At 46.5% G+C, this 42,542-nt stretch carries 11 protein-coding genes; all 11 read right to left on the bottom strand.

The annotated features are described in order from the left end of the window. On the bottom strand, positions 1-850 hold an 850-nt coding region (locus LU351_RS17765), incomplete at its 3' end, for a condensation domain-containing protein (RefSeq protein ID WP_232595442.1). Further along, the gene (locus LU351_RS17760) at positions 847-13,731 is read right to left on the bottom strand and encodes a non-ribosomal peptide synthetase (protein WP_232595441.1); all 12,885 of its coding nucleotides are present in this window, start codon (positions 13,729-13,731) and stop codon (positions 847-849) included. The genes LU351_RS17765 and LU351_RS17760, both read right to left, overlap by 4 nt. 141 nt (positions 13,732-13,872) lie before the next feature. Then, complete coding sequence (locus LU351_RS17755) at positions 13,873-14,865, bottom strand: TauD/TfdA family dioxygenase (protein WP_232595440.1); 993 nt, start codon at positions 14,863-14,865, stop codon at positions 13,873-13,875. A 120-nt stretch (positions 14,866-14,985) separates the two neighbouring features. Continuing rightward, a complete protein-coding gene (locus LU351_RS17750; protein WP_232595439.1) occupies positions 14,986-16,635 on the bottom strand; it encodes an NAD(P)-binding domain-containing protein in 1,650 nt (549 codons plus the stop codon). A gap of 169 nt (positions 16,636-16,804) precedes the next feature. Next, a complete protein-coding gene (locus tag LU351_RS17745; protein WP_232595438.1) occupies positions 16,805-31,912 on the bottom strand; it encodes a non-ribosomal peptide synthetase in 15,108 nt (5,035 codons plus the stop codon). Between the two features lie 36 nt (positions 31,913-31,948). Further along, positions 31,949-33,547 carry an MBL fold metallo-hydrolase gene (locus LU351_RS17740; protein ID WP_232595437.1) on the bottom strand — a complete coding sequence of 533 codons (1,599 nt, stop codon included), beginning with the start codon at positions 33,545-33,547 and terminating at the stop codon, positions 31,949-31,951. Positions 33,548-33,803: 256 nt separating this feature from the next. Then, positions 33,804-34,796, bottom strand: a complete 993-nt coding sequence (locus LU351_RS20985) for a sulfotransferase domain-containing protein (protein WP_232595436.1) — start codon at positions 34,794-34,796, stop codon at positions 33,804-33,806. Next, entirely contained in the window at positions 34,786-36,564 is a 1,779-nt protein-coding gene (locus LU351_RS17730; protein WP_232595435.1) for a cyclic peptide export ABC transporter, read from the bottom strand. The genes LU351_RS20985 and LU351_RS17730 overlap by 11 nt, the downstream gene beginning before the upstream one ends. A gap of 27 nt (positions 36,565-36,591) precedes the next feature. Beyond that, entirely contained in the window at positions 36,592-39,051 is a 2,460-nt protein-coding gene (locus LU351_RS17725; RefSeq protein ID WP_232595434.1) for a penicillin acylase family protein, read from the bottom strand. A 97-nt stretch (positions 39,052-39,148) separates the two neighbouring features. Beyond that, the gene (locus tag LU351_RS17720; RefSeq protein WP_232595433.1) at positions 39,149-40,363 is read right to left on the bottom strand and encodes an aminotransferase class V-fold PLP-dependent enzyme; all 1,215 of its coding nucleotides are present in this window, start codon (positions 40,361-40,363) and stop codon (positions 39,149-39,151) included. Then, entirely contained in the window at positions 40,354-41,658 is a 1,305-nt protein-coding gene (locus LU351_RS17715; protein ID WP_232595432.1) for a phenylacetate--CoA ligase family protein, read from the bottom strand. The genes LU351_RS17720 and LU351_RS17715 overlap by 10 nt, the downstream gene beginning before the upstream one ends. Between the last annotated feature and the right edge of the window lie 884 nt (positions 41,659-42,542).

Genomic DNA, 42,542 nt, shown 5'->3' with positions numbered 1-42,542 from the left:
CAGGCACACCGGCCAGCTTGTTCTGCCAGTACGCCAACTGCTTATTCAGTAATCCCTCTTCATCCAACAATTTGCGCTGCCAGACACTGTAGTCCAGGTATTGAATGGGCAGTGGCGCCAATGCCGGCTCACGCCCTGCTTGCAGGCACTGCATGATCTGGCTGAACTCGTTCATCATCACACCACTTGACCAGCCATCACTGATAATGTGGTGCATGGTAAGCATCAGCACATGTTCCTCATCTGAAAGCTGGATAACTTTACCGCGCAGAAGTGGCCCAGACGCTAAATCAAAGGGAGTGGCCGCTTCAGCCTGGCAACGCTGCTTAGCGTCTTCTCGACGGAGAATGTCGTCGCTACAATCACTTAGGTCAACGCATTCAAGAGTAAAATTCAACTGCGCTACCACAACCTGCGTGGCTTGCCCGTTCTGGCTGGGAAAGATCGTGCGTAGGTTTTCGTGGCGGTGAATGATGAGCTGAAAGGCCTGCTCAAGGTGGGCAATATCCAGTTTACCGTGGAGACTCACGGCCATTGGAATGTTGTATCCGGCTTGGCCTTGTTCAAACTGGTCAATAAACCATAACCGCTCCTGGGCATAACTGAGCGGGAAGGTATTGATCTCTCGTCCGTCGGCGTCAATCCGACTCACTGGTTTAATGGCAGTGTGCTTGCCGGTCTTATCAATCTCTTGTAAAAAGCCAATGATTTCCGCTTTATTAGTGACTAACTGCTCACGCAATTCTGGCGTTAATGCACCTTTTGGGGCTTTTAATTTCAGTTGCCCCTTTTCTTGTCGGATCTCAATCCCTTTGGTAGTTAAATGGTTAATCAGAGTGAAAATACTCATAGTGATAACTCCTCAAAGTCTTCATCCGCCAATACTGACTCCGAGGGTTCCTGTGTGTGTTGGGCGATGATAACTTGAGCAATGTCAGCGACGTCAGCCAATGTTTTCACGCTGAAAAAAGCCTTCATGGGAAATTCTATTTCTAACTGACTGCGAATTTTTGAGATAACCTGTGTGGCTAACAAAGAGTGACCGCCGAGCTCAAAGAAGTTATCGTTCATACCGATAGTGTTTGGTTCCCGTTGCAGTACGTTTGCCAATATGTCTACCAGTTGCTGCTCAAATTCACTGCTGGGCCCTATGTATTCACTATCCGACACTATGCTGACGTCCCTAGCCTCTAGCAGCCGACGATTCACCTTGCCATTGGGGGTCAGTGGTATCGCCTCTAGCCATTGGAAGACAGCCGGCACCATATAATCCGGTAAGGTCTGTAGCAGATGCGTTCTTAACGACTCAATCGTCGGTTGCTCTGCATCATCGACGGTAACGTAAAACGCAATCAAACGCTGATCACTTGCCTCACCCTGTGCCACCACCACGGCGTTGCTGAGTGCCGAGTGTTCGTTCAACCGCGCTTCTATCTCACCCGTTTCTATGCGGTATCCACGAATCTTCACCTGTGTGTCCATTCGCCCAAGACATTCCAGGTTGCCATCCTCAAGCCACCGCACGAGGTCCCCGGTTTTGTACAAGCGAGTCCCAGGGTTAAAGGGGTTATCGATAAATCGCTCTTCGGTAAGCTCAGGACGACCCAAATACCCTCTGGCCAGACAATCACCAGCAATATGCAGTTCACCTGGGACGCCAATGGGTTGCGGATTTTGGTACGGGTCCAGCACATAGACCTGGGTATTGTTCACCGGAATACCGATGGGTGTGATCGCCCCTGCCGAACTTGTGGCGGCAGGTTGAGCGCTGCAATCGTAAAAGGTGGCGTCAATCGTGCATTCGGTCGGGCCATACAAGTTGTAAAGGCTGGCAGCCGGTAACGCCTGCTGGCAACGCTCCACCAACCGTTGCTCCAGTAGTTCACCACCGCACAGAATCGCTTCAAGGCTGTCACACTGGTGCAATTCCGTCTGCTCCAATAGGGCGTTTAAGAGCACCGGTACACATTGCAACGTCGTGATCTGATGCGTCACGATGGCATCGTGTAATTGTTGTGGGTCTTTTTCGATACCTGGGGCGGCCATCACCACGGTGCTGCCACCCAGCAACGCCATCAACTCCCACTGCGCCGCGTCGAAGTTAAAAGCGGTTTTTTGTAACACAGACTTACCCACGCCCAGGGCGAGCTGGTGAATGATCCACTGCATGTGGTTCACGATGCTTCGGTGTTCCACCATGACGCCTTTGGGCTTGCCGGTGGAGCCTGAGGTATAAATCACATACGCAAGATGAGGGGCTCTGACCGCTCGTGTGAGTGATAAGTCCGCACAGGCATCAATGTCTGCCTGTTGGGTATCCAGCACCAGTAATGGCCGGTCCGCCTGTGCCAGTGCGCTGAGCTTGCTCTGATAGCGCGCTTGGGTGATAACCAGGCACGCTTGGCTGTCTTCCAGCATGTAGGCAAGTCGATCTTCCGGGTAGCTCGGATCCAGCGGCACATAGGCCCCTCCCGCTTGCAATATCCCGAGGATACCCACCATCATGTCCAGCGACCGTTCCACACACAGCCCCACCAAGGTATCCGGCTTAACCCCGACGGATTGAAGGTATAGGGCTAGGCGCTGGCTGCGCTCATAGAGTTGTTGGAAGCTGAGAGACTCGCCTTGCGCGGCCACGGCAATGGCATCGGGTGTGGCGTTGACCTGCTCCTCGAACCATTCATGAAGGCATTGGTTTCTGGGGTAGTCTAGATGTGTCTGGTTGTATTGCGTTTGATTGTATTGGGTCAGAGTGAGCTGTTTTTCAGCAGCGGTAATCAAGCGGAAATCTTGTATTGGGCACTCTGGCTGAACGGTAAGCTGTTGCAGAAGCCGTTCAAATTGTCCCATCAGGACGCTGATGTGTTTTTCGGTATAAAAGTAGCCATCCCACGTGCAAGTTAGAGCAATACTGCCTTCAGAAATGGCCCGCAGAGAAAGTGGGTAATTGGGGGCTTCATCGCCCATAAAGTCCACAATCAAACGGTTATTATCGGAGATTTTCTCTACGGGATAGTTTTCATAGACAAACAGAGTTTGAAAAAAAGCGTCATTGTTGCTGTTATCCAGCATTGCTTGTATACGGGTCAAAGAAGTGGTTTCGAAATGCAACTTCTGAGACTCTCTGCTTTGCATCTGTTTGAGTTGTTCCAGCAGGTTCCGCTGACCGTCAAACGTCATGCAGGTGGGTGTGGTATTGATGCACAACCCCACCATCTGATCGCCATTTTGCACACCCTGCAGCCCAGAACGCCCAGAACTGACACTACCAAACATGACGGTTTTATTGCCGCTATGCAGGTGTAATAACAGCCCCCAAATACACTGCAGTGCAGTATTCATGGTAATACGATGGGCTTTCAGCATCGTTTCCAGTTTGACTGAAACCTCTGCTGATAGCGTTAACGTTGTTTCATGAAATGCCTCTCTGGCGGCTAGCTCATTGTTGTATTCGGTTAAACTCGCCATCGGCAGCGGTGTTTTCACGTCATACTGGCTTAAATAGTCCTGCCAGAAAGCAGTTTCTTCCTGTTTGCAAGTGTCCGTTAGCACCTTCAAATAGGCACTGTATGGCGCCGTTGCTGGCAGTGAATGGATCTTTTGCTTACTGTTTAACAATGATTGATAAAGCTTAAACAAGTTTGAAAGCACAATGCTCTGAGACCATCCATCCAATACAATATGATGTTGTTCAAACAATAAATAACAGCAATTCTGCCCCTGAAATAACGTCATGCGTAGCAAGGGGCCTTGCTCAAAATTGATTCCGGAACGCTTACTTTCCTGCATCCAAATGTCGCAAGCGGCTTTTAAGGCTTCGTCGTTTTTCTCTTTCCAATCAACAAGCTTGATATTGACCTCAAGCTTTTTAAGTATCACCTGCAAGCCTTCATTGATGCCTGCGCTGTTGTCAGTGATCACCTGCATGCGCAACGCATCATAGTGATTCACCACTTGCTGCCACGCTTGTTGCAAAACATTGATGTCCGCCTGCCCCTGAAAACCAATAGCAGACTGTGTCAGGTACATGCCGTTGTTGCTGTCAGTTTGGGAATACAAAGTTTCGAACAGCATTCCCGACTGCAAGGGAGTAAGTGGGAAGATATCCTGAATATTATCAAGCTCAATATTCCGCGTTTGATGCAGTGCAGGAATAATGCTGTCTAACTGGGGGAGTGAGGCGTTCAATAGCGGGAAATCATCTGGCGTGAAGCCCAGACGAGAGGTTTCGCAGCAGTGCTCCACCAGGGATTTCAACGCGGCAATAAAATGATCAGGCCAGAGATTGACTTTCTCTCTTTGCCAAGCTTGCGGATAGCTGAAGCTGAAGCTCAACTGGTCAAAAACGACAGCACCATTGATGGTAATCGCCCGAAAGGCTTCTCTTTGTTTTGAGCTGCTGGTCCCCGTTGAGTTATCACTCAAACGAAAGTGATGCGTCTTTTCGCCACGGTCACTAGACTGAAAATCTCCAAGAAAATTAAACACCACTTGAGCTTGTGGCACCTTACGGATGATCTCAGACTGATTTACGTATTTGAAAATAGAGAAACCCACACCTTTATTGGGGATAGAGTGCAGAGTCGTCTTGATGTCTTTGATGCTTTGACCCATATCCCGTGGGTTAGATAGCGTAAGGTGAACGGGATAAAGACTGGTAAACCAACCCAGGGTTTTGGTGATATCAATACTTGGATGCAACAGTTCACGACCGTGGCCTTCCATGTGAAGCAACATTTCCTGATGTCCTGTCGACTGGCAGTAACTCAGCATCAAGGCGGCAATCAGCAAATCGTTGATAGTGGTACCGTAGGCCTCATGACAATGCTTCATCAGTTTTTGTGTATCGGCTTTAGACAACACGACTTCGTGCTGCTGCATTTCATGCTGATAAAACGTCTTATCGTCGAAGACGTTTTCGATATTCTGGGCCTTTTCAGCAAAATCATTCCACCAACTTAAATCGGCTTGTCCTTGCTCGGTTTCCTGATAATGGCTGAGGTCTTCTACCCAGTTACGATAAGAACTTCTTTTCGCGACAAGCTGCAACGGTTGCTTCGCTAATTGCTGATCAATCAACTGGTTTAGATCTTCCAGCAGTATGCGCCATGACACGCCATCAATGGCCAAGTGATGAATAATGATCGCTAACTGATTCGGGTGACGGCTCTGCCCATCAAAATAAAGGCAACGCATGATAGGGCCATTTTCAAGGTCCAAACTGGTCTGCCAATGATTACAAACGTCTTCTACATAACCCGGAATTTTCTGTATCTCTAGATGGTCAATGTTGTAGGTATGAATACCCAACGACTCGGCTTCTGCAGGGATATCGGCATCATAATATTGCTGCCACTTACCCTCTATATGTTGATAACGCAGCCTAAGCGCATCGTGCTGCGTCATCAGAGTTTGGATGATGGCAACAAGGTCACTAAAAGACAGCTCTGATTGCAAATTCAGCAATACCGACTGATTAAAATGATGCAGATCGGTTTGGCAGTGGTCAAAGAAATACCGTTGCACCGGGCTTAGCGGTACATGACCTGCCAGAATGCCCTGCTCTTTGATGATTTCTCTGGATTTGCTGACATCACAGTGGCTCAGTAGCGCATAAATACTTTGGTGATTGAACATGTCCCGCACATCAAAATGAATACCCTGGGCAGTGGCCTTGGCCACAACCTGGATGATCTTGATGGAATCACCACCTAGCTCGAAAAAGTTATCGTGAAGACCAATCTGACTGGCCTCTACGCTTAAAATTTCTCCCCAAATATTCGCTAACTGTTTTTCAATCGCACTGCGAGGCGCCACATAATCCTGTTCCAAACTGTGGTTAGCCTGCATAAGCGCTAGGGCTTGACGATTTACCTTGCCATTGGGGGTTAATGGCATCGCAGCGAGGCCCACAAAGGCGGTTGGTATCATATAGTGTGGTAGGGTCTGCCGCAGCCAAGCTTTAAATTCTTCCCGAGGGATCTCCACCAGGCCTTGCTCATGGCTGCCATGGGCCACATAGAACGCAACCAGCTGCTTATTGCCATTCACCTCTTGGACAATCACAGCACCATCTTGAACACGATTGTGCTGAGTGAAACGGGATTCAATTTCACCAACCTCAATGCGATAACTGCGGATTTTCACCTGGTTGTCGATACGGCCTAAATATTCAATTTGCCCGTTGGGCAACCAGCAAGCCAAGTCACCACTTTTATACAGGCGCCTATGAGTATCACTGTATGGATTCGCGACAAATTTTTCCTGAGTCAATTCAGGGCGATTTAGGTAACCTCGCGCAAGACCGCATCCGGCGATGCGCAGTTCGCCCGGCACGCCAACCGGCACAGGATTGTTGTACTGATCAAGGATATAGACTTGGGTATTGCTGATTGGGGCACCGATATTCTGAACGGTAAAGCTGCCTTCAATGGTGGTGGAAGTGGCTACGACCGTTGACTCTGTCGGCCCATAGTTGTTGACGAGAGTGAAGGGATAGCTCTTTGCTTCATATTTTGACAACTTATCACCACCAATTAGCAGATACTGCAAGTGAGTCAGGCCTGATACCTCTCGCTGCATGAGCTGTTGCGCCATTGGCGTTGGCAAGAAACTATGGCTGATTTGGTGATCGGTGAGAAACTGGTGTAGAGAGGCAATATCAGTGTAGGTTTCATCGTCCACCACACACAGAGTCGCGGCACTCAGAAGGTAGGGCCACATTTCCCATACCGACGCGTCAAAGGCCATATTCGCCACCTGAGTAGCTCTACTGTGGATATCTACCCTGAACGCTTTTTGGTGCCAAGCACAGAGAGCGTGCAAATTCCGATGTTCGATCATGACGCCTTTCGGCTTGCCCGTAGAGCCAGACGTATAAATCACATAAGCCAGATTCTTGGCCGTCACTTCCTCCCGAAGGCTCACTTGACTGGAGGTTAATTCACCCACAACCCGGCTGACTTCCGCCCAATCGTCATCGATGGTGATTAACCGAGTGTTCTGCACGATTACGTCACTGATTCTGGATCTATATTTTTCCTGGGTCAGCACGATGGGGGCCTGACTGTCCTCCATCATGTAGTTAAGTCGGTCCACCGGATAGTCAGGGTTCATGGGCACGTAAGCACCGCCCGACTGCATAATCCCAAGCATTGCTATCACCATGTCCGCACTTCTGTCCATACAGACGCCTACCAAAGTGTCGGGACGGATATTAGCATTTTGCAGGTACAAGGCCAGGGTTCGGCTCTTGTCGAACAGCTGCTGATAGCTCAACGGTGTACCCTGATAGATCACAGCGGTTTTATCGGGATACTGCTCTACCTGCTGAGCCAGTAGGTGGTGAATGCACCTGCTCTGGTCGTAATCCAGTGACGTCTGATTGAATTCGGTGAGTATGCGCTGTTTGTCATCTTCGGGCAGAAGACTCAAATCTTTTATCAGAGCATCCGGTTTTTCCAACAATTGCAGTGTGATCCGCTCAAACTGCGCCATTAGGTTAGAAATGGACGCTTCACTGTAGTAGCCAGCATCCCAAGTGAAGGTCATCTCCAACGTCTCTTGGGCAAAGGCCGTCAACGCTAACGGATAGTTCGGTGCTTCATTCCCAATAAAATCTTTGAGCAGGTTACTGGTCTCGGATATCTTCTCGATAGGATAATTTTCGTAAACAAACAGGGTCTGAAAGAAATCCTGATTCGTATTGATGTCGTTTTCACCGATTGCAGACAAGGATTCCTGAATCTCCACCAAAGGCGTGATTTCGTAGCCCAGTTTTTCTGACTCTCGGGCCTGCATACTGGTGAGTTGTGCCAACAGTGTTTGCAGAGCATCAAATTGAATGCAGGTAGGCGTAGTGTTAATGCATAAGCCCACCATCTGATCGTTGTGTTTGACATCCAAAAGACCATTGCGGCCTGAGCTGACACTGCCAAAGGTGATCGATGGGTTACCGCTATGCAGATGCAGCACTACGCCCCAAACAAATTGCAACACCGTATTCATGGTCAATCGATGCTTTTTTACCAATTGCTCAAGCTGTTGGGTCGTGTCTTTTGACAGGCTTAGTCTGGCGCTTTCGAAGGCTTCTTTTGGCCCGGAGTTCAGAGACATGGCCTCTCGGTCATAATCGGCAAGGCGTGCAAAAGGCAGCGGTGTCACCTCTTCATGAGCGCTCAGGTATTGTTGCCAATATTCAGCCTCCGCTTGCTGATCTCGATTCAGTAAAAGTTGCACATAAGCACGGTAAGGTGCAGTGGCTGGCAGGTTGTAGTCTTGCCCTTTCACTAAGGCCTGATAGAGATTAAATAGATTAGACAGCACGATATTTTGGGACCAACCATCTAGCATGATGTGGTGCTGTTCAAAGAGCAAATAGCTTGAGGCCTTACCTTGCAGCAGGCTCATTCGCATCAGCGGGCCTGTTGTATAACGGATGCCTGCCCGCTTATTTTTTGCCATTTGGGCGATACAGGCATCTTTTAATTCGGCATCTGACTTGTCACTCCAGTCTAAAAAATCGATCTTGGCATCACACTGCTTTTGAATCACCTGCATACCGGCGGCATTGATCATCCTCTCATCGGCTATCACCTGCATCCGCAGCGCATCATAATGATTCACTACCCGCTGCCATGCCTGTTGCAGCGCACTCCGCTCAGCCTGACCGTGAAAACCGATGGCAGACTGAGTGATATACATCCCTTTATTATCGTCCGTGTCGGCAAGGAGCGTTTCAAACAGGATGCCAGACTGCAACGGCGTTAACGGATAGATATCCTGAATGTTATCGAGCGTAATGTGTCGTTGATTTTCCAACACAGGAATGATGTCGTCGAGTTGGGCCGTTGAGATTTTTAATAGCGGGAAATCGTCGGGGGTATAACCCAGCCTTGGTGCATTGCAACAATGGTTAATCAGTGACTCCAGGGCAATGACAAAATGGTCTTGCCAGGAACAGATCGCTTCACCTTGCCAGTGTTGAGGATAACTGAAATCAAAAGACAACTGATTGAAGACCACCATTCCATTAATGGTCACCCGTTTTGCTACTTCACGATTGCCAGCGCTGTTGTTTCCGCAGGTATTTTCAGAAAAGGTGAAATAACGATCACGAGAGTCTGGTGCCTTTGCCTGAAAGTCTCCAAGAAAATTAAACACTACCTGAGCTTCCGGCAGTGCCCGCAGAACGTCATCTTGGTTCATATAACGGAAAATCGGAAAGCCAACCCCTTTGTTGGGAACAGCGTGCAATGCCGCTTTGACGTCTTTGATGCACTGCCCCACATCTTCAGGGTCAGACAATGACAAACTTACCGGATAAAGGCTCGTAAACCAGCCCAGAGTTCGTGTGATATCGATGGTTGGCTGGATTTGCTCACGGCCATGGCCCTCCATATCAATCGTTAAGTGTAGACTTCCCGTGCTCTGGAAATAGCCCAGCATCACGGCGCTCATTAGCAAGTCATTGATATGAGTGCCATAGGCTTGATGACAATGCTTCAGCAGTTTTTCTGTGGCTTCCCGTGACAGGCGCACATTATGTTGAGCCATGTCTTCTTGACGATAACCTTTCGCAAGCAGTGGTTTCGTCACAGCAAGGTCATGACCGGTTTGCAGTTTGTCAGCCTGTAGTCGCCACCATGCCAAGTCCTGCCGACCCTTTTCACTGTCTTGCCAGGTGGCAAGTGAGTCTACCCAATTGCGGTATGAGCTGCGCTTTTGTGTCAGTGCTAGAGGTTGGCTATTGCGCTGCTGATCGATCAGCTGATTCAAATCTTCAAGCAAAATACGCCATGAAACGCCATCGATAACCAGATGATGGACCATAATGGACAGCTGATCGCCAGAGGTTTGATCACGGATATGGTCGTTTTGAGCCCCTTTAAAATAAGCCCAACGTATCAATGGGCCTTTATCCAGATCGAGACTCGCTTGCAGTTCATTACACACACGAGTGACAGCATCGGTATTGGCGCCTTGGAGATCGACATAAGTCATCCCCATCCTACTTGTGATGTGCTTCGCCCCGAGATATTCCTGCTGCCAACCGTGCGCTGTTTGACTGAATCTCAGCCTCAGTGCATCGTGCTGCTTCATCAATACTGTGACGATGTCTGTCACATTTTGCTCTGACAGTTTCACTGTCAGATTCAGTAATACGGATTGGTTGTAGTGGTGACGGCTCGTATGGTGATGTTCAAAAAAGTGTTGCTGGATAGGACTTAGCGCAACCTCCCCTTCCAGCATACCGCTCTCGTGAATAGTCTCTTTCGACTGGTCAGTGTCGCAGTTTTGCAAGAGCGCCTGAATGTTCTGATGGTTGAACATGTCGCGAGTCGTAAAATGAATGCCTTGGTCAATGGCTTTGGCCACGATCTGAATGGTTTTAATGGAATCTCCACCCAGTTCGAAGAAATTATCCTGAATGCCAATGTTCTCTGGCGCTAAACCCAAGACCTCAGACCAGATGGCCACCAACTGTTTTTCAACGTTACTGCGGGGCGCAAAGTACGCCTGTTCAGAGGTCACCTCCACGTCCAAACTGGAAAGCAACAGCCGATTCACTTTGCCATTGGGCATCAGCGGAATCTCTCGCACACTCACAAACGCCACAGGTAGCATGTAATCGGGCAGACCTTGCTGTAAGTGTCTTCTGAGTTCGTCCGCCGCCAAGTCCATCAGATCGTCGCCCGTGCTGTCGACTGCCACATAATAAGCGACTAGTCGCTTATTAGTCGCTTGCCCTTGTGCGACCACAACACTGTCTTTCAGGGCCTGATGTTCATTGAGACGCGCTTCGATTTCACCGATTTCGATACGGAAACCTCGGATTTTCACCTGAGTATCGATACGGCCCAGATATTCCAGGTTGCCATCTTCCCGCCAACGCACTAAGTCACCGGTTTTATACATGCGGGAACCATCGATAAACGGATTCGGCAAGAACTTCTCGGCGCTTAGTTCCGGGCGATACAAGTAACCTCTCGCCACGCCATCTCCGGCCAGATACAGTTCGCCGGGCACCCCCGAGGGAACCGGATTGTTAAAAGAATCGAGTACATACGCCTGGGTATTTGTGATCGGCTTACCAATGGTTTGTACGCCATTGGCGTGTCGCAACGTATAGGTAGAGTAGGTGGTATCTTCTGAAGGGCCGTACAGATCGTAGACTTTCTCCACACTCGTCTGCTCATAGAGCTTAGTGACCAATCGAGTAGACAGCGGCTCACCTGCCAAGTTAATGGTGGTGACAGAGTCGGGTACCGCCTTAAGGTCGATCAACTCTTCGATGGCAGAAGGTACAGTATTAATCAAAGTGATTTCTTGCGGCCTCGCGACCTCTGGCAAGGCCATGATATTGGGCGCCAAAATCACTTTGCCCCCCACTGCCAGGGTGAGGAAAATTTCATACACCGACAGATCAAAACTGATCGAAGTGGCGGCAAGAACCCCGCTCAATTGTTGCGGGTGATAGACGTCTTGTGCCCAATTGATAAGGGCAACAGCATTGCGGTGTTCAATGGCGACGCCTTTGGCTTTGCCGGTAGAGCCGGAGGTATAAATGACGTAGCTCAAATGCTCTGGTGTGACCTCTTCTTTCAATCTAATGTTGCGAGAACGAAGCGTATCGACTTGAGCACAAATGTCTTGCCACTGCACATCGACAACAACCAGCTCAACCTCTTTGGCTAAAAAATCTGCCAGTTTGTCTTCACAGTCAGCTTCAGTCAGCACCACAGAAACACGGCTGTCATTGAGCATATGCTCCAGGCGCTCTTGTGGATAGCCAGGGTCCAAGGGTACATAAGCGCCACCTGCCTGAAGAATTCCAAGCATGGCAACCAGCATTTGCGGCGACCGGTTTATACAGATGCCGACCAGACTATCTGGCCCAATATCCATGGATTGCAGGTACAAAGCCAGACGCTGACTTTGCTCGCAGAGCTCGCGATAACTCAAGCGCTCATCCTGATCAATCACAGCGATATTATCCGGGTTACGGTTTACTTGTTCTGTAAAAAAGTGGTGTATGCACTGAGCCTGGCTATTGGCATAGGCAACACGCTCCCCATTAAAATCATTCAATAATTGCTGTGTTTCCGCTGTGCGAATAAAGTTCAGCTCACCCACTTTGGCATCGGGGTCGTCGACCACTGCCTGACAAATGGCGCGAAAGTGATCTGCCATTCGGGCCATCGTGTCTGGTTTAAACAGTGCCCTGCCGTATTCAAATGAACCCTTCAACCCTTCAGTGGATTCTTTTAAATCCAACGTAATATCAAATTTGCTGTTCGCCACATCAAGCGGGTAGGCGCTCATTCCTGGCGCCAACACTTCCGTCGGCGTGTTTTGCAAAATAAACATGACCTGAAAGAGCGGACTAATAGCTGCATTGCGGTTGGGTTGCACCACGTCCACAATTTTCTCAAAAGGGGTGTCTTGGTTTTCAAACGCTTCTAAGCTGGTGGTTTTCACATCACTCAGCAGCGAGGTGAATGTCGCCTCCCCTTTGACTCGATGACGCAGCACCAAAGTGTTGATAAAAAGGCCAATTAAACGCTCTGTCCCGTCATAGTGGCGGTTAGCCACCGGGCTGCCAATGCAGATGTCTTCCTGATGGCTATAGCGATACAGTAATACGTTAAACACCGCCAGCAACACCATATAAAGTGTACAGTCTTGTTTTTCTGCCAGCTGCTTCAACCGTTTTGTAATCTGCGCATCCAGTTGAAAATAATGCCGCCCCCCCTCAAAGCTCTGAGTACTAGGACGCGTAAAATCGGTGGGCAAATTCAAGTTTTCCGGCGCACCCGCAAGCTTTTGCTGCCAGTAATTCAGTTGTTTTTGCAATAGAGACGTTTCTGTCGAGTGCTTGGTCGACAGATCAGACTTGTCATGTTGATTACGTGATTCACCACCCAGCCACTTTCTTTGCCAGAGGCTGTAATCCAGATACTGAATGTCCAGGGGAGGCAACAAGGGTTCCTGTCCCTGATTGAGGGCTGCCATGATCATCGCGAATTCTTTGACCAACACTCCCATGGACCAACCATCACTGATGATGTGATGCATATTCAGCATTAAAATATGACGTTGATCAGAGAGTTTGAAAATCTTGGCCCTCAAGAGAGGCCCACAAGCAAGATCAAAAGGCTTTTTGGCTTCGATCTCACATCGTCGTTGCGCTTCCTCGTGACGTTCCTGTTCAGAATCTAGAAAGCTCAGATCTTCTTGTTCCAAAATAAAAACAAATTTATCCAGAATACGCTGCCGGGCTTTGCCCTTGTGACTTGGGAAAATCGTTCTTAAATTTTCGTGACGGTCGATAATCAGGTGAAAAGCGTGCTCAAGCTGACTGACGTTTAAGGGCGAATGCACCGTACTTTCAATATTGACGGCAATGGGGATGTTATAACTGACGCTGTTGCTTTCCAGTTGATCAATAAACCAAAGCCTTTCTTGTGAAAAGCTGAGGGGAAAATCCGTCATGATGTTGCCGTTTTCATCAACGCGTGCCACCGACTGAATCGTCATCCATTCTTCTGCTGTCGCGCGCTTGTCTTCCTCTTTCAAAAAAGCGATCACGGCCGATTTATTCGCCCGTAGCTCATCGCGAATTTCAGCGTTCCAAACTCCTTTTGGTGCTTTAAATTTAAGTTGCGAATCTTCTAGCCACAGTTTGATACCCAGTCCTTTTACCTTGTTTAAAAATGTCACTATCGCCATGATTCTGTGTCCTTAAATTTTTACGGCTTTTCTTTTTTCACTGTACGATCTTTCGCTGTACGATCTTTCGCTATGCCACCCAGCTTTCGCTGTGCCACTCGGGGCACCTATTCAAACTGCCAATTTTTTTGATAATAAAACTTATGACATAGCCACTAAGATTTTGCGGGCACCGGAGAAAGGGGCTCGCCCGTGGGCCATCAATACGTTATCGAGGATTAGGGCATCGCCTTTTTGCCAGGGGAAATAAATTGTTAGCTGTTTAAACGCATTTCTGATGCTATCGAGTACTTCATTTGTCATCTCAGTGCCATCACCAAAACAGGCATGTTGAGGTAACTCATCCAGTTTGCCATCACACATATCCACCATGGCGTCGTAATAATCACGAGGATGGTTAGAGACGTGAAACTGATCTGCCTGATTAAACCAGGCCTTTTCTTTAGTGATGGGGTGAGTGGCGACACCCAAGCCCAACTGAGTGGTTTTCAGGCCGCCGTCTTTTTTCCATTCAAAGTCAATATTGGATTTTTTGCAGAACTCACTGACTTTATCTTTATCTTCCGTCTCAAACGTTTCCTGCCATGATGGGCCAAAAAATCCGCTACCATCGTGCATGTTTCGAATGTAGGTGACTTTACGTTGCTCAAACATTTCGATCACTTCAGGGTCCAGAAGCGCCAGTACTTTTCGTCCATCCGCAATTAATGTATTGCCATCTTTAACGGGTGGTGTCACACAACAAAAAAACAGATGCTCAGGCCACTGATCGTTATAGGAAAATTCGTTGTGCAGAGAAATAAAATGTTCTTGTGGATACTCGGTAGAGGTGTAAATCCCTTTTAACAATTTGGTACGAGGAGAATTACCACCCGCATAATCCAGCAATGTGGCGTGTCTGAAATCCCCCAAAAAATCATTAAAATGGGCGAGTGAATCGATACCAAAATTACGCACTAAAATAGCACCATGCTCTAACAGTTTTTGTTGAATAAAATCACTGTGTTCCTGCTTCCATGCACTGAGTTCAGATAACCGACAATCACCAGATGGACAATCACCAGATGGGCCTTCAGCTTCAATGATAAATGGGGAGCCTGTTTGCTCGTTGAATACTCTTGTTGTAATGGTCATTGAATCATTATCCTCTTATGAAGAAGGCAAAAGGCCCATCCAGTGCGTTTTTTGATGTCTGGTGCTGATTGTTTTTAAGTGCGATGATTTTTAAGGTCTATTGATTCTTAGGTGCTGAGTTTATTCGGCAATTTCCATTGGACTGGCGATGTCTTTACCCATGGCCGCGTTCGTGCCGATCACAACCTTCGGCATGACAGTCTTTTGCATCGCAGGCTTAACAAAGTCTGATGTCATCGCCGCTTCCATCAGCGCTTCTTTGAATATATTTTCAGTCACTTCTCGAAAACATTCCCTTTCATAATCGTTTTCCAAATCTTCGAGTATGTGACGCTCGTAAGACATCTTGCCTTTGCTGTAGAAGCGAATAATAGGGTGGAGATATTCAACCTCATGGGCCTTGGCCGGTGACGGGTCGCGCTCAATGTTAAAAGGGTCAGTGACGTGGCTGAAATCTCCGTATTCCAAAGAGATGGTGCAATAAGATTCTTTTGACGACAGCTCGCTGTCTTCCATGTATTCAATCGGCACGTCCTTCATGTAAATAACGTCTTCGGGTGTATCAAACACCATCACGTCTCCCATGAAACCTGGCTGTAAAAACATGGAAGAAGAATAGGTCAGCTGTCTCAATACGTGCTTGGCAATCACCGCCGAGTCTGCAGACAGTTTTTCTGCCGGCCAGGCAATGCCATTGTTTTTCTTGTTCAGAATGTGAGATAAGGCGCGGATGTTGTATCGAAACCCGTGGATGAAACCAGACATAGTGCGTTTGAAATCGCGCTGATGCATCAGCACGCCGGCAAAGTACATGTTGGACACGTTGGTAGATTCCCATGAGCTGGTCATTTTGGGAAATTTACCTTCGTGGCTCAAAGCCGGTCTGCAACTTTCATCGAAAATGGTGTTATCGAATTTAAAACCCGTTGCCATAATGACATGATCAAAGGGTATCGAGCGCAACTCATCCTTCGCATGGGTATAGTGGATGTGCGCCATGATTTTGCCATCATCAGTGCGTTCTAAAGAGGTAATATCGGCGTCCAGCACAATGTTTTGTGACTTCAACTGGTAGGTATCAAGAAAGTTATTATTCACCGCGCGGACGTTGCCGACGTAGTGTGTGTTCCAAGCCAATTTGATGGGATTGGGACTGCACAACGCCACCGTGGCAGAAGTCTCAATAAGGTTTTCTGCGGTTTCTAAAGCAGAATTACCTTTACCCAAAATCAGTACGCGTTTGTTTTTGTACTTCATTGGGTCAATGTCATGCTCACTGTACATCTCTGCCAGCTCTGCACCGGGAAATGTCGGCACTTTCTCTTTAGAGAATCCGGTGGCCACAATCAAGTTTTTCCCTTGAACGACCTCGCCACTTTCGCTTTTCAATACAAACTCACCGCCGCTTTTGCTGACATTGAGCACTTTAAAACCGAATTTAATATTCAAGTTATGCGTGGTGGTAAAGTCTTCCAAATAATCAGTGAGTTTATCCGCTGAAGAGAAATAATCCTGGCTGTATTCAGGAAAGAAGACTTTGTCATTGAGTAATGAATTCCAGTCCCAACGTAAATTCATTTCAGCGTCGTCAAAACCGGTATTAACTTTGTTAATTGAGATGAGCTTTCTATGACGTGGATAATGACGAAAAAATTCCCCCACTCTTTCAGCAGATTCAACGATGGTGTAGCTTTGCTGTTGTTTTTCTAAAAAATACGCAAGCTGCAAACCAGCAGGCCCTGCTCCTACAACAATGTAATCTAACTTCATAATTATCTCCGTATATAAATTGTGCTAGAAAACATTCGATTGGATTTTCCGGCACAGTGGTAATAACAGTGGTAATAATTGGGTTTTATCGAATTCCCCACCAACAGAATCCGTACACCAAAATCCGACCTTCAACTCAGTGAGTGAGGGCCTAAGTGTGAGTGAGAGCCTAAATTTCACCCTCTACAAAATCCTCTTCAGCAATCTCGTTCGCATCACTCATCTCAAGCGAGACTTCAGGTTGTGGGGGTTCGGTATTGGCAATGATGTACTCTGCGGTGCCGCTGATGGTTTTCAGGTTAAAGACCTCCTTCAGCGGCAACTTAACGGACAATTTTCGTTTTACTTTGGATACCAACATGACGGCCAGCAGTGAGTGCCCTCCCAAACTAAAGAAGTCGTCGTGCACACCAATGGTGTTCGCATCGATTTGCAGAATACCGGCCCAGATAGCCACGAGTATTTCTTCCAACTCATTACGTGGAGCCACATAAAGCTGCCCTGATGCTAGGCTGATATTCATCCGTTCCAGTGATTGGCGGTCGACCTTACCGTTTGCCAACAGAGGGATTTCCTCAAGGCTGACAAACGTCACAGGCACCATGTAATCTGGCAAAGTCTGTAAAAGATGCGTTTTCAATTCATCGTTTGTTGGCGTCTGCTCAACGTCATCACGGGTGTAAAAAGCAATCAGCTGCTTATTCACCATGCCATCGGCATTTTCCTGGCTTTGTGCCACTACCACTGAAAACCTAATAGCCGTATGCTCGTTGAGAGCAGATTCAATCTCTGCGGTTTCGATACGGAATCCACGAATCTTCACTTGGGTATCCATTCGGCCCAGATACTCAATGTTGCCGTTGTCAAGCCAGCGGGCTAAGTCGCCGGTTTTGTACATGCGACTACCGGGAATAAAGGGGTTGGCCACAAATTTTGCTTGCGTCATCTCTGGGCGGTTTAAGTAACCTCTCGCAACACCATCACCAGCAATATGCAGCTCACCCGGCACGCCGACTGGGGTCGGGTGGTTGTGCTGATCTAAGATATATACCTGAGTGTTGTGAAGCGGTTGACCCAGCACGATACTGGTAACGTTGTCTGTGTTTTCAGCGGTCAACGGCTCTGAGGCGATTTTTGAAATGGTGGTTTCAGTAGGGCCGTAGTTATTGAACACCTGACAATTAGGATTGAGCCCGTTCACTAAATCCACGGTAGGCTTGGTGAGCGCTTCCCCCGCAAAGATCAACACTTTTTGCACCTGAATAATCTTGGTGTCAGACACTTTGAACATGTCAAAATGTGAAGGTGTGATCTTCATACAATCAACGGGGTGCTTATCTAAATAATCCAGCAGCTCGGTGGGATTGTTGACATAATCGTTACCCAATAATGTCAGTGTTTTGCTGAACAGCAGGGGTACGTATAGTGAGATATTGCCAAGATCAGAAGAGAAAGAGGACACTGCAGCAAAGCGGTCGCAACGATTAAGGCCCATCCTTTCCACCACAGAGTAGCAATAATCCACGACCATCCGATGCTCAATCATGACCCCTTTGGGCTGCCCGGTTGTGCCGGAGGTGTAAATCACATAGGCCAAATTATTCGACTGTACTTGCTGATTCAGGGTGCGCTTTTGGGCGTTAACTTCTTCAAGAAGTTGATTCGGAAGACTGCCCTTTTCATCAAGCACGATGACCTGAGTACCAGGCTGCACTACGGCCTCTATTTTGTCTTTAAACTGAGCTTGCGTGACAATAATGCTTGCCTGGCTATCTTTCGCGATATAAGACAGACGATCCTCCGGATATTCAGGGTCCAGCGGCACATATGCGCCCCCCGCTTCCAGAATACCCATGAGTCCCACCATCATGCCCAGCGACCTTTCTACGCACAGTCCAACCAAATTATCGGGCTGCACACCTTGGGATTGCAGATACAGCGCCAGCCTATGGCTTTGTTGGCCAAGCTGCTTAAAAGTAAGCTGATGCGCGTTATCTTCTGTGGCCTCAACCAATGCCACCTTGTCTGGGTTACAAGCCACCTGTTGAACAAATAATTGATGGATACAGTGCTCTTTGGGGTAATCCAACTGATTGGTGGTGTTAGTCGCCGTCAGTCGCTGCTGCTCTGCGTCCGTGACGTAATTCAACTCCGTGAGTTTCGACTCAGGCGCGGCGACGATGGCACGACACAGTTCAGTGAAGTGTTGCACCATGCGCTGAATGGTTTCCTGCTTAAACAGGGCTGTTTTGTAAACAATCATGCCGTCCATGCCCTGCTGGGTCTCGGTAAAGTGCACAATCAAATCAAAACGGCTGAAATTCAGCTCCAACGGGAAGTCTTGAATATCTTTATCGGAGAGATCCATGGCCACGTTATGCAATACAAACATCACCTGGAATAGCGGGCTGATGCCGACAGTTCGGTCTGGTTGCACCAGGTCAACGATTTTTTCGAAGGGGGTATCCTGGTGCTCATACGCTTCCAGACAGGTGTTTTTCACTTGTGCCAATAACGCGTTGAAAGAATCATCACCGTCCAATAAATCGCGGTACACCAGCGTGTTGGCGAACATGCCAATAAGGCCTTCGGTTTCTTCGTGTTGGCGATTGGCGATAGAGCCACCAAAACAAATATCTTCCTGTCCCGTGTAGCGATACAGCAAGGTTTTGAATGCCGCCTGTAGCGTCATGTACAGCGTTGCACCTTGTGTTTCCGTCAGATGGTTCAGTGCTTCGGTGAGTGCTTCGTCAATGTGAAAAACTTCGGTGAAGCCTTCAAAATTCGGCTCTTTTGGCCTTGGAAAATCCGTCGCTAAATTCAGACGCTCTGGCGCACCTGAAAGTTTTTTGCCCCAGTAATCCAACTGAGTTTGCAGCAGTCCGCTGTCTTCCATGAAGTTTCTCTGCCAGAGGCTGTAATCCAGATACTGCACCGGCAAGGCTGGTAATTCAGGCTCATTACCCTGCTGGAATGCCGCCATAATGTGACGGAATTCTTTGATGATCACACTCATGGACCAACCGTCGCTGATGATGTGATGCATATTCAGCACCAGCACATGCTCTACAGCGCTGAGCTGAATAAGCTGGCCCCTGATCAACGGCCCGATGCTTAAATCAAATGGCGTTGACGCTTCCTGCTGACACCTCTCCTGTGCTGTGGCTAAGCGTTCCTCACGATCACCGATATGACTTAAATCTACACGACCAAGCTCGAAATCGTAGCTTTCTTGAATGACCTGCTGAACCTTACCGTCGACGCCGGGATACAACGAGCGTAAGTTTTCATGGCGAGCAATAATAATGTTGAGAGCCTGCTCCACTTGATGTGCATCCAGAGGATGACCGACATCAGATTTGAGGGTGACTGCGCCCGGAATGTTGTAGCCAGCACTGTCAGGATCCAATTGATCGATAAACCACAGACGTTCCTGCACAAAACTCAGTGGCAAATTGCCATCACCTTGTGCGGCAAGCTCATTGCGATCCACAGGTACAATCTGTGGCAGAGAACGCTTCTCCGTTGCCCGCACGATGCCCGCCAACGCTGCCACGGTTTCCTGTTCAAAGAGCGTTCTCAACGGCAGTTCAATCGCAAATTGGCTGCGGATTTTGGCGATGACCTGAGTGGCCAGCAATGAGTGGCCACCCAGTTCAAAAAAGCGATCATTCACGCCAATGGTGGCGGCATCCAGCCCTAATACTTCTGCCCAGATGTTCACCAGCGTTGCTTCACTCTCGTTGCGAGGCGCGAGATAGCTCTGGGCCGATTCTAATGTCAAATCCATGCATTCCAGCGTGCGCCTGTCCAACTTGCCATTGGGAGTCAGAGGAATGGTTGCCAAACTCACCCAGGCGGCAGGCACCATATAGCCTGGTAAATCCTGCCTCAGCGAGGCTTTCAGCGTTTCAGCGTCTAGCTCGATGACGTTGTCTTCTGTTGATGCTTTTGCCAGATAAAAGGCCACAAGGTATTTGCTGCCCTCCTCGCCTCTCGCCACCACCACACATTCTCGAATTCCAGGGTGGTGATTCAGACGAGTTTCAATCTCACCCGGCTCAACCCGATAACCTCGCAGCTTAACTTGTTGATCTGCGCGGGCAATGTAATGCAGCGTCCCACCGTTACCCTCGACATTGGGTATCCAACGCACTAAGTCACCGGTTTGATACAAACGTGCGCCTGACAGGTCGGAAAACGGATTGGCAACAAAGCGCTGTGCGGTTAATTCAGGCTGGTTCAAGTAGCCTCTGGCCACCCCTTCACCACCGATATAAAGTTCTCCGGCAACACCCGCAGGCACAGGCATTAAATCACCGTCTAAGACATAAAATTGGGTATTGGCAATGGGGCACCCCAAAGACACTTCACCGTTAATTTTGCAGACAGAAGACCAAACACTGGTTTCTGTAGGACCATACATGTTCCACAGTTCCAGTTTGTCACACGCCTGCAGGGAATCCTTCAAATCGTTTCTTAACGCTTCTCCCCCACACAAGGCTTTGAAATGCTTTTGCGGCTGCCAACCGTGATTCATCAACATTTTCCAGGTGGCGGGGGTCGCCTGCATGGTCGTTATGCCATGCTCATTGATCAGTTTCGCGAGATCCTCAGGCGATCCCACATTTTCTGAAGAGGCAATCACCACCTGCGCCCCTGTGATAAGGGGTAAGTAACATTCCAGAACGTGAATATCGAAAGAGAGTGACGTGACGGCCAACAGTTTGTCCGCACCAGTGAGACCTGGCTGTTGCTGCATTGACGTCAGAAAGTTCACCACATTTCGGTGTTCAAGCATCACCCCTTTCGGCTTACCGGTAGAGCCCGAGGTATAAATCAGATATGCCAGGTTATTGGCTGTTAGCCCCAGTTCCTGTTGGCTTAGGTTAGCGGTTTCCTGCTGGCTCAGTTCAACACCAAAGGCCTCTTCATCAATACAGATCACTTTATCGACCGATGCGGTCTGCTTTTGCGCCAGCTCAGCGGAAAATAAACCGCCAGAGAACAGATCTGCGGTAAACTGCTCCGTCAGATGCTTCTGAGTGATGATCCAACGCACCCCGGAATCCGCCACCATGTGTACCAACCGAGCCTGCGGATAAGTCGGGTCCATGGGCAGATACGCCCCCCCCGCTTTCATGACACCTAATACGCCAATCAGCATTTCCAGCGAACGATCCACACATAGACCAACCACCGAATCAGGCTTAACACCCTGTGTTACGAGATATCGGGCCAACTGGTTGGCTTTTTCATTTAACTGACGGTAAGTCAAGCTCTCGCCATCGAACACCAGTGCCGTATCATCTGGCGTCTCGGCTGCCTGGGCTTCAAACAGCTCGTGAATGCAGGTACCGCGAGGAGAATCACAGTCAGTGCGATTCCAATTTTGAAGTGATGGATGCTCGTTAGAGGACAGATGTGCTGTGATGTCCGAAAGCGTTTTGAAGCGGCTTTCCTGCAATGCATTGAGGACTTCGGCAAAGTAATCCAATAAATGTTTAATGGTGGTGTCTGAGTACTGTTCAGCACGATAGGCCAGTTCAAATCTCAACGTTCTGCCTTGCCCTGCACTTTCTGGCAGTACCGTCAGTGTCAGTGGGTAGTTGGTTTGCTCGTCGTTTTGAACATCAACCACTCGCAATTCAGAGCTGGCTATGATTTTTTCGATTTCCTCATCAACCGGATAGTTTTCAAACACCACCAGCGTCTCAAACAAATTGCGGTCACGGGTAAATTGCCCCGCTGAGCACACATTTTGAATTTCCGTGAGAGGCAAGAAACCCTTCTCGGCGCGCTCAATACTCGCTTGGTGTAAGTGCTTCAACCAGCAACCAATGTCTTGGTGGCGATCGACTTCAGCCAGTACGGGGAGACTATTAATAAACAAGCCTACCATCTGCTCAACACCGGTGATCTCCGCCGGACGACCGGAGGTCGTTTCACCAAAAATCACGTGTTTATCGCCGCTGTAGCGATGCAGCAGGTACGCCCAAGCCGCTTGCACCAGGGTATTTAGCGTTACCTCATAGTGCTTTGCAACGGTGCGTAGCTCGACGAATTGATTTGCCGTCAGAGTATGGATTTGCTTTCTTGCTCCGCGCGCGTTGCGGTCAGGTTGGGTTGCAAGATCAATCTTGGTGGCGGACACCACATCTTGAAGCTGTCGTTTCCACCAATCGCGTGCCGAGTCTAGATCCTGCTGAGCAAGCCAAGAGAGATAGTCACCGTAGGGTTTTACGTCTGGCAGCGCCGTCGCCAATTGTAACGAACCGTCTTCACCAGCGGCGGCTATTGCGTAGAGCACCATAACCTCCTTAAAGACCAGCGGCAATGACCAACCATCGGTCAGCGCATGATGATTTGACCAGATCAAACAATGCTGCGTATCTGACAATGAGATCAGTGAAATACGCATTAGCGGCGCCTGCTCAACGTTAAAGCCTGTGGCTTTATCCTGCTCGATCAGAGCTTGCAGACGCGTTTGTTGCTGAGCATCGTCAAGGCCAGATAAGTCTATCTGGGCCAGTGGCAGGTCTGCCTCTGATAGCACCAACTGGTGAGTAAAGTCTTGTGTAAACACGGTTCGGTAGACGTCATGGCGACCGACAATAGTCTTGAGCGCTTGCTGCAAGGCATCGATATTCAGCTTGCCGGTTAAAGAAACCGATAGCTGCGCTACATACGCTGAGGCCTCCAAACTGCTGTGGAACAACATACCGTGCTGCATCCCCGTGGTGGGATACGCTTTGACCACGTTTGGGTACGCCTTCCGCCATTTTGAGATTTGACTTTGCAGCGCCAAACTGGGGTCTTGTTGTTGCAATAAATTTGCATCAGGAATACGGGTTTGTCCGGTTTCCTGTGGTTTGGCCAACGGTGCCAGTTTTTCTATCGTTTGGTTTTCAAAAAGCTGCCGAGTGGTCAGGCCTAAACCGACCTGGGTGGCACGGTTGACCGCCTGAATTGCCAGAATAGAATCCCCACCGAGCGCAAAGAAGTTGTCGGTAACCCCCACCTGTTCAACTTTCAATAGCGCCTGCCAGATGGCGCAGAGTTGATTTTCTGCTTCCGAGCGTGGCGCGACGTATTCTTGCTTGATCAGTTGCTCAGAGACATCAATCGCCAGTAAGGCTTTGCGGTCGACTTTACCGTTAGACGTTAGAGGTAAGTCCTCCAGCATGACAAACGCAGACGGCAGCATATAGTCAGGCAGAGACTGCTTCAGATGCTCCCTGAGTGACTCAATGATCTGCTCAGAGCTTTGTGATGTGGCCACCTCAGTGCGAGTGAAGAAAGCAACGAGTTTCTTCGGCGTGTCACGATCGATCACTGCCACATCGTTGAGTGTGACATGCTGCGATAGAACAGACTCTATTTCGCTAACCTCCACCCGGAAACCACGAATTTTCACTTGCTGGTCAATTCGCCCCAAAAACTCCAAATCGCCGGATGAATCCTGAGATGACGTACCCGGAATCCAGCGAACCAAATCTCCGGTGCGATACAAACGTGGGCTACCGCAGGCGGAGCTTTCGTCATAGAAAGGATTCGCGATGAATTTCTCTGCGGTGAGTTCTGGCTGATTGATATAACCACGACCCAGCCCTATACCACCGATAAAAAGCTCTCCTGCCACGCCAACAGGACACGGAGTAAGATGGCGGTCTAAGACATAGTACTGAACATTCGGGATGGCCTGTCCGATGGACATCACCTGATCATCCACCCGACAGTGCTTGAAGCTGCTGGAGATACTGGCTTCGGTTGGGCCATAGACGTTGAAAAACTGTGTACTAGCCGCCCATTTATCCACCAGCTCTTGGCTGTACTTTTCACCACCCGCCTCGACCGTCTTAATACTGGGCATCTTATGGGGGTCCAGCAAGGCCAGAACAGACGGTGGCACATGCAAGTGAGTCACATTAGACGTGTTCACGACCGCAGTGATGATGTCTAAATCTAATAGGTCGTCATTGCTGATTAAGCGCAGCGTACCGCCGCAAGTGAGCGCGCCAATCCAGTCTTCTGCCCCGGCATCAAAAGCGAAAGAGTAGTATTGTAAAATGCAAGTGTTCTGATCATGACCGAAGCGCCGTTGCATATCTTGCGCGAGATTGACGATGCCTCTGTGCTCAATCAATACACCTTTGGGCTTCCCTGTCGAGCCAGAAGTGTAAATGGCATAGGCCAAATGCTCAGAGGTCAGTGGTGTACCATGGGGATACTGATTTTTATCAATATTCTCTTGGAAATATTCACCCAGCAATGCTTCGCGGATTGCTTCATCGAGCAGAAGAATTTGTTGATCATCCAGAGGTAAATCCGCTAATAACTCATTTTCAGTTAATAGGATTTCAATCCCGGAATCCTCTAAAATGTACTCGATGCGATCTTGCGGATAACTTGGGTCAACCGGGACATACGCACCGCCGGCTTTCAGTACGCCCAACTGAGCAATCATCATTTCGACCGAGCGCTCGACACAGACCCCCACTAAGGAATCTGGCTGCACCCCCTGCTCAACCAGATAATGCGCCACCTGGTTTGCGGCGATGTTCAATTCAGAATACGTGAGCTTCTCTTCAACCCCATTGAGGCCAGTACTTAATTCCACCGCGATCGCATCGGGGTTGCGTGCCACCTGTTGTTCAAATAGCTCATGGATGCAGGTGTTCTGGGATCGCTCAAGCCCCTGTTCATCGAGTTCTTCTGGCGCGGTATGCAGCAACCGTTGCGCCTCGTCGGGAGTGAGAACCGGCAGTTGACCCACACTCAATTCAGGCATTGCAATGATGTGCTGCAATAGCACTTCAAAGTGTTTGCTCAGACGTTCAATGGTCGCAGTATCAAACAGTGCGGTGGCATACTCCCAGAGGAATAACATGCCCTCTTCAGCACTGTCTTCCATCTCGAAGATGTCTAAGCTTAGGTCCAGTTTGGAGACAGATTGTTCTTGGTCTATGGGGCAAATGGATAAGCCCGGCAATGCAAACTGACCCAATTCGTTGTTTTGCAACGCAAGCTTGACCTGAATCAAGGGCGAATAGCTTAAGCTCCTTTCAAGCTGCAACTCATCGACCAACTTTTCAAAGGGCAACTGCTGATGCTCATAAGCGCCCAATAAGTAGGATTTACTGCGTTGCAGCAGTGTCTCGAACGTTGGGTTATCAGACAGATCGGTACGTAACACCAGCGTATTCACAAAGAAACCCACTAAGGGGGCTAACTCCGCATGGTCACGGTTGGCGACAGGCGTGCCCACCACAATGTCGTCTTCATTAGAGTAACGGGCCAATAACACCGCATACGCCGCGTTGAGCACCATAAATAAGGTTACATCGTACTTGTTAGCCAGTGCGTGTAAGCCCTGTTGAATTTCTTTGCTGATCGTTTGGCGATGGGTGAGCCCTTCAAAATTCTGAATGGCTGGCCGAGGGTAATCCAACGGTAAGTTGTGAACCTCAGGAATACCCTCCAGCTGCTCTTTCCAAAACTGATAATTCTTCTCAAGTACCGGCGCTTTTAACCAATTGTTTTGCCACCAAGCGTAATCGGCATACTGAATCGGCAATTCCGGTAAAGGATTGGGCTGATTTTCCACAAAAGACTGATATAACGCGGTAAATTCCTTGATGATGATGCCTTCTGACCAACCATCCACCGCGATATGATGCATAGTCACCAATAAGACATGAGCGTCTTCACCGAACTGCAGAAGTTTTACACGCAGCATCAAGTCTTTACTCAGGTCAAATACCTTGTCTGTTTCTTCCCGCCTATGTTGCAGGGTTACCTGATGTTGCTCAGCCTCCGTTAAACCCAGCAGCGAAACAATAGGCAGAGCCACCTGGAACTCATCAAAAATTGACTGTGTGACATCGCCGGATGCGGTGGTCTGGAAAGTCGTTCGAAGAACATGATGACGCTCAACAATGCGTTGAAAAGCAAAATTCAACGCTCTTACATTCAGTTTCCCAATCAGTTGAAAACCACGACTCAAGTTGTATTGGGTACTGCCTTGCTCAATTTGGTCCAATAACCAAAGTCGCTGTTGGTCGTAGGAGACGGCAACCGCTTCATCGGTCGCTCTGGGGACGATTTTTGGTACCTGACTTTCCGTAGCAAACTCGATGGCCTGAGACAATTTACGAATGGTTTGCTCGGTAAACAGGGTTCTGATGGGGATATCTACCTTCCACTGCTGACGAATCTGCGCAACCAGACGAGCCGCCAATAACGAATGCCCACCCAACTGAAAAAAGTTACTTGTCACGCTGATGTTTTCAAGGTTTAACAGCGCTTGCCACATCTCACAAAGCTGCGCTTCTACGGGTGTTTGTGGTCCAACGATTTCCACCGCATCATTGAATTCAGGTTTGGGCAATGCGTTACGATTGATTTTTCCATTTGGAGTTAATGGAATCTGTTCGAGACAAACAATCGCAGAAGGGATCATATACGCCGGCAACAGGCCTTCAAGATGCGCAATAACCCGGTTAGGTAAATTTTCTTTGGCCGCGGAGGCTGCCATATTTGCATGGTCCGCCACAGTTACATAGGCTGCCAACTGAGTCGTATCACCTTCGCTCCAAACGTGAGCGACCGCTTCCACCACATCAGCCTGTTGTTTTAGAGCGGTTTCAATTTCTTCCAACTCTATGCGATGGCCACGTACTTTTACCTGCAAATCCGCACGGCGAACGTATTCCAACTGACCACCTGGTAACCAACGAACCAGATCCCCCGTTTTATACATACGCGCATTAGCTTGATCCAAAAATGGATTATCAAGAAATCGTTCCGCCGTGAGTTCGGGTTGATGCAGATAACCTCGGGCAACGCCATCCCCCCCAATATATAACTCGCCAACAACGCCCACAGGCACCGGCCTAAGATGCTGATCCAACACATAACACTGCGTGTTAGCAATCGGTTCACCCAACGAAATAGCATCTTTTATTCGGGCAGTTGCAGACCACACAGCCGTTTCGGTTGGTCCAAACATATTCCAAAGCTCAAGATTTTCTCTCTCAATTAAGGCATCTTTCAAATCAACACTTAGCGCTTCACCACCACAAAGTGCTTTGAGCTTGCAGGCAGGACGCCAGCCGGTATTCACCAGCATCTTCCAGGTTGCAGGCGTTGCCTGCAGGGCCGTTACCCCATGCGTTGTCAACAGAGAGGACAATGCATCCGGGGAAACAACGTCCTCTGAAGATGCAATAATGACGTGACCCCCGGTGACTAACGGTAAGTACAACTCCAGCACATGGATATCAAAGGACAGGGAGGTAACCGCCAGCAATGTATCTGATTGGTCGAAGCCTGGCGTTTGTTCCATTGAGGTGAGGAAGTTAGTGACATTGCGGTGTTCCAGCATCACGCCCTTAGGCTTGCCGGTAGAGCCAGAGGTATAAATTAAGTAGGCTAGATGATGAGAGGTTAAACCGAGACGCTCAGGGCTCAGGTTACTAGACTCACATTGCGCCAATTCCTCTTTGCATTGTTGATTATCGAGGCAAATTGCCTGTCTGAGAGCGAGCTCCTGGTGAATCGCCTCTGAGGTGATCACCCAACCCACACCAGAATCCGTCATCATATGATCCAGGCGAGCTTTAGGGTAAGCCGGGTCCATAGGCAGATAAGCACCGCCAGATTTCATAACGGCCAACGTGCTTATCAACATCTCCAAAGAACGTTTAACGCAAACCCCCACCACGGAATCGGGCTTCACCCCTTGCTCAACCAGGTAATGAGCCAACTGGTTAGCCCGCTGATTTAACTGCTCGTAAGACAAACTTGTCTCTTCAAATGTGACTGCAATGGCGTTCGGTGTCGCGCTTACCTGCTCCTCGAACCATTGGTGGAGACACTTCTCTTGGGGGTACCTTGCCTGTGTTGCATTCCAATCATGGAGTAGCTGAGTCGTTTCTTGTCGGGTGAGTAACGATAGTTGACTGATTTTTGTTTCAGGCGCTAACACAATGCTTTCAAGCAATGTCTCAAATTGGGCCACCATTCTTTCAATAGTGGGTTTCAAAAAGAGATCAGTGGCGTATTGCCACTCCATTTCCAGACCACGTTCATTTTCCTGAACAATTAGCATCAAATCATACTGAGTCAATGAACCAGAAGACTTAAGCGACGTCGCTTCAACACTGGGTAAATTCAATGGTTCTATCGTCTGATTTTGCAGGTTTAGCATTACCTGAAACAGCGGGCTATAGCTGAGATTACGCTCTGGTTGTAGAGCATCCACTAATGTGGCAAAGGGGGTTTGCTGGTGCTCCTGGGCAGCGTAAGCACGCTCTCTACTTTGCGCCAACAATTCAGTGAAGGATGGATCTCCAGATAAATCCGAGCGAAATACCAAATTATTAATAAACAGACCAACCAGTGGTGCTAACTCTGACTGCTCACGGTTCGCCACAGGTGCGCCAATCACAATATCGGATTCACCAGAATACCGGCTCAATAAAGTGGCAAAGGCTGCATTCATCACCATAAAGAAAGTGGCATCATTTTCCCGCGCTAACTGATGCAGTGATTCTTGTAATTCTCTTGAAAGATGACAATGCACTGAAGCGCCATGAAAACTTTGAACTGCCGGTCTTGGCTTATCAAGTGGTAAACCATGCACAGAAGGAAGTTGATCTAGATGTTGTTTCCAGTAGCCAAGGTGGTTTTGCAATACGTCATCATTTAACTGTCCACGTTGCCAGTGGGCATAATCTCTGTATTGAATCGTTAAGGGTGCCAGTGAAGGTTCAACACCTTGGATTAGTGCAGCATAAAGCACGTTCAGCTCTTGTGTCAGTACACCGAGGGACCACCCATCTGCGGCAATATGGTGGGCAGTTAATAGAAGAACATGAGACTGCGCACTGAGCTTGAGCAAGGTAACGCGAAGCATAAGATCTTCCGCAAGGTCAAATAACCGACTTGCCTCTTCCTGAGTTAATTGGGCAACACGCCGCTCTTGCTCTGCTTTGTTCAACTCGGTGAGATCGAGTACCGGTAATTCACACTGCACCGACCCTTGAACCGTCTGGAATATTGTTCCGTTATCTTCGTAGAAAGTGGTTCTCAGTGATTCATGTCTGTCAATAATGGTGCTAAACGCTTCTTGCAAAAAACCGACATTTAACTGGCCGAAGAGTTTTACCGAAAAAGACAAATTATATTGTGCCTGATCAGATTCAATCTGATTAACCAGCCAAATACGCTCTTGAGCATAAGACGCCTGTGAATCATCATCACCAAAGCGAGGCAAAATGGGAGACAACTCACTGGTGGTGGCAGATTCAACGACCTTTGCCAACTTGCGAATGGTATTGTTGGTGAAAAAATCTCTGACAGAAACATCAACTTGCCATTGCTTTTGAATTTTAGAGATCAGAGTGGCGGCCAATAATGAGTGTCCGCCCAAGTTAAGGAAATTATGATCAACGCTAATATCATCTAACCCAAAGACGTCCTGCCACAACGTGCAAAGTTCAGATTCGATAGGCGAAAGCGGAGCTATGGGAGAAGTCTGAATGTTTGTCTGTTCAGGTTTATCCGCATCGGTCGGTTTTACCTCACCATTTAATGATGAATAGAGTGCACCCAAATCTTTCGATAGGTAGCGGGTTTTAGAAAGTGAACGCTGAATTTTACCGCTTGAAGTTCTGTTGATGCGCCCCGCTTTTAAAAAGACAACATCATCTAAAACCACGTCAAAATACTCAAAAATAGCCGTTTTAATGGTCTCGGCGGCGAGTCTAAAATCAAAACCTTTTAATTCACTACGACTGACTTCCAACATCAACACCGCATGACCATCAAACTCAAAAGCGGCGGCACCATTTTGATTCAGACCGGGATAAACGTTGTAAGCCAGTTTTTCGAAATCCTGAGGGTAATAATTACGGGCTTTAATGATCATCACATCTTTGATACGACCCGAAATATGGAGCTCACCGTCATGGATAAAACCAAGGTCGCCTGTTCGCAAATAACTTGCGTCATCATCAGATAAACGAGCACCAAAACTCGCTTTGGTTTTTTCCTCATCATTCCAATAGCCCTGCGCTACACTAGGGCCCGCAAACCAGATTTCTCCCACTTCTCCATCCGGCAACTCAGACAAAGACTGTGGCGATACAATCTTCAGATGATGTTCCGGCTGGACATGACCGTGGGCAATTAAAATTTGATGCTTTGCTTCATCTTGTAGAAGATGTGCTCTACCCTTTTGCAAATCCTCGCTTAAAAATGCGTTGGCAGTGTATGGTGTTAAATAATTGCCTCCACAGATAAAGACAGTGGCTTCCGCCATGCCATAGGCTGGAAAAATCGCGGACTCTTTAAAACCAACCCGTGAAAAACGCTCACAGAATCGCATCAACGTATTCGCATCCAGCGGCTCAGCAGCATTAAAAGCAATTCGCCAAGAAGACAAATCCAGATGGGTCATTTGATGAGGTTTAATGCGTTCAAGGCAATGATCAAAAGCAAAATTGGGGGCACCACCAATGGTCGCTTTATACTCGCTAATGGCTGATAGCCAGGCCATAGGATTTTTAATAAATCCCATTGGCGACATCAACACTGAATGCGCCCCCAAAAAAATAGGCAACAATAAGGTGTTTACCAACCCTAAATCGTGGAACAGAGGCAACCAATTACAGAACACATCCTGCTCACTACAATGAGTCGCCTGTTGAAGCGTTTTCAGGTTAGCAATAATATTGCCATGAGTAATAACGACGCCCTTCGGAGTACCGGTAGAACCCGAGGTGTATTGTAAAAAAGCAATCTGCTCTGCTTTGGGAAGTTCGTTAAGGTTTTCGGTTTTTTCGCCGATGAACGGCTCGACGCCCAATACTGACTCAACTCCCAATACTGGAAGTGGCGACAAGTCTCCTTCTAATTGAGACTTTAACGAGCCATTCGTCAACACCAAGCTTGCCTGACAATCATCAATAACCGTCAGCACACGACCGGTATGCTTTTTACTTTGTGGCGGGTAAAGCGGTACCGCTACCACGCCCGCGTATAAGCACCCTAAGAATGACTGAATATACTCAAGGCCCGGGGGAAACAATAACACCACTCGCGAATTTCCAGCACACCGGTTTTTTATGTGGTGTGCAATTGACTGAGCCCTCTGATGGAGTTCGCTGAAGCGTATTTGAGAAAGTTCACCATTATCTTCAATAAAGGTGAATGCCTCATCATTGTATTTTGATTGAGCATGATCAGTCAGAAAGTCGTAAATAGTTTCCATACAAGCACCTTATGCTTTTGTCACTCTTATCCGTGGTTATTTGAGGGTGATGGTTTTTTTGCAGAACATGATTTCTGCAGGCACACCGATTTCCTTGCAGGCCGCTAGAAATTTGTTGGATTCCTGCACCTGCCTTGAATCTTCCTCATGTTCTAAACCATTAAAATATTTAAAACACGGCTCTAAACCGATGGCATAAACACACACTTGTTTCGCATTAAACTCTTTCACCATAGGCAACGCCTGCTCACAATCAGAGCCATCTAAGCGGCGTGAGTTTTTGATGTTTTTGGGCACTTTTTTGGTATGCAGAGCACCATACGCCCAGGTATAAGGTGCCCCGACACATTCCATTCCGATTGCCAAAACATCCAAATCAGTAAAGATTTTGCCCAATCGCTGGTATAGGTTACGATCAGGGTTAGAAGAGTCCGCCCCAAAAAAACATTTTTTTCCGTATACCTCTATATACCAGGCCGTCTTAGAGCGAATATTCAAATCACCGTGTTCGCCCAAAAATGGAATACTGACAATACGACCATCAGGAATACTAATTTCATCCAAATCATCCACTTCCAGTACATCAAAATTCAGTTGTTGTAACATCAACCGCAAAGACGGATCGGCTAACGTACCGCCATTATTTTTCGGCACCACCACTTTTTTCGTTTTATAACGAAGCTGCAATAATGTTTCGATATTCGCATGATCCATATGAGTATGGGTCAGCAAGATATAATCAATACTGGCCGGTAACTCGCTATGACCAATCATGGCCTCTGCATTGTCTGCATCTCTAGAGGCAATGATAGGATCAACCAAAATACAAACTTCTTTGGTTTCCAAAATAAAGCCAGCATGACCGGTGTATCTAAGACGTACACCTTCCTCTACTGGCTCATGAAAGAATGTTGACTTTTCTGTTGTGAAAAAATCGCGGTATGAAAGGCCACCGGTTTGTTCATAGCCTTTAAATAATTGATCCACTTTTTCAGCAGAGAGGGGAATTTCACGGGCTCTAAAAATCTCATCCACAATCGGCGCGTTAAACTCCGCTGCCACTTGCATATGCTTATCATCAGGTAAACGTGGTGTGCTCAACACAAACGGACGCTCTTCCACTTTAGACAACAGACCAAAAGACAAACTTTGTAACGACGGCTTATAGTAGGAGCTTCTGTACAATAGCGGTTCAATCAAACGATATGACGGCCGATGCTCCATGTCCAAAAACAATTCAACACACCCTTTCAATGGATCTGGAATATTGTCATAAAGATATTCAATAGTTTCGCCACTGGTGTGGTTAAACAACAATTCATCCAGCAATCTAACCGCATCAGACAACTCAATCAAATCACCACAATTTTCATCAAGTTCAGTAATTAAACTTTGGATATCTTGCAATTGATCTTCTGTGCAATTCAGAAACTCACCTCCGGTGAGTACGGTTTCTTTTGAAGCGATAATGTGTAACTTATAATTTTTCACAAATGACTGCATGATACGCCGATGAGTATTAACGATATACCGTGAAGCCGTCACCGGTGGCAAAAGGTAGGGCCATGCGTACCAGTGATTTATCAACGGTTCAAAATAGGTATCTTCTTTCAAATAAAGCAATTCACTGCTCATATTCGCCACTCTCAATAATTTCGTTTACGGCAAACCTTCACTAAAAACAAGGTAACGACTCGTTAAATTTAACGCCCAAAAAATTAAAGAATTTTTATTTTAAAATTGACAAAACACCACTAACCTAGCGAAATTTGGTATCTCTCATACTGGAAACTGCATTAGATGTTGCATCGGTTTTTCGATGTATTAAAAATAGCGCTCACAGGCAATTCTAAAACCACAACTTCATAAAAGACTAATATCGAATCAAGCATTACGGTAATTGCCAGCTAAATTTAGTGCCCAGCAATTCAAAGAGTTTTTGATTATAAGGTTGATAAAATTTTGCTAACGCCGCTAGAGTGTGTGGATCTGGTGGTGGCAGCTTCATCGGATTTTCATTCGCTTTTTTGGTGTACTCGGGAATTTCCATCACTGGCAACTCCAAAAAATTCTGAACTTTGTCCAAGACGGGTTGTCTCTCACGGAAATAGTCGGCAACATCCATCACCAAGACATTATCTCTACCAAATCGTTCTATCCAGAGTTCCACCGCTTTGTGGTAAATACCGGACTCCAGCACTGGCATCCCGGCGACACTCTCCATCGGAATACTGGGGAATAAACTCAATGCCCGAGCAATGTAGTCGGAAAAACTTCGGAAGTGTTGACCTTTCGAACTTTGCTCTAATCGCTTTCCTCCAACGAAGACTTCCCACTTCCAATAAGAGTACGCACGATCAACAGGATCTCGTAAGGTAATAATAACTTTACAGTCGGGATTCAATGCATGAAGCGTATCCATCACATATAAATTGTGAAGTTCAGGATCAAGATAACCACACCTGATGGGATGTCCTGTTTTTTTCTCCAGCTTTCGTATTTCTTTAACTTTTGGAAACCCAGCACGCCAGTTCTGACGACGATGCAGTTTGGGCTCTTTCAGCAATGGAGCAACAACATTGGGGTGAAATAGCAAATGGCTTACTAGATCACTGGAGCCACTCTTACCTGGTCCGGTCATTATATAATTGGGCGCAATACGATCTTTTGATATCATTTTTCTGACGGTCATACGCCAGTTGGGCACATATGAAAAATAATAAGAAAGAAATTGGTACTCAATCGTGCCCTTTATCAACCTCGGCAAATGATAAAAAAGAGGCTTTTCGGAATGCAAAATATTCCTAAATTCTGTACTCAATTCAAATGATTTGAAAAAATTTGCCATTTGCCGTTCATCCATGACCACTTTATCAGACGACACTTTCTTCCTCCTCACCACTCGGAGACATCTCACTTTTTTCTGGCGAATGAGCGTGTTTATCTGTCGAAAATGCGCCTTCCCTGAATTCCTGGCCATTTTCCATCCGCACCAATTTGTCAGCTAAATGAAAATAACGATCATCATGGGTAATCACTATGACCAATTTATTAAGCCGCTTTAAGTCAGGCAAAATACGATGATAAAAAATTTCTTTAAACTCTGGATCCTGATCAGCTGCCCACTCGTCAAAGATATAAATAGAGCGGTCTTCTAAGTAAGCCACTAACAATGCCAAACGCTTCTTTTGACCATCCGATAACGAGGTAGTAGAGAATTTTCCATTTTCAATAGTGACTTTACCTTCCAGACCAAGTTGTTTGAGGCCCTCAGAGGCTTTGCTGTCTAGTTCGTTATCAGATAAGCCAAAGAGTTCCGTAAAAAGGTAAAAATCTGAATAAATTGCTGAAATGGACTGACGACAAATATTTCGGTTTCCGTCTGTAACAGCAGCAGCATCAAAGTAAATATCGCCTTTTTCAGGAATATAATGAAGAGATAATATTTTGCCTAAAGTCGTTTTACCCGAGCCATTCCCCCCAACAAAAAAGGCCACTTCGCCACGATTTAATGTCAGGTTGATAGGCCCTAGGTGAAAGCCCAGCTCCTCATTCTTTTTCGCCTGATAGGTGTACTCAACATTTTTTAATACTATTTTTTGATGGCACTCGATGTTATCAACGATTTTTGAATCCAAATATTCAATCGTCATATCCTTCAATAAACTATTTAGCTTTCTTGCAGCAACCCGAGCTATGGCAATATTGGGAATCGTATTCACAAATACCGTGATCGGACCGAGAATATAGAGCAGGACCATAACCGATCCCAGTAGATCATCGCGAGTCAAAGTGTAGTAATTAGCAATAACGTAAGTGACAGCACCAATCGTGAAGAAGCTGATAAGGTTACTGTAGGTCATGGCAAAAATCATAAACATTCTGCCCGTTTTAAACGAATCGCTGAATTTTTTTTCTACCTCATGCAATTCATTTTTCAGAAATGCCTGCTGCTTCTCTTTATTCAGTTTTAGCTCCTTGGCACCATATATTAGCCCTCTGATTCCTTCCTGAATACCATCAAAGCTATTCCGTCCTGCGGCCAAATGTCGACCCCCTATTCTCACCGGTATCTGGTAGGTTAAAAATCCGAAGGCCATCACACCCAGTACAAATAGAAAAATTTCTAATCTTAGATACACCAAGAATGCCAACATCCCCACCAAGGTTGTGGCCGCCACAAGAATGTTAGGAATAGAACTTGCCCCATTGGCGACTTCTGAAACGTCATTATTCAGCGCGGTCAACAATCGGGAAGGACCTATTTCTTCCAGCGTTTGAATAGGCAACTTAGAAATTCTGCTGTATATTTTTTTTCTAAGCCCTACGGTCGCATCAATCGCCACATGAAACATTAACGTACCGGACGTTCCCCGACAAAATAGGATTAGCATACACGTCATAAAAAAGAATAACGCTTGATTGGGTGACGAAATCTCGAAGACACCAAACAACCAATAAGAGGTATCAAATTCTGGTTGCATTAATCGCCCAAGTGAGGGTTGCAATGCCATCATAATGAGTGGCACGAAGATCGCGTAGGCAATCCCACCCAATGCTCCAAGCACAGTAGAAAAAAACACTTTATTGGATGATGTGTCCGTTAAAAGCCCAAATAAGCGTATCGCAGAGTTATCCTGGTTTGCTGGCATAATAGCTATTCCATTCCCTTTGATTTTTTATTTTATTGGTTTTAAATACAAGCTTTTATATTTATCTGCATTTTGCCCTGAAACTAAGTTCATTGGTCGTAGCTTGAGCTGTTTAAAAGCCTGAATATTGTCATCATAATGCTTACTGAGCAAATGTTCACTCTGCCCAGTGCTATTTATAAAACCACTTTGATCCTGCCCACTCAAGTCAAGAACCTGACGATATCCGGCTGTCGAAAAGACTCGATATCCATATTCTTGAGTATATCGCCAATCTGCTCGATTAATACTAAATCGATCACTATTACCTTCAATTGTGCGAGAAAAAATACTATCCAATAATGGATGATTCATAAAAGCCAGATGAGGCAGATACACTTCGTTAATATCTTCCCACTCTTTAGAAAAACTAATTTTACGATCCAACTCTTCTAAGGTGGAATCAAGCGCAATCAAAGCTAAATCCTCACAAGTCTCATACTCCACAGTATTGATTTGGTCACACCAGTCATGATTTAAATCAGGATCATTCTGAAAAAGTTTAATAATCAATAAAGGTTGAATGGCGGGAGGTATATTTTGCAACTGGTTCCCTCGTGCTTCGTGCAATAAACTACCCTTGAGATCATCACCAATTAAGAAAAGGTTGAAAAATTTCAACCACACTTGATAAATCGCAGTCTCTTCACTATCACCACGAAGAATCCCATCCCATTCTTGTAACTTTTTTATAGCTTTTTTCTGATCGGTTGTTATACCAGAGAGATTACTTAGATAAGGCAATAGCTCCTTCACTTGAAGGCTTTTGCTGTCCCCTTGTAAAGTCACAAAATCCTTTACAGACATCTTTTCACCTGAATCAATATGATCTTGAATAGCTTGCGTTATACGATCTACGCGGTAAGGAGGTGATTCTACATTCAAAATTACATAGGGATAATTGTCAGGATGATTTTTATTGTTCGCATTTACAACAAATCCTCGTCGCGGATTTATGTTATGGGGTAATTCATCAAAAGGAATATACTTTTCCCATTGATAATCTGAATTCCAACCAGGAACTGGGCGCCTTCCATTACCTTTTTTTCGAATCGGTAGTTTACCCGCAGCGAAACGCGCGATGTTATTATCTTTATCAGCATAAATAATGTTGACCGCAGGTGCTTTGTAGCTTTCAAGTGCAGACTGAAAACTTGACATATCCTGTGCATAATTCATCCCGAGATAACTTTCGAAGGTTTTGTCCACTTTGTCTAATGCAGCCCATCGCATTGACAACGGTGTTTCAACTCTCCTAATACCATCACTAATAAGTGGCCCATTACGAGTCTTTCTGACTTGCCACTTTACAGGCGGGATAGGTCGGGTTAAAAAAGATGGAAAGGCGGCTTTAATGTTAATGACCTGTTCTTCAATTTCCATATCTACCCACTTCCCATCGACCTCATATTGGTTTGGATTCAATGGATTAGTACGTTCCATGTAAAGGTCAAGAGCATCCGGGAACATATTAGTTATTCCCCAGGCAACAGACTGATTACGACCCATAAATACCAAAGGTACACCCGCAAAAGTAGCGCCTGAAACGTGCAAACGGTCACCTTTAATATTTGCTAGATACCAGAGGGAAGGCATTTCCGTTAATAGGTGAGGATCACTTGCCAATAAGGGTAATCCCGATTGTGTATACCTACCAGAGACTGCCCAAGCATTACTACCTACGGCGATTTCGCCACCTAATTTAAATTGATCTAAAAGACGATCATTGGCTGCAATAAGCTCTTTTTCTAATTTGCTGTCAGCTAAAGTGTTTTCATAGACATCAGCACCAGCACTTACATGTGCATTAATATTAGGAACAATATCATTGGCTTTATCTAGACCAACCTCCTTCACCAACAAGTCAAACTCTGTTTCAGCTGTATGATTGGGACCCAATGTCAATGACATAAGCTTAATCATTAGTATTGTATCTAATGGTTTCCAAAGCTTCGGTTTCACCCCAAATATATAAAATTCAATTGGCAGAGTCTGTCCTTCATTTATCCAAGCATTAACACCTTCTGTATAGACCTTTAGAACTTGTTGTGCAGGCTCACTCAATGACGCCAGAGCTAATTCGGCCGCATTTACTAAATCATAAGCACGTAAGTACTGATCCATTGGTAGAAAATCGATACCGAGTATTTCACTTAGACGTCCTTCAGCCATCCGTCTTTTGTACATCATCTGCCAGAGTCGTTCTTGAGCGTGAACATAGCCGAGAGCAAAAAAAGCATCCATATCTGTTTCAGCTATTATATGCGGTATAGCATATTCATCACGTGTAATTTTTACAGGTGCTTTAAGCCCTTTCACTTGAACAACCCCTTCCTTCTTAGGTAGGCTTTCCAACAACCAAAAGTAAGCCCCACCAAAAACCACTAGAAGGGGAAAAATAACCCAGATCAGAAAACGAGATAAAATAGGGTGAGAACGCATTAACATTTCGCTTTTTCCTTGCTTAACTTTATATGTATGAACTGCGTTGTATTCAAATCTTTATGCGATAGAATGAATTTACTCAGCGAATCATTACTGGCTATTAATTCAGACCTAGAAAAGTCACCAACTCATCCAGTGACAGATAAAATCGTTCAATCTCATCCGTGGTGTTGTAAATGTATGCCGAGATACGTAACACCTCGCCATCCATCTGATCATCCACTACTGGCTGAGCACACATATGGCCAGTTCGACACATAATGCCGTAGGAATCACTTAATGATCTGGCAACATCAGATAAGTCTTCACAGCCTTTTATTTTCAAGCTGCCAATCGCACAGCGATTTTTAACGGTCTTTGGGCCTAACAGCTGAAGGTAATCTCTTTCCATAGCACCTTGTATAATAGCCTCACTAAGCCCCTCGGTGTGCTGGCGAGATTCTTCAGCACTTATCTGACTCAAATAAGAGAGGGCTGCCCCTAAACCTAAAGTAGACGCAATGGGTGGTGTTCCGGCTTCAAATCTGTGGGGAATTTTACGCTCCTGTGATCCTTCAACATCTACCCAATCGACCATGCCTCCTCCAAGCATTAATGGCCGCAGTTCATTGAGTCTTTCGCTTTTACCATAGAGACACCCAACACCAGTAGGACCCAACATTTTGTGACCGGAAAAAGCCAAAAAATCCACCGGAATTTTTGAAACGTCAATGCGCAGGTGAGGATGTGGAATGGACTGTGCGGCATCGACAATGACGATAGCGTCACAGGCTTTTTTGGCTGCGATCGCCATTTCTTCAATCGGTGCAATATTGCCGGTGACATTGGAGCAATGTGTGAGAACCACCACTTTGGGTTTGAGCTCCAATAATTCGTGGTAGTGATCGAGATTAATGCCACCGTCACTGTCCAATTCAACCAATTTAAGGTCAGCAAATCGGCGCCATGGCAGTAACTGAGCGTGGTGAGAATCAAGAAAACCAACCACCACATCGTCAGATTGTAAATTCAAACCATGGGCCACTAAATTTATTGATTCTGTGGTGCCTTTGGTAATGACAACTTCGTTACCGTAGGCCCCTAAGTACTGGGCAACCGAATACCTGACCCGCTCAAAAGAATCGGAGGCTTCTTCAGACAAATAATATTTCCCTCTGTGTATATTTACACCATTTTGGGAATAGTAATTTGACATAGCGTCAATGACGGCTTGTGGTTTTAGTGAAGTGGCCGCACTGTCCAAATACGTAATTCGCTGACCGTCAATTAATCGATCTAATACGGGAAAGTCACCCTGACATTTCGCTATACCCACGACAACTGCCTCCTTTTTTCGTCTCGCTGTGCGACACTTGAAATACAGGAGATAAACTTGCCTCCACGATCCGCTGGTAGGTATTGTGTCGGAGTGCAGGTAATATTGTTGGTTTTCAACGTTTCTCGAAATTTTCCAATCAACTCATCTTCTTGCTGTGGTGTCCAAGCGTCATTACGCAAATAGCTAAAGGAAAACTCATCATCGTTTGTTTGGTTCATTTGATACATATCGATCCACTCTGCCGGGCCGATGAGCTCATCCAGTTCTCTGGGAGTCACGACGGTATCATCACGTAACCAAAGTGCATTTTTCACACGCCCTTCAGCTCTAACAACGGGTGCCGGATGACCACAGGCACATTTTTCTGCGCTCACCCTAAACATATCACCGGTTGCATAACGAATATGCGGGGACAATTCATCTCCCAAAGTGGTAATGACCAATTCAGCCAGCTCACCAGGCTCTGCTGGCCGACCATTTTTTATAAATTCCAGATGGTAATCTTCAACATTCATGTGCTGTTTACCTTCCGTGCACTCAAAGCCAAGATACCCCATTTCTGACATACCAAGCATGTCAGCAAAGGCGACGTCCTCACCATAACATTCCTTAATCTGTCGCCGAGCGACTTGTGTACAGAGGGTGTAACCGGACATGATGCAAAAGCCCTGCTTCTTGTGAGGGAAGCGACCGCTTTTCTTCATCGCACGGATTAAAAAAGCAAAATGAGTAGGGTCAACAAAAAGTAAATGGGGATCGTATTCTTCTATCTCATCCAGTGCCATATTGACCATCCGCTCTGGCGTCGTCAGGAGATCATGGTATACCGGTAAAACGAGAGTACCGTCATCCAACAGCCGACTTTCCATCGTGCTATTGGGATTTGCACATTCAACGTCAGAACAGTTTGGTGCTGCAAACCTGCAGGTACGGAGTTTTAAGCCAGGCCTCCAAAGAGAAGAAAATTTAGAATTAACCGAAATACAACTGGCTTGGCGCCTTGCTAAATCATAAGAAAGCACAACACTAACCAGCCTGTCGCCTTCCGTGCCTGAACTCTGGAAACGCATGACATGAGGGCTTTTCAGGTTGTACCCAGAAGCGATCACACTGGCTGGAAACCCCTTCCTATAGTCTTTTTTTACCGTTGGAGGAATACGTGATAAATCGCCGATTTCTGTTATATCTCTTGGATTAAGCCCTGCATTGTCCATGTGCTTTTTAAAAAAAATCGTATTGTCATACGCATAACGGATTTCATCTTGAACTTCTTCAAAATTCGCGCCACCCATCTTAAACCGTCCATCTCCAATTTCCATTTAAAATTGAATTCGATGAAATAAATCACCACCTCAACTGAAACACCCTATCTATTATTTACTTCATTATCATTTCGGAACAACTTAGGCGTACCATTAAAAATATAAAACGCACTCAAAGCCCACAAAACAACTTCAAAACACCCAACCAGAAACACACCCTCTCAATCAAAACTCCCAGAATCAACACAACTCAAAAGAATTAAAATCAACAACAAAAAACTACAAAAGAGAATATTAAAAACAAGAGGATTTAAAAAGAGAATGTCACCAATGAGAATATTGAAAATAAGAAAACCCTTAAAATCAAACAACAACCTCAAATAAAAACTGATTAAACTTACTCGGTGTATACTAATCATTAAAAAAATAAAGTGTAGGCAATATCACGCCAAAAAAATATTTTTCGCGCCTAAAATACATAAACTTTATTAATCCAACAACCTCAAGCTGATATACATGCCACTAAAAAACCACCACCCTCAGCAATGCTGCGCAAAGCCTTTGCTTTCGCAATTCTTAAATAGCACCAAACAATAAATAAAAATAGAAAATAACAAATAAGAAAATCTTAAAAAAATCAATTAAGCTGTATACCAAAAACAATAAGCAGTACTCAAGCTGCATATTAATAAAAATCAAAAATACCTCTTAAACAAGAGGGGCTATCACCCCCAGGACGATTGCACACTTTTATCCTTTCGAATTAAGCAAATTGTATAAAGGGCACCTCTAAAAATAGCCCAACTTTGATATAATCTCACTGTTCAAAAATTTCAAGAGTTTCCTTCTATGTCTCAGCCCGGCTTTTTTGATTTAGATGACAGGTATCGCAAGTTAGATGAAAAAGATCCATT

Source organism: Marinibactrum halimedae, assembly GCF_021234875.1.
GTDB classification, from domain to species: domain Bacteria; phylum Pseudomonadota; class Gammaproteobacteria; order Pseudomonadales; family Cellvibrionaceae; genus Marinibactrum; species Marinibactrum halimedae.
This window is presented reverse-complemented; position numbering and strand designations above follow the sequence as displayed.

Excerpts from the sequence above, each read along its gene's own strand:
- LU351_RS17715 (WP_232595432.1), bottom strand. The coding sequence starts at position 41,658 with ATGGGTGGCGCGAATTTTGAAGAAGTTCAAGATGAAATCCGTTATGCG.
- LU351_RS17760 (WP_232595441.1), bottom strand. The coding sequence starts at position 13,731 with ATGGCGATAGTGACATTTTTAAACAAGGTAAAAGGACTGGGTATCAAA.
- LU351_RS17745 (WP_232595438.1), bottom strand. The coding sequence starts at position 31,912 with ATGGAAACTATTTACGACTTTCTGACTGATCATGCTCAATCAAAATAC.
- LU351_RS17730 (WP_232595435.1), bottom strand. The coding sequence starts at position 36,564 with ATGCCAGCAAACCAGGATAACTCTGCGATACGCTTATTTGGGCTTTTA.
- LU351_RS17740 (WP_232595437.1), bottom strand. The coding sequence starts at position 33,547 with ATGAGCAGTGAATTGCTTTATTTGAAAGAAGATACCTATTTTGAACCG.
- LU351_RS17750 (WP_232595439.1), bottom strand. The coding sequence starts at position 16,635 with ATGAAGTTAGATTACATTGTTGTAGGAGCAGGGCCTGCTGGTTTGCAG.
- LU351_RS17755 (WP_232595440.1), bottom strand. The coding sequence starts at position 14,865 with ATGACCATTACAACAAGAGTATTCAACGAGCAAACAGGCTCCCCATTT.
- LU351_RS17725 (WP_232595434.1), bottom strand. The coding sequence starts at position 39,051 with ATGTTAATGCGTTCTCACCCTATTTTATCTCGTTTTCTGATCTGGGTT.